Here is a 53,723-nt window from a genome sequence, read left to right on the forward strand (position 1 = left end):
TCGGCGCCCTCGCCGATCAGCTCGTCGTCGACGTACGCGGCGGCCTCTCCCGGGTCGTCGTACACGCTGGGGTCGTACGGCGACTCCTCCGAGACGTTGAGCACGCCCATGATCCGGGGCGGGTGGTCGTCGCCGATCCCCAGCCCCGCGGCGTCCACGTTTCGCATACGATCAACACGGGCGCGAGCGACATAAACTGGGGGAGTGACCGCCGGCGTCGAGGCAGGACGACCAAGTGATGGTCGGCGCAGGGCGACGCCCGAGCGTCGGTCGGAGACAGTCCGTAGATTCCCCCGAAAACGTCGCGAGACGTGTCAGTATGAGACACGACGGCAGTCGTCGGACACGTCTTAATGCCGTCGAGAACGTATCTGAAGCATGTACTCGAAATCAGAGAATCGACTGCTCGGACTCGCGTTGGCCGCCCTGCTCACGACGATAGGGGCCGAACTCCTCGGGAGTCAACTCCTCGTCGCGGTCGGCGTCGGCGTCTTCGCCCTCGCGGTCGTGGCGCTGTTCGCGGTCATGGGCGTCGTCCTCGCGGTGAGCGTCGCCCGTGGCTCGGATCTGAGCGCGCTCGACGCGACCGCGACCGAACGACCTCGCTGAGACGCGCGATCAGAGGTCGAACGCCAGCGAGTCGCCAACCTCGACGCCGTGGCGGTCGGTCCACTCGTAGGGGACCTCGAGCACGTACTGGCCGGATCCGTCATACTGTTGCTCCTCGCCGTCCTCGTTCGGTCCCGGTTCGGGCGCGTTGTGGATCCGGACGATCTCCCGATCGCCGTCGACGAAGACGATGTCGATGCCGAAGCTCATCCGACGCATCACGTACGTCAGGCTCTGTAGGGGCGCGTCGTAGACGAACAGCATCCCGCCGTCCTCGGGCAGCGCCTCGGCGTCGCTGAGGCCGAGCCGACGCTTAGGGCCGGAATCCGCGATCGCGGCGGTCACCGAGCCGCGAGCCTCGCCGTCCGGACTCTCGACGGTTACGGTCGTCGTCTCGTAGTCTGCGTACGGTTCGCTGGGCCACTCGATATCACCGTTGGTTCCGTCACCCGTATCGTCTTCGCCCGAATCGCTGCCGTCGTTCCCCACGTTCCCGCCCCCGAGACAGCCAGCCGCGGCACCCGCGGTCGCAACGGCAGTCACTCGGAGAAGGCGACGGCGTCTCATACACACACCGAAGTGATTCGTAGATTTAAAAAGCCGGTTTCGCCGGACGGCGGAGCGACCGGCTTCGTGCCGGGAAGGACGCGCTTTTATCGCCGCCGGAGCGTAGCCTACGACATGGCGAAAGTGAGCATCGGCCTCCGCGGATGGCGCTTCGAGGAGGACGAGATATTCACCGACGACGAGGAACTGAAGCCCCTCGACGAGATTCCGGAAGATCCCCGGGAGCGACTCGTGCGGCTCGTCAGCCTCGTCGAGGAGCCCTGCGACGTCTGTTACCTCGACTACGGCGAAGAGGAGATCAACCGCTGTAACCAGGCGGAGATCGTGTACGGAGAGCCGGAGGGCGAGGTGCTCCTCTGCCCCGAACACGAACCGGACCTGCTCTACTGGTTCCGCGAGGAAGGCGGCAGCGAGTACAAGGGGTCGGTCGAGTTCGCCGACCGCTTCCACGAGTGGGTCGCCGCCGGCAACGAGGCCCCCGAGGGGTACGCCTCCGTCGAGCACGTCGATGAAGACCCCGACGGGCTGCCGGACCTGCCGGACCAGCAGGAGGTCCAAGAGCGACTGGAGGAAGACTTCGAGGGCGAGCGGATCGACATCCTCGAACTCGCCGGCCAGGAGGAGCGCGACGGCGAGGATATCTCCGAAGCGGAGCTCGCGGACTCCGACATCGACCTCTCGGCCGACTACCCGTCGGACCGATGAGCGGCGGCGAGGGAAGCGAGGTGAGCGCGACCGCGACCGACGAGGGGAGCGACGACTCCGGCGGCGGCCGCCGGAAGCCCGTCGTCGTCGTCGTCGAGCCCGAGACGCCGGGCAACGTCGGCACCATCGCGCGAGCGATGAAGAACTTCGGGCTCTCCGACCTCAAGCTCGTGGACCCGCCGGAGATAGAGGAGGACGGCGAGGCGTACGGCTTCGCCGGCCACGCGCGCGAGGACGTGCTCCCGAACGCGGAGGAGGTCACCTTCGACGAGGTCGTCGCGAACTACCACACGGTCGGCACCACCGCGATCACCGGCGAGGACGACCGCAGCCACGAGCGCTTCCCGTTCAAGACGCCCGCCGAACTGCGCGAGTCGCTGAAGACGGTCGACGCGCCCACCGCCATCGTCTTTGGCCGCGAGGGGCGCGGGCTCAACAACGAGGAGCTCTCGCGGCTCGACGAGGTGTGTTCGATCCCGGCCGACGACGACTACCCGGTCCTGAACCTCGGGCAGGCCGCGACCGTGCTCTTGTACGAGCTCCGCGACCTCACCGTCGACGAGACGCAACTGCCCGACACGGAGGTGACCCGCGCCCCCGAGGCCGACGTCGAGCGCTTCCACGAGTTCTTCGACGAGTTCCTCGCGGCGACCGGCCAGCGCGACCACGTCCGCGAGAAGAACGCGCTGCTCGTGCGCCGCCTGCTCGGCCGCGCGCACCCGACCGAGCGCGAGATCCACTCGCTGCTCGGCACCTTCCGGAAGGCGAACGCGAAGTTAGAGCACGCCGACCACCTCGCGGCGAAGTACGACGAGCCGCCGTACCCAACGGACCAATAGCGTGGCCCGCTCCGTTCTCGACGAGGACCTGTTAGCCGGCGTGCGGGACGTCTCGCCGCTAATGTTAGGCATCGCGCCGTTCGCGCTCGTCGCCGGCATCGCGACGGTCGACGCCGGGCTCGGCCTCGCAGAGGCGGTCGGGATGTCCGTGATCGTGTTCGCGGGCGCCTCGCAGCTGGCGGCGCTGGAGCTGCTCGGCGAGAACGCGCCCCTCGCGGTCGTCGTCGGCACGGCGGTCGTGATCAACCTCCGGATGCTGATGTACTCGGCCTCCATCGCGCCGCACTTCGCCGACTACGGGCGTCGCCTCCGCGCGGGACTCGCGTACCTGCTCACCGACCAGGCGTACGCGCTCTCGGTCGCCGAGTTCGACGAGAACCCGGACCGCAGCCGGTGGCGCTACTACCTCGGCGCGGCCGCGTCGCTGTGGATCGTCTGGCAGATTGGGACGGTCGCCGGCGTCGTCCTCGGCGCCGGCGTCCCCGACGCGTGGGGCCTCACGTTCGCGGTGCCGCTCGTCTTCCTCGCGCTCCTCGTCCCCGCGATGAAGGACCGGCCGACCACCGTCGCGGGCGTCGCGGGCGGCACGGTCGCGGTGGTCGCGGCCGGGCTCCCGCTCAACCTCGGACTGCTCGTCGGCGCGCTGTGCGGGATCGCGGCCGGCCTGGTGACGGAGGTGACGGCGTCGTGACCGACGCGCTCGCCGGGGTCGTCGCCTCGCCGCGCGCTTGGGTCGCCATCGTCGTCATCGGCGTCGTCACCTACGGGATTCGGCTCTCCTTCATCCACCTGTTCGGGCGGATCGACGGGGTCCCGACGCGCGTTCAGCGGCCGCTGCGGTACGTCCCCCCGGCCGTCCTCGCGGCGCTCGTCCTCCCCGACCTCGTGACGCTGCGCCCCTCTGTCGCCGCGACCCTCCTCGACGAGCGGCTGATCGCGGGCGCCGTCGCCGGCGCCGTCGCGTGGCGGACGGAGAACGTGTTCGCGACCATCGCGACCGGGATGGTCACGCTGTGGCTCTTCCGGTTCGTCGTGTTCGCGTGAGGGGCGCGAAGCGACTCCGGACCGGAGAAACTGGCCCGAGTCAGTCGAACCGGTCCGGGCTGCGCCTCGCGAGCGCGAAGACGACGACGCCGACGAGGAGGGCGATGACGAGCGCGCGCTCGACGGTTACGAAGCCCCGGACCGACGAGATCGCGTACGAGGCGGCCGCGAGGGCGAGGACGGCGTGGCCGACCGCGGCGACGCCGAGCAGCGCGGGGCGAGCGCCCGGATTCTTCCAGAGTCGGAGCCGCGTCGCGGCCGCGGACGCGGCGCCGACGAGGACCCCGACCGGGAGCCCGACGAGCGCGGAGAACTCGATCGACGCCCCGAGCAGTTCCGTGACGCCAGCGGCCGCGACCAGGAACGCGGTCACTCCGACGCCCACCGTCGCGACGAGTCGCCAGTTCATGCCCGTCCGGTCGTGGCGAGGGGAGATAAACGGTCGCGTCAGCGCTCGCGCTCGGTCGCGCGCTCCCCGGACCGCTCGCGCGTCTCAGAGGCGTCGCGGTCGACGGGGCGGTCGAACCGCGCCCCGTCGTCGCCTCGGACCTCGCGCTCGCGGGCGTCGGCGATCCGCTGCGCGCCGTCGGCCAGCGAATCGAGCGCGGCGAGCAGCCGGTACGAGAGGTACGGCCCCGCGGCGAGCACGAGGACGACCCAGACGCCGAACAGGATCTGTCCGACGATCAGGATCGAGTACACGAACACGAGGAGACTCACGGACGCGAGGACGGCACCGATCGGCGTGCGGAGGGCTTCGGAGGGCGAGAGCGGGTCGTGCGCCATGGACGGCGCTACCGCCGGAATTCACTTAAAAATAACCGGACCGTGCGGGCGGACCGCGAGCGCGGAGCGGACCGCGTTCGCGGTGCGGTCTCGCTCAGTCGTCGGCCGGTGCCGCGGAGTCGCCGGCGGAAACGCCGGTTCCGGGGCCGATGTCGATGCCGAGCTCCTCGAGCTTCTCGTCGGGGACGACGCCGTCGACCCAGTCGCGGGTCTCGTAGTACTCGGCCTTCAGCTGGTCGAGTTCGACGAGTTCGCCCTCGCTGGCGCCCGTGCCGGGAATGGCGTCCGGGTGCCCCTCGATGAACCGGTTCGGCAGCGTGTCGTCCGCGCCGTCGAAGCCGGCGAGGTTGTTGAAGTAGCGTTCGAGGTTGTACACGCGCTCGCCGGCCTCGAACAGCTCGTCCTCCGAGAGGTCGCGGCCGGTCATGCCGTTGTACTGGAGCACGTACTCCTCGATTCCCTCCGCGAACGCGCTGAACTTACAGATGTCGAACGAGTCCGACACCGCGTGGAGGTCCTGGAAGGTGGCGGTGAGCTCGCCTTTCCCCTCCCACTCGTACGGGTCGACCTTCTCCGGGATGCCGAGGATCTCGGCGGCCGGCGTGTACCCGCGCAGGTGGCAGGCGCCGCGGTTGGAGGTCGCGTACGCGATCCCCATGCCCTTCATGCAGCGCGGGTCGTAGGCGGCCATCGTCTGGCCCTTGACGGAGAGCTTGTTGCCGTGCGCGTCCTTCGCGTCGGCGACGCGCTCGGGGCCCTCCGCGAGGAGGTCGCCGAGGTCGCTGGAGCGGTGGCCGATCTCCTCGATGAGGTCGATCATCGTCTCGGAGTCGCCCCAGTCGAGGTGGCCGACGCCCTCCAGTTTGCCCTCCTCGCTCATCTCCATCGCCATCGCCATCATGTTGCCCGTCTCGATGGTGTCGATGCCGAGGTCGTTACACCGGTCGAGCATGACCGCGATCTCGTCGCGGTCGTCGTGGCCGGAGTTCGGGCCGAGTGCCCACGCGGACTCGTACTCGTACGACTCCATGCGGACGTTCAGGTCCTCGCCCTTGTGGGTCACGTCGACCTCGACCTCCTTCTTACACGCCACCGGACAGGAGTGACAGGTCGGCTCGTCGACGAGGATGTTCTCGCGGACGTTCTCGCCGGAGACGCGCTCGGCCTGCACGTCGATGCCGTCGGTCTCGCTGTACGCCTCCGTGGAGGTGTGCTGCGCGTTCTTCGTCGGGAGCCCGTCCATCTCCTCGGTCGCGTTCATCAGGACGTTCGTCCCGTACATCGAGAGCCCGCCCTCGTTGGGCGCGGTGACGTCGGACTCGCGGATGACCTCCATCGCCTGCTGGTAGCCCTCCTGGAAGGTCTCCGGGTCGGCGGGCTTGGGCATGTCGGTGCCCGACTTCACGACGACCGCCTTCACGTTCTTCGAGCCCATCACGGCGCCGGTGCCGCCGCGGCCCGAGGCGCGGTCGTCCTCGTTGATGACGCAGCCGTAGCGCACCTCGTTCTCGCCGCCCTGGCCGATCGCCATCACGGAGACGTCGCGGCCGACCTTCCCGTCGACCTCCTCGCCGAGCTGGTCGATCGTGTCGTGGACGCCCTGGCCCCAGAGGTGGGAGGCGTCGCGTACCTCCACGTCGCCGTCCTCGACGAACAGGTAGACCGGCTCGTCGCTCGCGCCGTCGAGCAGGATGCCGTCGAGCCCGGCCCACTTGAGCCGCGCGCCGGACCAGCCGCCGTGGTGCGAGTCGGTGACCGTCCCCGTCAGCGGGGACTTCGTCACCAAGGCGATCCGACCGCTCATCACGGTCTGGGTACCCGTCAGCGGCCCCGTCATGAACGCCAGTCGGTTCTCCGGTCCGAGCGGGTCCACGTCGGGACCCTTATCGAAGACGTACTTGACGCCGAGCCCGCGCGCGCCGATGTACTTCTCCGCGTCCTCGTCGTCGATCCCGCGGTAGCTGACCTCGCCACCGCCGAGATCGACCTGTGCCACACGGTCTCTGTAGCCGCCCATTTCAGTCATGTAATGCTCGTTCATTATAGTGGGCCCACAGCGTGTTAGTTGTTCACCTCTGAACGCAACTAGTACCGGTTACGGAACGGGGCGTGTCGTCCGGCCGATGTTTATAAATAAAGCGCCCGTCCGCCGCGGAAATATTCGGAGACAGCGGCGGTGTGTGAACAACACACATCGCTCGGCAACGTCGTGGTGTGAACGACCGGTTTCGGTCGGTATCACGGGTCAGTAGCCGAATCTCCCGAAGCCGCAGCCCATAATTAGCGGCGAGACGAAGCGCGACCGTGACCGACCGAGACGAGCGGCCGCGGGCGACCGGACGCGGCCCGGAGCCGACCGCCCGCGCCCCGGAGCTGACCGCCCGCGACCGAACGAGGGCGCTCGCGTTCGCGCTCGTCGTGTTCGTCGGATCGGTGGTTCCGGTTCCGTCGTCGTCCGGCGGAGGCGGCGGCGCGCTCGCCGGCGCCCTCGACGTCCTCCCCGCCGGAATCGGTCTCACCGATCCGTTTCACCTCGTCGGCTACGCTGTGCTCGCCGCCCTGCTCGTTCCGGTGACTCTGGAGTTCCGGCTTGGCCCGCTCCTCGCGGCGGCCGTCGCGGTCGCGTTCGGGTTCGGGATCGAACTCGTCCAGGCGCCGATCCCGTGGCGCTCGTTCGCGTGGGGCGACGCCGCCGTCAACGCGGGCGGCGCGGTGATCGGAGCGGCGGTCGCGGTCGTTCGTGGCCGCGGGCCGGCGTCGGCGAACGACCGCGAGGCCGAGCGTTGATCCCTCCGACGTCGGCGAGCCGGGAGTGCCGCTGAACCGGGCGCGTCGTCGGCGTCAGCGCCCGGGCGGAGCGGCGCGGCCGCGTCCGGAAGCGCCGCGACCCCGACGTCGCACGGTCGCCGCCACGTCGGCGTTCAGCCGCGAGCGCTCGAAGTAAACGTGGTCGTACTCGCTCGACTCGTACTCGGCGTAGAGGTTAAGCGAGACTTCGTCGCCGTCGTCCGCGTCTTCGATCGTGTCCGCGAGGTCGCCGTCGTCGAGGCGGACGACGAGGGTCTCGTCTCCCTCGCCGAAGGCGACGTGCTCCGCGTCGACGTGCTCGCCGTCGGGCGTCCACACGGCGACGGTGTCGTCGGCGACCGACTGGACATCGTCGGGCGCGTCGAACTGGGTGACGACCTTGCCGTTCCCGTCGACGGTGACCGACGCGTCGGGGAGGTCGCGGTCGACGCGCTGCGCCCGACCCTCGGGCTCCGGCGCGACGGTGTCGCGCTCTCGCAGGTAGTCGACGACGAGCGTCACCAGCAGCTCGTCGGTCGCCTCGATCACGGGCTTGTCTTCGAGCGGGTAGCCGCTCCCGCCGTTGGCCATGAAGCTGTTGACGGCGACATCGTAGGTCCCGTCGGGGTCGAGCGGCTCACCGCCGACGCGCACGTCCCGAATCTGCTCGTCGACGCCCTCGTGGGGGACCCACTCGAAGCGCACGCCGCTGGTCTGTTGAGAGATCTCCTCGCCGAGGTCCTGTCCGGTGCCGCTCTCCAGCGTAACGATCTGGCTCGCTAAGGTCTCGACCAGCTCCTCGCCCGTCAGCTCGACCGTGACGAGCGTGTTCGGGAACGGCAGCGTGTTGAAGATGTCGCCGCCGGTGATCTCGCCGGGTCCGTACACCGAGTCCGAGCGGATACCGCCCGCGTTCGTGATCGCGACGTCGGCCTCGGCGCGGTCGCGCATCGCGTCCGTGATCAGGTTGCCGTAGCCGGTCTCGCGGTGGTAGTTCGAGCCGAACGTCGCGTCGAGCGGCGTCTCGGCCTCCACGATCACCTCGTCGAGCCCCACGTCCGCGCGGTAGTCGTTGATGATGCTCGACGCGGTCGGGTCCTTCTCGATGTCGTCGGTGACCTCGATCAACTGCCCGTCAAACGCGGTCACCTCGCCGCCCTCGATCGTCAGTTCGATCTCGCTGAGGTAGGCCGCGCGGGCTCGCGCCTCGGAGATGATCGACCCGTCGACCGCCTCGGGCGGGTAGAACTGCTCGTCGTCGCCGACGACCACGACGTCGATATCGTCGTCCGCGTCGGCCTCGGCGAGGTTCTCCGCGTCGTCGATCCCGGTGTGCGCGAGCGCGACGACGGCGTCAACGTCCTCCTCTTCCTTGAGCCGCTTCGCCTCGGCGGGGCCGGTCTCGGTGAAGTCCTCGATAGTGACGCCCTCCGCCTCGAAGTCGATGTTCGTCTTCCCGGTCGTCGCGCCCTCGTCGGCGAGGCCGATGAGGCCGACCTTGACGCCGCCGCGCTCGACGATCCGCTCCGACTCGGTGCCGTCGAACGCCTCGCCCGTCTCGCTGTCGACGAGGTTCGTGGCGAGCCACGGGAACTCGGAGTCTTCCGTGACGTTCGAGATGGCGTCGAAGCCGTAGTCGAACTCGTGGTTGCCGATCACGTCGGCGTCCGGCCCGACCTTGTTGAGGACGTCCACCGGCGCGCGCCACTGCGAGATCGGGCTGAGCGCGTGCGGTCCCACCTCGTCGCCGCCGCCGACCACGACGACGGGGCCGTCGGCCGCCGCCCGGCGCTGTTCGATGAGCGTCACTAACCGCGGGAACTTCTTGTCCTCCGCGGCCGCGGTCTGAATGTCGTTGTACGACAGAAGCGTCAGCGTCGTCGACCCGTCGCCGTCAGCGGCCGTCGCCGACCCGGAAACGAGCGACCCGCCGAGTACGATACCACCCGCTCGCAGCACGTCACGCCGTCCGTAGTCACGCTCTCGTGACATCAATTTCTTCCACTTAGCGGTGTTTATAAAATCTTTCTATAGATTAGTATATATTTATATTGACGGGACTTTTTACAACGCTACTCGAACCATCGATCCGGAACCGCGATCCCGGAACGACGGGACAGGGCCGGTCCGCGATGACGACACCGCTTTACGCGCTCGGGCGTTTCCCCCGACAATGAGCAAGCCGAGCCCCGACGCGTACGAGCAGGGGCGCGGGATGGACGCGCACAACGCCGTGATGCGCGACATCCGCGCCGAGCGCTCGGAGACGTACGACCCGACGGAGCCGACCCGCGTGTGGATCGACGAGGACAACACGCCCGACGGCGTGGTGAACTCCCTCACGATCATCCTGAACACAGGCGGCTGCCGGTGGGCCCGCGCCGGCGGCTGTACGATGTGCGGCTACGTCGCCGAGTCGGTCGAGGGCGGCAGCGTCGCCCACGAGGACCTCATGACGCAGATCGACGCGTGCCTCGACCACGAGGCCGAGGAGGCGGACGAGCCGGCCGAGCTGATCAAGATCTACACCTCCGGCTCCTTCCTCGACGAGCGCGAGGTGCCGGCGGAGACCCGGCGAGCGATCGCCGAGACGTTCGCGGACCGCAACCGGATCGTCGTCGAGTCGCTGCCGGACTTCGTCGACCGCGAGAAGATCGCCGACTTCGCGGACCACGGGATCGCCACCGACGTGGCGGTCGGGTTAGAGACCGCGACGGACCGGGTGCGTCACGACTGCGTGAACAAGTACTTCGACTTCGCTGACTTCGAGGACGCCTGCGCGGAGGCGGCCGCGGCCGACGACGAGTTCGACGCCGACGTGGGGATCAAGGCGTACCTCCTGATGAAGCCGCCGTTCCTCGCGGAGCCGGAAGCGGCCGCCGACATGATCGACTCGATCCGCCGCTGCGCCGACGTCGACGGCTGTCACACCGTCTCGATGAACCCGACGAACGTCCAGCGCTACACGATGGTCGACGAGCTGTTCTTCGAGGGGGGCTACCGGCCGCCGTGGCTCTGGTCGGTCGCGCACGTCTTAGAAGAGACCGCCGACGTCGACGCCATCGTCGTCTCCGACCCGGTCGGCCACGGCTCCGACCGCGGCGCGCACAACTGCGGCGAGTGCGACGACCGCGTCCAGACCGCGATCAAAGACTTCGACAAGCGGCAGGACCCGAGCGTCTTCGAGCAGGTGTCCTGCGAGTGCGAGGCCACCTGGGAGTACGTGATGGACGAGGAGACGAGCTACAATATGCCCTTGGCGCGGTAGCTCGCGGACACACGAGACGCCCGACGCGAACGATCAGATCGACGCGAGTGGTCCGATGACGCGAGCGGTCGGACACTCCCGAACGATGGTGATAGATATCGATCAATATTCTTCTAAATTCTGAAATAATCGATCTATTATCCCTGAAAACGCGTGACATACACGCGTGTGAAACCCGATCATACTGAACGATCAGGTCGAACAAGACCCTTATAGCTCCGGCACCTACCGGTTCCCATGAACGCAGACGCCAGCGGTTCCCCGCCCTCCCGCGGGAAGTCGGTCCTCTTCTGTCCAGAGTGTCGCTTCGAGAGCGCCCTGTCGGACGGGTGGCTCGTCGTCAGCGACGGCGACGAGCGCACCGTGGTCTGTCCGGAGTGCGGACACGTCGCCGACCACCGGTCAGAGCGGTCCGCACCGACGCCGCAGCACGCGGACTGATCGCGGATTCGCGAACCGACTGAACTGACCGACTACCCCTTTTCAGGCGCCCGTTCCGCGAGGACGGGTATCTCCGACAGCTTCTCCCCGTCGAGCGCGTCCCAGTCGACCCCATCCGGGCGCGCGTACGGCGTGTCGGTCGCGATCGTCCGTGCGGGCGTCACGACGAGGTCGAGCGGGACGTCGTGGGCGTCGGGGTCGGGGAGGTCAGCGTCCGCATCGACCGCTGACTCGGGACCGTCGAGGACGGAAAGCTCGTGGACGGTGGTCGCGACCGTCGTGTCCGCATCGACCGCGCCCAGCTCGCGGAGGACCGCCCACTCCAAGTCGCTGTACCCCTCGCCTTTCCCGATCCGGGCGCCGTCGGTCGTCACGCCGACGGAGCCGGCGACGATCAGGTCGACGTGCGCGACGGCCTCGGGCGCGGTCGGCGTCCCGTACTCGGAGATTCCGGAGACGGTGGTGGCGTCGTCGATCTCGTCGGGCGGTATCTCGGCCGGATCGAGCCGGAGGAACGGGTCCGGGTCGCGGAGCCGCGGCTGCGCGACGTAGACGGTCTTTCCGGCCCGGAGCGCGGCCCGGCGCACCGGGAGCTGCGGCGCGTCGGGGTTGGCCTTCAGCGTCGCGGCCGACGCCCACGCCTCGGTTTCCGCGAGCCGCGCCGCCGCCTCGTCGGCGCCGGCGAAGTTCGGGATCCGGTCGTGGGGCGGGAACGGGAACCGCGCCTGGTCGCCCTCGTCGAAGGCGTCCCACACCGCCTCGCGGACGGCCTGTTTGTCCATGTCGGATGGTGGCGGGCCGCCGGTAAGTAGCCGCCGCCGCGACGCGCCTTTTAAACCGCTCTACCGACCACGTACACGTATGTTCGAAGACCAGCCGGACCGCGACGCCGAGGTCGTCCTCGTGGGGCGCTCGAACGTCGGCAAGTCCACGCTGATGCGCGAGTTGACGGGCCACGACTTCTCGACCGGCGGCAAGCCGGGCGTCACCCGCCAGCCGAATCACTTCGACTGGGCCAGCGAGAGCTTCATGTTCACCGACCTCCCCGGCTTCGGCTTCATGTCCGGCGTCGAGGACGAGCACCGCGAGCAGATCAAGACGAACATCGTGCGGTACTTAGAGGACAACGCCGACTCGATTCTGGCCGGGGTCGTCGTGATGGACGGGAAGGCCGCGGTCGATATCATCGACCGCCACGCGGAGCGCGGGAACATCCCCCACGACGTAGAGATGTTCGGCTTCTTGGAGGACGTGGGCGTCGAGCCCATCGTCGCGGTCAACAAGACCGACAAGATCGACGACGTCGACGAGCGGCTCGACGCGATCTGTGATCGGTTGGGGCTCTACCCGCCGTGGCAGCAGTGGTCCGACCGCGTGGCCCCTATCTGCGCGAAGCGAGGCGACATCGAAGCGCTGGAGGAGTGTCTGCGGACCCGGTTCCACGACCACAACCGCGACGACCTGCTGAAGTTCGTTTCTTAAATAGTCGTGTTTAGTCGCGGGATCGATTGCTCCGTGAATTCGGTCGTCCGTTTATAAATAGTCGACCGTGGATCGACGGCGAACACCTCCAAATCCCCAGCCGCTTGCTTATAAATTGATGACTGTGGATCGACGGCGAACACCTCCAAAGCCCCAGTCGCGAGGCGGGCGCACGCTCGCTGCGCTCCTCGGTCGCTCACTCCGTTCGCTCCCTGTGGTGCTTACGTCGCCTGCGCCCGCCTCGCGACTGCCCCTTTGAGTCCCGCCCGACCGCACGGCACCGCACCTCACGCCTCCCCAGCCTCGTCGCTGGTCCTCCGCTGCGCTCCGGACCAGCGACTCCCTCGCGCGTGCTGTCTCGCGGCCGCCGGCGGCGGCCGCTCGCAGGCACGCGCCACCGCGGATCCATTTATAAATGTCCGATTCTGTCACTTGACCGAATCCCGTCGTTTCAGAACTCGAAGCCGACAGCGTCGCGGCTCGGTCGGAGCGGGCTTTTCGGGTACGGCGGCTCGGTGTCGGGGTCGTTGTACGCCCGCGGCGCCACGTCGTTCGGGCCGTCCGGGTAACAGAGCGCGGCGAGCGTCTGGATCGCGGTGCGGCCGCTCGCGAGTTCGAACTGCCCGCCGCCGTACATCTCGATACCTTCCCGCTCGCAGTAGGCGATCGTCTCGAACAGCGACTCGAGCGTGCCGAACCGCGAGGGCTTGACGTTACACCACCCCGGCTCGACCGGGAGCGACTTCAGGCTCTCGACGCCGTCGATGGGGTAGTCGAACGAGAGGCGGTCGGCCTGCGGCTGGACGAGCGCGCTCGTCGCCGGCGTGAACGCCGGGTCCTCCACGACCGCGGCCGGGAACGCCGCGAACACGTCCCGGTAGAGTTCGGGGTCGGGCTCGACGTCGACGTCGGTCCCCTCGTACCACCCTTTTAAATCGAGGACGCGCACGGCGTCGGTCTTCCGGAGGGTCTCGAACGCCGCCTCTGGCCACTCGGGCGTGGGGTCGAGCTTGAACTCCAGATCGGGGTTGCGCGCGAGCAGCGCCTCAACGCGGTCGGTCGAGGGCGGGTCGCCGAGCCGCGTCGAGACGACGAAGCGGACCGGCTCGGGGTCGACGCCGAGCCGCTCGCCGAGCGACTCCTCCTGCTGGCGGAGCGCCAGGTCGAGCGCCGCGCTCTCGACCGCCCAGCGGCGGTAGTTCCGCGAGGTCTCGCTCTCGGGCTCGTGTCCGTGAAAGAGATCGATCTCTCCGAGGCGGTCCGACAGCGCGTCGATCGTCCACTCACCCTCGACGTCGATCGGATCGGTCCCGGCGAGCGCGTCGTGGTCGGCGGTCTCGTAGGTCACGTCCTCGCCGCGGCCGACGAGGCCGTCGCCCGAGAGCCGATACTCCGTGGTCGTCCGCTCGAACCCGCTCGTCGTGTTCGCCGTCTGTCGGCGCCTCGCGACCGACTCGATCGTCACCGACAGGTCCGCGATCCGCTCGTAGTGGCTCATGCTCTCGTCGAGGTCGCCCGATCACTTAAATCGGTGAGCGCGACCGCGGCGCCCTCCGATCACTCTCCGGCGTCGCCCGCTCGGTTTCGGAGCGTCGCGATCCGCGTGCCGAGCGCCCAGAACAGCGGAACTACGGTGAGCGCGACCGCGCCCGCGGCCGCGACCTGGAGGACCGTCGTGGTGAACCACGGCGCGCCGTCGGCGTACGGCAGCGAGGTGTGGGTCACGTCGCCGATCACGGGCACGAAGTAGTCCATCAGCAGGTCGACGGTGTACCACGCGGTCGCGACCGCGACCGCCTTCAGCGGGAAGTCGGTAATTCGGTGGAGGACGAACGCCTGAACCACCATCGCGAGGTGGCTGAAGAGGAGGAACGCGTACAGTGCCGGCCCGTTGACCGCGAGGAACTCCGGCCAGAAGACGACGAGGACGTACGGCGTCCACAGCCCGAGCTTGACGTTCCCGAAGAAGGCCAGCGCCGCAAGGGTGTCGCTCGACCGCCCGAGCGCCCACGCGCCGAGCGCGAGCGCGATGAGCAGCGTCGCGCCCGGGCTGTCGGGGATGAAGATCCACATCTCGGTCGGGAGTTCCTGGAACTGGAACCGGTAGTACCAGAAGCCGAACGCGGTGCCGACGAGGTTGATCGCGACGATGACCCACGCGAAGCGGAAGGCGACGTCCTCCAGCCGTTTCGGGAGCGGCGCGACCCACCGCGGGAGCGACTCGCGGTCCGGCGGGTCGCGGCCGAGCGCGCCGACGATATCCATACCGCCGGCTCGGACCGGGCGGGCAAAGCCGTGGCGGTCGCGGCCGGCGCGGCCGGCGGGCGCGCGGAGGAACCGAGCGACCGACCCCCACCCGACCCGCGGCCGCGACGAAAAGGGCTATGGGCGCCCGGGGGAAAGGCGGGGGTATGCGCCCGCGAACGCTGCTCGCGCTGCTACTCGTCGTCCCCCTCGTGGACGCGCTGTTCCTGATCGTGGTCGCGACGCGGCTCGGGTGGCCCGCGACGGTCGCGCTCGTCGTGTTGACGGCCGTCCTCGGGATGCTCCTGTTGCGCGCCGAGGGGCGCGCGACCCTCGCCCGTATCCAGCGCAAGGCGGCGCAGGGGAAGCCCCCGACCGACGAGCTGCTCGACGGCGGGCTGCTCATCGCCGCGGGCGCGTTCCTGCTCACGCCCGGGCTCGTCACCGACGCCGTCGGCTTCCTGCTCGCGCTCCCGCTCTCGCGGGTCCCCATCCGCGTGGCCCTGAAGAAGTACGTCGTCGTCCCCTACATCGAGCGCGAGACGGACGGGTTCCTCTCCGGGAACGTCTACATCGGCGGCTTCCCGAACGACGGTGAGGGCGACTTCTCGATGGGCGGCGGCGGGTTCCCCGGCGGCGGTCCCGGCGGCCCCGGTGGCGGCCCGGACGGATTCGACGGTAGCAACGGTGCCGACCCCGACGGGGGCGCCGGCGGGAACGCGGACGGCTCGGGCGGGAGCGCGTCGACGGACGACGACGTCGTCGACGTTGATTACACGGTCGAAGACGAGGGAGAGCAGCGAACCGACTGACGGCGCGGGCGTCGTGAGTTCCCCGTGAAACCGCAACACGGCGGCGGACTGCCGAAAGGAAACCCTTAAAATCCTACCCGCGCAACGACTGAATGCGCTCACCTGGGCCAATAGCTCAGTCAGGTTGAGCGCTCGGCTGATAACCGGGAGGTCCACGGTTCAAATCCGTGTTGGCCCACCTACTGCCCGCTCGGTCTCCGACCGGGCGAGATTGGTGGGCTGGGACTCCCCAGCCACCCAATTTCGTCGTTCTACCCCGATAGTGGCACCACTACCGCGTCTTGTCTGAGCAAAGAATTGCGTCGGTAGTCGCCGCTGTCTCCCGATCCGCGTTAGTCGACCGAGCTCCTCGGTCGTTGAGCCGTGACCAGTCATTTGTACACCGCCCGCGAGGGAGGGGTATGGAGCAGCTGGAGTGTTACGACTGCGGCGAGACGTACGCGTTCGGCGACGCGGCCCGCTGCCGCTGCGGCGAACCGCTCTGGTTCGAGACCGACACCGCCGGGTTCGACTGGCCCGACGCGAGCGGTACGACGGGGAGCGGGGTCTCCCTCGGGCGAGACACCCTCTGGCGCTACGAGTCCGTGCTTCCCGCTGCGACGCCGACCGGATTGGCTGCCGCCGCGGGCGGGACGCCGCTGTTCCGCGCGCCGTCGATCGAACCGGCGGACGGGCCTCGGATCCATCTCAAGATCGAGGGCGTCAACCCGACGGGGAGCTTCAAGGACCGGGGGACCGCGGTCGGTATCTGTCGGGTAGACGGTCCGGTCGGCACCGTCTCGCACGGCAACATGGCGCTGAGCGTCGCCGCCCACGCGGCCGCGGCGGACCGGGAAGCGATCATCCTCGTGGCCGAAGACACGCCCGACTCGCGGCTCGCGATGATCGCCCAACACGACCCGCACCTGTTCCGGGTCCGCGGCGACTACGGCCGGCTCTACGACGACACCCTCGACGGCGACCTCGGCGTCGCGTTCCTCAACTCGGACACCCCGCTTCGGGTGGCCGGCCAGAAGACGGTCGCGTACGAGATCTGCGAGGCGTTCGCGCCCAACGCGCCCGACGCAATTGTCCTACCTGTCAGCAGCGGCGGACAGGCGAGCGGGGTCTGGAAAGCGCTCCGCGAACTGAACGCGGCGGGACTGCTCTCGGCGATGCCGCGGATCTACCTCGCGCAGGCTGCGCGCTGTGACCCGATCGCGCAGGCGTACCGACGCGGCGCGTCGCGCGTCGAGTCAATCGAGGGGGAGCCGACGGCGGCCGTCTCGATCAACAACGCCGACCCGCCGAGCGGGAACCGGGCGCTGGCCGCCGTTGCGGCGACGGACGGCGGCGTCGTCTCCGTCGCCGAGGAGGCGATGCTCGACGAGACGGAGCGCCTCGCGGCGGACGCCGGCGTCTCCGTCGAACCGTCCTGCGCCGTGGCCACGGCCGCGGTCCGGGAGCTCGCCGCGTCGGGGGAGTTCGGTTCCGACGACGACGTCGCCGTGATACTGACCGGGTCGGGGTACAAGTACGGGGGCGCAGCCGTCGACGCCGCGTCGGTACGGGAGGTCGACCGGGCGGACGTCCCCGACGCGGTCCGCGACGCGGTGCCGTGAGCCGTCGACGAGCGGGCGGCCGATCAGGAGAGCGGCGGTCGGTTGTCGGTCCGCTCGGTTCTCGCCGGCGCGCCGGCCCCTCAGTCGGTCGCTACCGGCTCGTCTTGGTGTCGGAGAGATGCCGTCCGTTCGCCCAGTTCGCGCCATTGACCCATAACGTCGGGGTGTCGCACCCGATCACAGGGTCGAGCAGCAGCGCCCGGACGGGCGTGGCGCCGAGGTCGTGGTCGACGTCGACGAGCGTGACCCCCGGTCACCGATGCTCGTCGATCCACTCGCACCACGCGTGGAAATCGTCGGCGCCGCACTGGTCTGCGATCGACTGGAGCGTCCCGGTCGGTATCTCGTCTTCCGACGCCATCGGTACCGTCACCACTCGAACCTCGTCCGTGTCCGGTGACTCGTATCGCATCTTCAGGTGGCTTCCGACCCGACCGACGCGCTCGTAGCCGAAGTCGTGAAGCACAGACGCGATCTCGCGCCCGGAGAAGCTCGTCCGGACCATTCACTCCATGAAGTCGGGAAGCTCCTCGTCACCGGGTTCCGAGTCTTCGAGACCCCACTCTTCGAGGTCCTCCTCGGTGACGGGCTCGCCGCCGCCCTCATGGAGTTCGATCGCCTCCGCGAGCATGCGGAGGGCTTCGGCCTTCGTGTCGCCGAAGGAGGCGAGACCGGTCTCGATGTCCTTGGCGGTTATCGAGCCGTCGTCCTCGTGGATGAACTCGACGCCCTCTCCGTCGTGGGCGTCGCGCGTCGCACTCGCCATACCCGTCTTTCGGGGACAGCTCGAATAAGCGTTCTGTCGGATGGGACTCAGCAAGTACGAGTCCAGATAGAAAGCCCGGGTCGTGGTTCACGAGGGATTTCAGAAACGCTCCCTGGACAGACGAGCGGAGCGGCGAACGACGATATCTGGGCCGAGCCGGACGCAAGCGAGTCGCTCACTACGGACGTCGCGCTGGACGCAGAGGAGTAGCTGAGGGGCTGAGAGTAGTGTGAACGCACACTACATTTATCAAAACGGCCACGTACGCACATGTATGAGCAGCGAGCGCGTCGACTCCGAGAGCACGGTCTCGGGAAATCAGGCGAACATTCCGGCCCACATCCGTCGAGAGATGGATATCGACGACGGGGACACGCTTCGCTGGCAGATCGAAGACGACGGGACGCTTCGCGTGCGGGTCGTTCAGCAGCGCAGCGGGACGTTCGGCGAGTTCGACGGGTACGACGGCGACCGGGAGACCGACGTCGAGACCGAGCACGACGCGTGGGGCGTCGACCCCGAGTAGATGCCCCGGGCGCTCGTCGACACGACCGTGCTCTTCGCGGCGGCGTACCGTCGGGACGGCGCGCACGAGGACGCGCTCCCGATCCTCAGAGGGATCGACGCCGGGGAGCTCCCGGAGGCGGTGATCTTGGACTACGTACTCGCGGAGACGCTCAACGGCCTGACGACGCACGCGGGCCACGACGCCGCCGTCGACTTCCTCGACCGGGTGGAGGAGAACGCGCGGCTCCACGTCGAGTCGCTGACGGCGGACGCGTTCGCGACGGCGAAGGGCCTCTTCCGGCGGTACGAGGGGTTCTCGCTCGTCGACGCCTGTCTCGTCGCGTACATGCGCGTCGAGGGGCTCGACTACTGCTACGCGTTCGACGACGACTTCGACGCCGCCGAGGGCGTCTCCCGCCTCGACGTCGCGACGAATCCGTATCAGCCGGAGTGAGCGAGAGATAGGGGATGAGCCATATGGATGTGAAGTGCAAGCGGCGGGTTGGCGCGTTTACTGTCCGATGCGTTCGTGTTTGTCGGAACCCCGAATTCGCCCCTAATTATATACACGCTCTTTTCAATTCAGATATATGCCGGAGTCATACAAGATTCTCTATCAGCAACTCCGAGAGACAGAGTTAGCATGTGTTCCTCCTGGATTTCAGGATACGTCAGACGTGTACGATCTGGTTGAAACAGAGTATCCAGAATTATGCGATGATTCAATTCTTTGTCGAGAGGTCTGTTCCAGCAATTCAACACAACCAGAGTGGAAGCATCGACTGCGAACGGTCCAACAGAGTCTTCTCGAAGAGGACGGATCGCGTATAAAGCGTCTTAGTAAGGGTTGGTTCTATGAACCAATTGAGACGGACGTCTCGGATATACCAGACGACCCTACGCAATTCACTATCGGGTCACGGTATAACCGGTGGGAACTTCACGACATCTATGGCGGTCAACGCTACTATGGCATAGCAACTCCCTCCGATCAGGATTTCATTCTCGCGTTCACTGGCGACTCGGGCGATGCGTACGGTTACGCTGACGGTTTTCAGGAAGATGGATCCTTCAAATACACCGGAGAGGGACAAGAAGGGGATATGACGATGGATAAAGGGAACATCGCTCTCCGTGACCACCAGGAAAACGGTGAAAATCTCTATCTTTTTGCTGATACAGAGTATCCCTGGATAGCTACGTATCGTGGTGAATACCAATACGAGGACCACCACTGGGAGACGCTGCCTGATAAAAACAATAACCTCCGCGAAGCGATTAGGTTCACCCTCACACCAGTTGGAGGCCGTGAAATCACGATTGATGGCGATCCTGACGAACTATCTCTACCAGATTTGTTCGAGGCAGCAAAAAGAAGCGCACCGAAGCGGAGTACCGATGGAACGACGTCTTCAGGACGAACATACGTGCGTTCTGAAATTGTGAAGAAATTTGCCCGCCGTGTCGCCGATGGCGTCTGTATGGGCTGTGAAAACCCGGCACCGTTTGAGGATATTGATGGGGAACCTTATCTTGAGGTACACCACTTACACAACCGCGGTGACGGAGGTCCAGATGATCCTGAAAATGTTATCGCCATATGCCCGAACTGTCACCGACGAGTTCACTATGGACGTGATGGCAAGTCGTTTAATAGAGGTCTAATAAATAAGGCAGAAGAACTGTACGGAGACATCGATGCTCCGACGGGGGGCTGAGTTATATATTCAACAGTTCCCCGATAAATAATAGTATGTTAGTCGCCGATATTTTGGATCGCGTTCATTTCGAATCCCCGCAACGTTCCCGACCACAGCAGTTTACACGCATTTTACCGTCGAACGGGGTATTGATCCCTTCGACAACGGGGGTAGCTGCGCGAACGGCCACTACTTCGCGTCACCGAAGCAGGCCGGGGACGGGACCTACTACTGCCCGAAGTGCAACGTCAAGAACGTCTCGCCGGGCGCCGAGGGGATCCGGAACGGCGGCCGCTGTCTGAAGGGCCACTACTTCGCCGCGCCGACCGAGATCGGGAACGGAACGTACGCGTGCCCGGCCTGCGAGTCGGTCGACCTCGACCCGGTCGCGGACGCGTTCGACGACGGCGGCGTCTGCGAGAACGGCCACGAGTTCCGAGCCCCGGGCCTGACCGACGCCGACGTGTTCCGCTGTCGCGAGTGCGGGACGACGGACCTCGACCCGGCCTAACGGGAACGGCGGGCGTCGCCCCGCGTCATATTCATATCCCTCTTCGGCGAACGCCGACACATGACCGATCCCCTCTCCGGCGCGTCGACCGTCGCCGCGGTCCGCCCGCGCGTGCTTCTGGCTCCGGTGGGCGTCTGGGTGCTCATGGCCGTCGTCGCGGTCGCGAACGGCGTCTTCCGCGAGCTGGTTCTGATCCCCAGAATCGGCGAGTACCCCGGCCACGTGGCGAGCACCGCGCTCCTCGTCGCCGCGATCTGCGCGATCGCGGTCGGGTTCTTCAGGTGGTCGCCGGTCGCGTACGCGACCGCGGAGCTGGTCGCGATCGGGGTCGGCTGGACCGCGCTGACGGTCGGCTTCGAGTTCCTTGTCGGCTACGTCGAAGGGACGCCGGTGTCGGTGACGCTCGGGCAGTACGACGTGCTGGCCGGACAGGTGTGGATCGCCGTGCCGCTGACGCTGCTTCTCGCGCCGCTACTTTTCGGCCGGTGACTGCCGCTCGCCACTACGTTTAACCGCTCAGCGCGAGTCGGTACCAACGACCATGAAGAAGCTGATCAACGACCCGGACGACGTCGTCGACGAGATGCTCGACGGGATGACCGCGGCGCATCCCGACCGCCTGCGGCGCCTGCCGGACACGCAGGTGCTCGTGCGCGACGACGGTCCGGTCGACGACAAGGTGGCGCTGGTGACCGGGGGCGGCAGCGGCCACGAGCCGACCCACGCGGGGTACATCGGCGACGGGATGCTCGACGGGGCGGCCGCGGGCGACGTGTTCTCCTCGCCGACCGCCGACGAGTTCGAGGAACTGATCGGCGCCTGCGACGCGGGCGACGGCGTCCTCGCGATCATCAAGAACTACGAGGGCGACGTGATGAACTTCGAGACCGCCATCGAACTCGCGGAGATGGAGGGCGTCGAGGTCGAGAGCGTCGTGGTGAACGACGATGTCGCCGTCGAGGACTCGCTGTACACCTCCGGGCGCCGCGGCGTCTGCGGGACGATCCTCGTCCACAAGGCCGCCGGCGCGAAGGCCGCACAGGGCGCCGACCTCGACGAGGTGAAGCGCGTCGCCGAGAAGGTGGTCGACAACGTCGGCACGATGGGCACCGCGCTCACCTCCTGTGTCACCCCAGAAAAGGGCGAGCCCACCTTCGACCTCGGCGACGACGAGATCGAGCTCGGCATCGGGATCCACGGCGAACCCGGCACCGAGCGCACTGAGGCGATGCCCGCGGACGAGGTCACCGAACACCTCACCGAGGCGGTCCTCGACGACCTCGACCTCGACGAGGGCCAGGAGGTGCTCACGGTCGTCAACGGGATGGGCGCCACCCCGCAGATGGAGCTGTTCGTCCTCAACCGCCGGCTCCAGGAGCTGCTCGGCGAGCGCGGCCTCGAGACCTACGACGCGTGGGTCGGCGACTACATGACCTCGCTGGACATGGCCGGCGCGTCGATCACGGTGTGCGCGGTCGACGACGAGCTGAAGGAGCTGTTCGACGCGCCGGCCGACACCCCGGCGCTGACTGTCAAATGAGCGACGACGACGCGGCGACGGACGGCGACCGAGCGGCCGACGACGGCGCGGCGGTCGTCGCGGCCGTCGAGGCGGTCGCCGAGCGCATCGAGGCCGAGCGCGACCACCTCACCCAACTGGACTCCGCCATCGGCGACGCCGACCACGGCGGGAACATGGCGCGCGGCTGGGCCGAGGCGGCCGACGCCGCGGGCGACCTCGACGACCCGGACGCCGAGACCGTCGCAAAGACGGTCGGAAAGACGCTGATGGCCGAGGTCGGTGGCGCCTCCGGCCCGCTGTTCGGCGGGTCGCTCGTGTTCGCGGCGGGCGAGCTCGGCGAGGGGATCACGCCCGACACCGCGGTGGCGTTCGCGGAGACCTACCTCGAAAAGGTCGAGGACCGCGGCGACGCGCGCGTCGGCGACCAGACGATGGTCGACGCGCTGACGCCCGCGGTCCACACGTTCAAGAAGTCGATCGAGGTCGACGACCTCCCGCCGATCGAGGCGCTCGCGAAGGCGGTCGACGCCGCCGAGCGCGGCGTGGCGTTCACCGTCCCGATCCGCGCGCGGAAGGGCCGCGCCTCCTACCTCGGCTGGCGCTCCGTCGGCCACCAGGACCCGGGGGCGACCAGCACCCTGTTCATCCTCGAAGAGGTCCTCGACGTCGCCGCGGAGCGGCTCGGCGTTGACGTCCCCGAGACGGACGCCTCGTCGCCGACGATCCCGGACGAGGATCCCGACGAGGCGGGCGGCGACAGCCCCGCCGCCGACTCGGGGGACGACTGATGGTCGGGATCGTCATCGTCTCGCACAGCGAGCGCGCCGCCGAGGGGATCGCGGAGGTCGCCGCCGAGATGGCCGGCGACACCCGGATCGAGCCGGTCGGCGGCGACGGGAAGGGCGGGATCGGCACCGTCCCGGACGCCATCGAAGACGCCATCGACGCCGTGGCCGGGGGAGAGACGGACGAGGGAGGTAGAAGCGACGGCGACGGCGTCGTCGTCCTCGTCGACCTCGGCAGCGCGGTGATGAACGCGGACGTCGCGGTCGAGTTGAGCGACGCGGAGGCGGTGATCGCGGACGCGCCCGTCCTCGAAGGCGCGGTCAACGCAGCGGTCGCGGCCACCGACCCGTCGGCCACGGTCGAGTCCGTCCGCGAGCAGGCGGAGGCGGCCCGCGACATCGAGAAGCTGTAGGCCGAGGTCCTCTTTTTTAAGATCGGTCTACGCAGCGCGGTCGTCGAGTCCGAGTACGTCCAGCACCTCGCCGCGCGTCTCGCAGGCGAGCGCGTCGGCCGCGAGCGACCGGGCGTCGTCGGCGTCGACCTCGCGCACGCGGGCCTTCACGTCCGGCACCGTCACAGCGCTCATGCTGAGCTCGTCGAAGCCCAGCCCGACGAGCAGCTCGGTGAGCGCCGGGTCACCCGCCATCTCGCCGCACATGCCGACCCACGCGTCGGTCCCCTCGACGGCCGCGGTCGTTCGGTCGAGCGCCCGCAACACGGCCGGGTGGAGCGGGTCGTGGTACTCGGCGACCGCGTCGTTCCCGCGGTCGGCCGCCATCACGTACTGCGCGAGGTCGTTCGTCCCGACGCTCAGGAAGTCGAGCCGCTCGGCGAGCGCGTCCGCGAGGAACGCCGCCGCGGGCGTCTCGACCATCGCGCCCAGCTCGGGGACCGCGTGGTCGACGCTCTCGCTCGCGAGGTCGTCGGCGACCGACTCGACGGCGTCGACCGCGCGCTCGACCTCCTCGACCCGCGTGACGAGCGGGAACATCACTGCCAGCCCGTCGCCCTCGTCGGTCGCCGCGGCGCGGAGCAGCGCCCGGAGCTGCGTCTCGAAGAGGTCGGCGTGCTCGTCGAGGGACAGCCGGATCCCGCGCCGTCCGAGGAACGGGTTCTCCTCGTCGGGGAGGTCGAGGTACGGGATCGGCTTGTCGCCGCCGACGTCCAGCGTCCGAACGACGACGCGGTCCTCCGGGTCGTCGAACGCGGACAGGGCGGCCGTGATCGCCTCGTACTGCTCGTCCTCGGTCGGCGGCGCCTCGCGGTCGACGAAGAGGAACTCCGTGCGGAACAGCCCGACTCCGTCGGCGCCGCGGTCGGCCGCCGGACCCAGCTCGGCCTCGCCGCCGACGTTGGCCGCGACCTCGACTGGCCGGCCGTCGGCCGTCTCGACGCGCTCGCGGATCGCGTCCGGCCCCGCCTCCCGCACCGCGTCGCGCCGCTCCTCGTCCGGGTCGACGACGACCTCGCCGACCTCGCCGTCGACGAGGATCGTCTCCCCGTCCGCGACCGATTCGAGATCCGCGCCGACGCCGACGATCGCGGGGATCGCGAGCGACCGCGCGATGATCGCCGCGTGGGAGGTGCGCCCGCCCTCGATCGTGGCGATCCCGGTGACCGCGTCGGGGTCGAGCGCGGCGGTGTCACTCGGCGTGAGCCGCTCCGCGAGCAGGATCGTCCCCTCGGGGAGGGCTCCGAGGTCGGCGGCACCGGTCGGTCCGTCCCCCTCGGCGTCGAGGAGCGCGCGAAGCAGCCGGTCGCGGACGTCGCGCAGGTCGTCGGCGCGCTCGGCCATCCGCCCCTCCATCCCCTCGAACTGCGAGACGGCCTCGTCGAAGCGGTCAGCCACGGCGTGTACAGCGGGCGTCCCGTCGCCGATCGCGGCCTCGACGTCCTCGACTATTGTCGGGTCGTCGAGGAAGCTCTCGTGGGCCTCGAACACCGCGGCCTCCTCCTCGCCCACGCGCTCGGCCGTCCGGTCGCGGGCGTCGCGCAGGGCCGATCTGACGGCGTCGCGAGCCGCCTCGTAGCGGTCCAGTTCCGCGTCGACGTCGACGGATTCCGGGTCGGGGCGGTCGGGGAGCGTCAGGTCGGCGTCCGGGCGGTACCAGCGCGCCGCCCCGACCCCTGAACGCGGCGTGCTGCCGACGCCGGTGAGCGTCCTCACGGCGCGTCCTCCGCGTCGTCGTCCGCGGACTCTTCGACCGGGCTCGTGAGCAGGTCGCAGACCGCGTCGAGCGCCGCGTCGGCGTCGGGGCCCTCGGCAACGACGCGGACCGACTCGCCGTGTTCGACGTTGAGCCCGCTGACGGAGAGCATGCTGTCGGCGCGGACGAGGCCGTCGTCGCCGTCGTCCGCGCGGCCGATCGACACGTCGGCGTCGAATCGGTTCGCCGTCTGTACTAACTTCGAGGCGGGTCGCGCGTGGAGGCCGGCCTCGGGTTCGACCGTGACGGTCCGTTCCATGAGTCAGAGTTGGACCCCGGCGGGTAATAGCTGATCGGAGTTCTCGAAGAGCGCCGGAGAGCTACGGGATCGGCGCCGCAGTCGGCCCGACTACGGCGCCGCCTGCTTCGTCGAGACCAGTTCGATCACGTCGCGGTGGGAGAGCTCGTTGTCGGTCCCGACCTGCCGGCCGCTCCGGCAGTCGGTGCCGTGGAGGAGCCCCTCGCCGATGTCCGAGTGGATGTGGTACGCGAAGTCCTCCGTGGTCGACCCCTCCGGGAGGATGAAGCAGTCGCGGAACACGCCCTTCTCGTCTTTGCTCCCGTTCGCGGAGCCGGGGAAGACGGCGATACAGCCGAGCACGTCGAAGACGGCGGCTTCGAGCGCGCCCTGGACGCCGGTCCCGTCGTACTCGTCGACGAATTCGGCGATCTGGTCGAGGCCCGCTTCCTGCTCGCCGGAGACGTCGCCGACGACGTCGAAGCCGCTCTCGCCGGGCGTGTAGTCGACGACGCCGGCGTCGTCCGCGTTCTTGAGGGCCTTCTCCGCGTGGGCGCTCGCGGGGACGAAGGAGAGGTGATCGTAGTCGGAGTCGGTCGTTATCTCCTCCCAGTTCGCCTGCGCCTCGGGCGTATCCATCTTGTTGGCGGCGACGACCATCGGCTTCGTCCGCTTGCGGATCTCGCGGGCCAGCTCGATCCGGTCCGTCTCGTCCCACGTCTCCGGGTCGAGTTCGAGCTCCTCGGCGAGGATCACCCGCTTCATCCGGTCCTTGTCGATGCCGAACGCGGACATCTGGTCGGCGAGCTCGGCCTCGATGGCGGCGTCCGCGCCGTGGTAGCGCGTCTCGAACTTCTCTAACCCCTTCTCTAACACGTCGAGGTACCACGCGTCCAGCTCCTCCTCGAGGAAGTCGATGTCCTCGCGCGGGTCGTGGCCCTCGGTCGCTTCGCCCTCGATGTCCGTCTTGCCAGAGAAGTCGACGACGTGGATCAGCACGTCGGTCTCGTTGAGGTCGGTGAGGAACTGGTTGCCGAGCCCGCGGCCCTCGTGGGCGCCCGGGACCAGCCCGGCGACGTCGACGAGCTTCACGGGGACGAACCGCGTCCCCTCGCGGCAGACGCCGACGCTCGGCGTGCACGTCTCGTCGAACTCGGGGGCGGCGCAGTCGACGCGGACGTACGCCTCGCCGACGGTCGGGTCGATAGTGGTGAACGGGTACGCGCCCTCCGGCACGTCGTTCATGGTCGCGGCGTTGAAGAACGTCGACTTCCCCACCGAGGGCTTGCCGACGAGACCGATCCGGTAGCTCATTACCACCAGTGCGCGATCCGCGGTAAAAAGCGATGCGAGACGCGCCGTGGCGTGGGATGCGGTGACGATGAGCGATAGCGAGGTTCCGGCCGCGCCGGTCGGAGTCCGACCCCTGTTCGCGCCGATCAGGCGTCGCCGTCGGACTGCCCGGGCTCGCCGAGCGCCTCGATCGGGAGGACGTTCTGGAGCGCGGCGACGGCGTCGGCGGCGCTCGCGAACGTCTCCTGGTCGACGTCCGCGATCAGGTCGCCGAGGTCGGCGTCGCCGTCGGCGAACAGCACCGTCGTGCCCGCGAACGACTCGGTGAGCGCCTCGCGGTCGGCGGGGTACTCGTGGTCTTCGAGCGTCGGTTCGAGCCGGGAGAGGTTGATCTCGTCGGTCATACCGTCCTCTCGGCGGGATAGGGCATAAACGCGCGCCTCGTTCTGACGCCGGGCGAGGCGAGATCTCCGGCGGCGAGAAACCGGCAAGAACCGCAAAGGGTTATCAGTCGTCGGTGACACGGTACATGTGAACATGCCCCTATACGACCGAATTCTGGTTCCGACCGACGGCTCCTCGGAGGGGGAGCTAGCGGTGTGCCACGCGCTCGATCTCGCCGCGGTCCACGGGGCCTCGGTCCGCGCGATCTACGTGGTCGACACCGCGCGGTACGCCGGGATGCCGATGGAGACGACCTGGGAGGGCGTCGGCGACCTGCTGTACGACGACGCGGAGGCGGCGCTCGAAACGGTGCGGGAACTGGCCGCGGACCGCAACGTCGACGTCGAGACGGCCGTCGTCGAGGGGTCGCCCAGCCGCGAGATAATCACGCACGCCGAGGAGACGGGCTGCGACCTGGTCGTGATGGGAACCCACGGGAGAGGCGGGATCGACCGACTGCTCCTCGGCAGCGTCGCGGAGAAGGTCGTCCGGGGCTCGTCGGTCCCGGTATTGACCGTCCGGATCGGCGACGGGGAGGAGCCGCCGAGCGCCGCCGAATCCGCGAGCGCGGGCGAGACGAGCGCGGCGGGGACCGACGTCGAGAGTTCGGTCTCGGACGCGACGGAGACCGGATAGGGGCGGCCGCGACTCCCGCTCCGCCCCGGGTCACTCCGCGTCGCGGAGGTGTTCGCAGTCGCCCGCGTGGACGCGTTGCCGCCCCTCGTCGGTGTCGACCACGAGCGCGCCCGGCTCCGCCACGTCGACCGCGGTTCCCTCAACGATCCCGTCGGCGGTGTCGACGCGAACGCGCCGCCCGAGCGTGCTCGCCCGCTCGCGCCACGCCGGGAGGACGCCGTCGAGCGCCTCGGGCGAGTCGGTCAGCTCCGCGTAGCGTTCGAGCAGCGTCGCCGCGAAGCGGCGGCGGTCGACCGGGGCGCCGCATTCGTCCGACAGCGACGTCGCGCCCGCGGGCAGCGTCTCGGGGTCGATATTGGCGTTGACGCCGACCCCGACGACGAGCCAGCCGACGCGATCGGCCTCTCCCTCCATCTCAGTGAGGATCCCCGCCAGCTTCCGGCCGCCGCGGCCGGTCTGATCCGAGTCGTCCGCGCCCGCCGCGCTGCCCTCCCGCTCGACGAGCACGTCGTTCGGCCACTTGATCCGCGCGTCGACGCCGACCTCGCGGGCGGCGTCGGTCGTCGCCACCGCGGCCGCGAGGGTGAAGAGCGGGGCCCGCGCGGTCGGTACGTCGGGGCGGGTCAAGATCGACAGCCAGACGCCGCCGCTCGGCGCCATCCACTCGCGGTCGAGGCGCCCTCGGCTCCCGGTCTGCTCGTCGGCGACCACGGCGACGTCGCTTTTCCCTTCCGCCGCGAGCTCGCGGGCCCGCTCGTTCGTCGAGCCGATCCGGTCGCGGTACTCCACCGAGTAGGGGGCGTCGAGCCCGAAGGCGATTCCCGGCCCGGAGTAGCCCGGGTCGTCGGGCGGAACGTACCCCTCGGACGTCGACTCCACCGCGAACCCCTCCTCGCGGAGCCCCTCGACGGCCTTCCAGACGGCCGCCCGCGAGACGCCGAGCGACTCGGCGAGCTCGGGGCCGGAGACGGGGGCGTCGTCGGCCGCGAGGGCGTCCAGCAGCGCGCGCCGCGTGTCCATGCTTCCCGATCCAACGCCCGCGCCGAAAGCCGTTCCGGGTCTCGAACGCCCGGTCGGGTCCCGGACGCTTTGTGTCCGGCGCGCGAAGGGAGGACGATGACCGATGGCGATGAGGGCGACCGCGGTGGTGGCGACGGCGGCGACGACCGGTCAACCGACGGCTCCGAGACGGTCCCGCTCGTCGTCGTCGACGGCGACGAGCGCGTCGAACTCGACATCGAACGCGGTCGCAACCTCCGGCGGGTCCTACTCGAGGCCGGGGTGTCGCCGTACACGGCCGCGACCCGTCGCCTCAACTGCGGCGGGCGGGGGCTCTGCGCCACCTGCGGCGTCCGCGTCCGGGAGGGGCCGTCGGCCGACCACTGGCACGACCGGCTCGCCGACCGGTTCGGGTACCCGCGGCTCTCCTGTCAGATCGCGGTGGACCGCCCCATGACCGTGGCGCTGGTCGACAAGCGCGTGTGGGGCGGACGTCGGTCCGACGGACGGGACGAGGAGAATCCGGAAGGCAGCCGCTGAGCGCGGCGAACCGACGGGCCCCACACCTCGTTTCCGGTGAAACGGCGAACGCTACCGCGTCACACGCGACCGCGCGGCTATCGGGAGCGCGAACGCCCGCCGCGGCACAAAAGCCAAGTCCGCGGGCCCGAACGGTCCGGTATGCAACCCTCCAAGGAGTCCGAGTCGTCCGACGACGATCCGATGGACGACCTTGACGACCTCCTCGACGATGATCTTGCGAGCGGCGAGGGGTCGTCCGGCGCCGATTCCGGCGACGCCGCGGCGGCCGGCACGGGAACCGAGAGCGCGCGGAGCGCCGGGAACACCGGTGGCTCCGGCGACTCCGGTCGAATCGGCGTCTCGGGCCGGTGGTTCTCGGCGAAAGCGTTCGGACTCGCGCTCGTGACCGTCGCGGTCGGGGTGTTCGTCGGCGGCCTGATCCCGCTCATCGGCGGGACGATCGGGACCGCGGGCGGCGTGTTCCTCGCCGCGTTCCTGCTCGGGCTCGTCCTCTCGACGCGCCGGTACGTCGAGACGGGGATCGCCGGCGGCGCGGCGGGCGCGGCGAGCGCGGTGACGAGCGTCCTCGGCGTCGGGTTCCTCCCGATCGGGATCGATTACCTCTCGCAGTGGGGGCTCCCGCTCGTCGCGGTCGGCGGCGGGGTCGGGCTCGTCCTCGCGCTGCTCGGCCACTACTTCGGTCGGGACCTACGCGCGGGACTGAGTCAGGATATCGGGGAGTGAAGGATAGAACCCGTCGGAGGCGACCTCTCAGTGCGCCCGGAACGCGTCCTCGACGCCGACGTAGGCGGCGATCTCGTGGCGCTCCAAGACGAGGAAGCCGGCGAGGATCGCGACGAAGCCGAGGATCGCCTCCGCCTCGATCAGGTTGCCGAGCAGGACCCAGCTCCCGACCGCGGCGACGACCGGCTCCGCGTAGCCGACGAGGTGGAGCTGGGCCGGTCCGACCTCGTCGAGCAGCGCGAAGTAGATCAGGAACGCGACGACGCCCGACAGCAGCGTGAGATACGACAGCGACACGATCGACGTCGCGTTCCAGACGATCGCCGCGGGCGACTCGCCGAGCAGGGCGGCGCCGACGAACAGGAGTCCGGCGCCGGAGACCATCGCCCACCCCTGGAGCGCGGCGATCGGGAGGTCGGTCCGCAGCGGGCGGAGCAGCACGGCGCCCAGCGAGAAGGCGACCGCGCCGGCGAACGCGAGCGCGACCCCGAACAGCGCGGCGCTCCCGAGTCCGGCTTCCATCGGGTCGGCGATCACGATCACGCCGAGGATTCCGAGGGCGAACCCGCCGATCTCGAAGGGACCGAGGCGCTCGTTCGGGAGGAGGACGGCCGCGAACACGGCGGTCAACACCGGCGCGAGGCTCACGACCACGGCGGCGACCCCGCCCGAGATGCGGAGCTCCGCAACGTAGAGGAGCCCGTGGTACGCGGCGATCACGAAGGCGCCGGCGACGGCGACCCCGAGCCACTCGTCGCGGCCTCGGGGCATCGTCCTGCCGGAGGCGACCGCGGCGACGCCTAACACGACCGCGCCGGCGATCGCGTAGCGGACGCCGGCGAACAAAAGCGGCGGGAAGTAGTGTAACCCGGCCTCGATGGCGACGAAGGAGGTGCCCCACAGCGTCGCGAGGAGGACGAACGCCGCGAGGATCGATTCGGGAGTAGAGAGGAGGTTCCGCAATTTCATTGACTACCAGTTCAGAATTACCGCGGATAGTTAAACACGTCTCTCAGATACCCCGAGATCGAAAACGAACAATCACACATACGAACTGCGTGCGATACGGTTCCGAAATGAGAGCGAATCTTGAACTCGACTCCAACCGTATCGGTCGCAATATATAACGGATCGACACGGGAAAGAGTCGTATGGACGAGCGCGACGTGCGGCTGTTGAAGGCCATCTCCGATCTCGGCACCGGGAGCCCGGAGCGACTCCACGAGGAGACCGGGATCCCGGTGTCGACGATCCACTACCGGCTGAACAACCTCCGCGAGGACGGCGTCATCGAGAACGACCTGTACGACCTCGACCACGAGGCGCTCGGGCTCGGCGTCACCGTCATCGTCGAGGTGCTCGCGAGCTACGAGGGGCCCTACGAGGAGTTCGCGGAGGAGCTGCTGGCGGTCGAGGGCGTCACGGAGGCGTTCTTCACGATGGGCGAGACGGACTTCGTCGTCCTCGCGCGGCTCTCCTCGTCGGACACCGTCGAGCGGCTGATCAGCGACTTCGAGGCAATCCCGGAGGTCGAGCGCACGAACTCGACGTTCACCATCGCGGCGCTGCGCGACGAGCCGCGCGCGCCGGCGACGTACGACCTTGACACGCTGATCGAGGAGCTGACGGACTGACGGCGAGGGTCACGGACCGCGCTCAGGACTCACTCCGCGTTCGGGACCAGCGAGGACCCGACGGACCGCTCGACGTAGAGGAGCGCCACGAGCCCGCCGATGATGATGGTGTACGACACCGCGGCGAACAGCGCGTCCTGCGTCGAGGGGTATTCCGTGGTGCGGAAGATGATCACCTTCCGGACCATCGCGATGACGCCGGTGTAGATCACCAGCCTGACGATCCGCCGGGTGTCGCTCTGCTCGATGTAGGCGACGACCGTCTCGTACACCTCGACGATGATGAGCAGGAGCAGGCCCGTCTCGATGAACCCGATGACCGTGTTCGGGTCCGTTATCTCGCCGGTGGGGACGGATTCGGCGATCTGGATGGCGAGGTCCACGACGCCGATGCCAAACAGGAGCGCGAACAGCGCCGCGGCGGCCAGCTCGACGCCGTGGATGAAGCGGTTCGTCGCGTCGGAGACGCGGTCGCCGCGCGTCTTCGCGACTGACGGGTTCGGCGTCCGGTCCGACTCGGACGGCCCGTCTGACGGGTCGGTCGGAGACGAGTCTGCCATCGTGGTTCTCGGATCGAAGCAGGACCTCGCGACACGTAAAAAGCGGGCCTAACGGACGGGGAGCGCGCTACGACCGCTTGCCGATCTCCTCGCGTAACACGTCGGAGACGACCTCGCCGTCGGCCTTCCCGCGGAGCGCGCCCATCGCCTCGCCCATCAGCCCGGAGAACGCGCCCATCCCCTCGGCCTCGATCTGGTCGGCGTTCCGCTCGACGACCTCCACGACCGCCTCGCGGACCTCCTCTTCGCTCACGCCCGACAGGCCCGCCTCCTCGACGGCCTCGGCCGCGGACAGCGAGGGATTCTCCGCGAGCGTCGTCAGCACCTCGGGGACGCCCTCCTTCGCGAGGTCGCCGTCCTCGACGAGGTCGAAGAGGGCGAGGAAGTGGTCGTCGGTGAGGGTCTCGACGGGAGCCCCCTCACGACGGATCTCCGTCGTCGTCGACTCCAGCGTCGAGGCCGCGAAGGTGGGGTCGACGCCGCGCTCGACCGCGGTTTCGAAGAGGGGGAACCGCTGGCCGAACGCCACCTGCTCGGCGAGGCCGGCGTCGAGCCCGAACTCCTCGGCGTACCGCTCCGCCTTCTCGTCGAGGAGTTCGGGCGTCTCCACGTCGGAGGGGTCCGGCTCGACCGGCGGCACGTCCGTCTCGGGGTACATCCGCGCCGCGCCCGGGAGTGGGCGGAGGTAGCGCGTGGTCCCGTCGTCGTTCGCGCCGCGGGTCTCCTCCGGGACGCCCTCGATCGCGGTCTCGGCGCGCTCGGCGGCCGCCTCGATCGCGAGGTCGGCGGTCTCCGGGTCGGCCGCGACGAGGGCGACCGCGTCGTCCTCGCCCGCGCCGACCGCGTCGCGGAGGGCGTCGACCTCCGCCTCGGTGACGCCGTACGCCGGCAGCTCGTCGGTGTGGAAGACTCCGCCCGCGCCGTGGCGCTTCGCGTGGTCCGAGAGCTCCGTGCCGAGCCGGCGGTCCGGCTGGAGCTCGCGGCCGACGAGCCCGTCGAAGCCGAAGAGGGGGACCGCCGTCACCTTCCCGCCGGAGTCGAGCGCGCCGCGGATGACGCCGGACTCGGTGTCGGCGAAGACGTCGGTCACGTCGGCGACGTCGCCGACGCTCGCGTCGCGCTCCCGGAGTTCCTCGCGGATCTCCAGGAGTTCGGCCTGCCGTCCGACCTCGCCGCGGACGATGTCCTCGATCCCTTGGAGGTCCTGAACCCCCTTCACCTCGACGCGGGCGCCGTCCGCGATGGAGACGTTCACGTCCTGGCGGATCGTGCCGAGCCCGCGCTTCACCGCGCCCGTCGAGCGCAGCAGCATCCCGATCCGCTCCGCGGCCTGTCGCGCGCCCTCGGGGCTGCGGATGTCCGGCCCCGTGCCGATCTCGACGAGGGGCACCCCCAACCGGTCGAGCGAGTAGACGACGCCGTCGTCGGTCTCCTCGACGCGCTTCGCGGACTCCTCTTCGAGCATGAGGTCGACGACCGACACCGACCCCGACTCCGTCTCGATCTCGCCGTCCTGTCCGAGGAGGATCGAGCGCTGGAACCCGGAGGTGTTCGAGCCGTCGATGACGAGCTTCCGCATGACGTGGGCCTGGTCGACGACGGAGAGGTCGAGCAGGTCGGCGATCTGGAGCGCCACCGCGAGCGCCTCGCCGTCGACGCGCCGCGGCGGCTCGTCGTCCTCCTCGACGAGGCAGGTGGTGTCGTACGCGAGGTAGGTGAACTCGCGGTCGACGCGGCTCTCCTCCATCGCGGCGTCGTCGAGCTCGCCCAACTCGCTCTTCGTCGGGTGGAGCTTGCGGGTGATCGACCGGTCGGACTCCTCGGGGTCGCGCTCGACGGTCGGGGAGTCGCAGAACAGCTTGGTCTCGGTGTCGAGCTGCTGGTGGATCTCCAGCCCGGCGACGAGCCCCAGCTCCTCGTAGTCGTACTCGGGGGTCGCGTCCGTACTCATTACGCCTCACTCCGACGGCGCGCGACTAAAAGGGTGGCAGTTCGCGCGAGCGATGGGGACCGGAATCTGCGACGTTATTTATAAACCACAGTGCGGTGGCGCGCCTGCGAGCGGCCGCCACCGGCGGCCGCGAGCCAGCCCGCGAGGGACGCCGCGAACGCCCGCAGGGCGTGAGCGGCGAGGCTGGGGAGGCGTGAGGCTGCGGTCCCGTGAGCGACCGGAGGGAGCGAACGGGAGTACGGAAGTCGCAGCCCGCGCAGCGAGCGGAGCGAGCAAGCAGGACCGTCTTCCGGTGGTGCTGTGCGGGGCGGGGCGGGACTCAAAGGGGCAGCCGGGAGGGCGGCGCAGGCGAGGCAAGCACCACAGCGAAGGAGCGAACGGAGTGAGCGACTGAGCGAGGAGCGCAGCGAGCGTGCGCCGCCCTCCCGGCTGGGGCTTTGGCGGTGTTCACCACCGATCCGCGAGTAATCATTTATAAACAATCGACTGGGACGTCGGCGGTGTTCACGACCACAGCGTTCCGATCGTACTTGTCACTTCTCGCGTAGCATCGAAAGGAATTGTGCGTGGGTGCTGTCGTGTAGACAACACCGTGCATCGTGGGGGTGTACCCCGTGCGATGCGTGGGACCGGATTTGAACCGGCGGACCTCTACAGGACAGCGCCCTCAACGCTGCGCCGTTGGCCTGGCTTGGCTACCCACGCTCGCGGTGTTCTGTCGCGTCTCCACGTACCCTTCCCCTAATTAAAAGCCCTTCCATTTGGTGGGAGCGTGGCGGGGTTTCGCAGACCGCCGAGCGGCCGGACGCGGCCGCGACTCGGCGACCGCAACCGGCACGCGTTTGGGGGTCGCGTCCTACCCCACGAGTATGTCCGACTGGGCCCGCGAGAACGTCTCCGTCCTGACCGCCGTCGCCTCCGGCGTCGCGCTCGCGCTTGTGTTCGGCGCGGTGGGGGGCGTCATCCCGAGTTCGCTGCTGCCGCGCGCGAGCGACGCCGTCCTCGCCGCGATCCCCCATTTCAACGCCGCCGTCTCCGCGACCGCCATCGCCACGATCCTCCTCGGCTGGCGAGAGATCTCCCGCGGGAACGTCGAGCGCCACCGGAACTTCATGGTAACCTCCTTCGCGCTGTTCGCCGCGTTCCTCGGCGCGTACCTCTACCGGCTGATCCACGTCGGCACGACCGAGTTCCCCGGTCCGGAGCTCGTCTACTCGTACGTCTACCTCCCGTTCCTCGCGGTCCACATCCTGCTCGCGATCGTCTGCGTCCCGTTCGTCTTCCACGCGCTCTTCCTCGCCGTGACCCGCCCGTACGAGGAACTCTACCACACGCGGCACTCGCAGGTCGGGTTCGTCGGCGCCGTCCTCTGGCTGATCTCCTTCACGATGGGGATCGGCGTGTACCTGCTGCTGTACCATCTGTACTGACCGAAAAGCCGCGACAGACGCCGGTCGACTACGCGTTCCGCTCGGCCATCTGGTGGGCCGCGTAGAACAGCGGGACGAGCAGCGCGCCGGCGAAGCCGAAGCCGAGCGCCAGCGTCCCGATGTCGCTCGCGGAGAGGCCGCCGTTTCCGCTTCCGCCGCCTCCGCTCTCGCCGGAGCCGCCCTCACCGGACCCGCCCTCCGCCTGCGGATCGACGAGGTCGTCGTCGACGGAGCCGACCGCGACGACGCCTTTCATTCCCACCGCCTCGTGCGGCTCGCAGAGGTAGTTGAACGCGTCGCCGTCGCTCGCGTCCTCGAAGGTGTACTCGAAGGTCGACCCCTCCTCGCCGACCGGCGACCCGCTGTCGAAGGTCTCGTCGCTCGCGACGACATTGTGATTGCCGCCCGCGCCCGTCCACTCCCAGACGACGGTCGCGCCCGGGTCGATGAGGATCGCGGCGGGGCCGAATCGGAGTCCGTTCTCGCCCGCGCCGACCTCGACGGTGACCTCGTCTTGCCCGCGGTAGTCGTGGGTGCCGTCGTAGTTGCTGACGCCCTCCAGCCACCCGTCGTACTGGGCGGCCGCGGTCCCGCTTCCGGCCGCGACGCCCGCGGCGACCGCCGCCCCGGCGGCCCCGGCGCGGAAGAACCCGCGGCGGCTCATCGACGCGGCGTCGTCCTCGGCAGCGTCGGCGTTCCGTGTCATAGCTCCACGTCTGGCCGTGAGCGTATTTAAGCCCCCGATACGTTCCGAGCGGTCAGACCGGCGGCGAACGTGTGTAGGATCGACGCGGAAAAGGAGCGCTAATCGTCCGCCGGTGTCGGGTCCGAGACCGGCGCGTCGACGTCGCGGTCGGTCGCCTCGCCCTCGACGTCGAACGGGTACTCGCCGGTGACGCAGCCGAGACAGAGGTCGGCCCGGCTCTCGCCGAGCGCCTCCGCGACCGCGTCGATCGAGAGGTACGACAGCGAGTCCGCGCCCACCTCCTGCCGGATCTCCTCGGTCGAGGCGTCGGCGGCGATCAGCTCGTCGCGCGTCGCCATGTCGATGCCGAAGTAGCAGGGCGCGAGGATCGGCGGCGCGCCGATCCGGAGGTGGACCTCCTCGGCGCCCGCCTCGCGCACCAGTTCGACGAGCTGGGTCGAGGTCGTGCCGCGGACGATGGAGTCGTCGATGATGGTGACCGACTTCCCCTCCACCGTCGAGCGGATCGGGTTCAGCTTCAGCCGGACCGCGCGCTCGCGTTCGTCCTGCGTCGGCATGATGAACGTCCGGCCCACGTACCGGTTCTTCATCAGCCCCTCGGCGAACTCCACGCCGCCGTCGTCGGCCGCCCGCGGCTCGCCGTCGGCGGTGGTCTCGCCCGCGGCGTCCACGTAGCCCGAGGCGAACGCGCGCCCGGAGTCGGGGACAGGCATCACCACGTCGGACTCGACGCCAGACTCCTCCCAGAGCTTCCGGCCGAGCTTCCGCCGCACCTCGTAGACGAGGCTCTCGTCGATGACGGAGTCGGGGCGGGCGAAGTAGACGTGTTCGAAGAAGCAGTGGGCGGTCGACTCGCGCTCGACCAGCTGGTACGTGTCGTAGCCGGTGCCGTCGGGGTCGAGGACGACGAGCTCGCCGGGGCGGACGTCGCGGATCAGCTCTCCGTCGAGCGTGTCGATGGCGGCCGACTCGCTGGCGATGACGTAGCCGCCGTCGATCTTGCCGAGACACAGCGGGCGGTTGCCGAGCGGGTCCCGGACGCCGAGGACGGTGTCGTCGTGGGTGATCGCCAGCGAGTAGGAGCCGTGGATGCGGTTCATCGTATGTTTGACCGCCCGGACGAGGTCCTCTTCGAGGAGGTTGCGCGCGAGGTCGTGGGCGATCACCTCGGTGTCGCCGTCGGAGGTGAACGCGTGGCCCGCCGCCGCTAACTCCTCGCGCACCTCGTCGGCGTTGACGAGGTTCCCGTTGTGCGAGAGCCCGAGCGAGCCGGACTTGAAGGAGACCGAGAACGGCTGCGCGCAGCTCTTGTCGAGGCTCCCCGCTGTCGGGTAGCGCACGTGACCGATGCCGGTGCCGCCCGACAGCGACGCGAGGTCCCCCGCCTCGAAGGCGTCGCCGACGAGGCCGCGCTCGACGTGGCTGTGCTGCTGGAACCCGTCGTGCGTGACGATCCCGGCCGACTCCTGGCCGCGGTGTTGGAGCGCGTACAGCGCGTAGTACAGCGGTCGCGCGGCCTCCCGGTCCTCGAGCGAGACGCCGACGACGCCGCACTTCTCCCGCGGTTCGTCGCCGCCGTAGTCCCCACCGGCGTTCATGTACGCGACGGTGGGGCGGGCGGCGATAAAAATCCTCGTGTTCGTGGCGTATCGGCCGCTACGTTGGGCCGAGTTATGCGTAATCGTGGATACAAACACCCTCGCGTCGCCGCGCGGTCACGCGGTTCGACCGCCGCCGCTCACGCCGGCTCCTCGCCGCCGACGAACTCGTCGAGGCGCGTGAAGTAGTCCTCCCGCGGCACCTGATACGCGCCCCGGTAGTCCACCTCGCCCGCGACGAACCGCTCGGCGACGTCGACCGCGCCGGCCGCGCCCGCCTCGCGGCTCTCGTAGGTCTCAGAGACAGCCTCGACCTCGGGCTCCAAGAAGAGAACGACGTGCCACTCCTCGGTCGCGTACTGACCGGAGCCGGGACGCGCGTTCCGAGCGCCGTTCGTCAGGTAGATAGTCGGGAGACACTCGTCGGGGAGGTCGCCGCTCCCGAAGACGTCGGGGCGGTAGACGAGGATCGCCCGCCCGCTGGGCTCCTCGTTCCACACCCGCCACCCCTCCGGCAGCGATTCGAAGCTCATGGCTCCGCCTCGGTCGCCAAGGCTTGAAAACGTCGCGCTCGGGAGAGGGGAGTCGATCCACGGTCGACGACGGGGCCTCGCTGCCGACGAGCCCCAGCCGACGACGAGCCTCAGTCGACGATGTCAGAGCCGCCCGGTGGGAGGAACTCCTGAAGCTGGTCCGCGCTGGCAACCTTGCGGACGAACGACTGGTCGTTGAACCGCTTTTTGAGGTTCCGGTAGGCCATCATCGCGGCGTCGTTCTGCGCGTACATCCCCGGCTCGAAGGTGATGTGCGCGGCCGCGCGATCGACGATCGCCGACGGCGGCCCGCCGATGGCGCGGGTGACCGGCTCACACTGGACGCCGACCGCGATCCGGCAGGCGACATCCTCGAAGTAGGTGCGGTCGCCGCGGATCACGAAGCTCCCCTTCTCGATGTACTCGCCGCTCTCGGGCGTCTTCGACACCTGGTCCGGCTCGACCATGTACGCGTCGCCCGCGCCGCGGCCGTCCTTCCAGTCCGACGAGTACGAGACGGCGAACTGGGCGGCCTCCCGCAGCGTCTCCTCCGAGAAGTCGACCGGGTCGGCCGACTCCGAGGGACCGGACGCCTTCAACAGGGTCACCGGCCCCCCGTGCGCCTGCGTGTGGAAGAACCGGTCGTGTTTGTTCATGTACTTCTTCACCAGCTCCTCGTTCTGGTCGGCGTTGCGCCCGCCGATGACGAGGTAACCGGTGGAGGTGTGGAACCAGCGGAACCGCTCGAACCAGTCGTCCGGGCTCCGGATCGGGATCGAGGAGCGCGAGAGCCAGTCCGTCTCGTACTCCTCGTCGTCCTCCTCGTCCTCGCCGTTCCCCCCGTCGCCATCACCTCCGTCGTCGGCCGCCTGCTGCTCCTCCCACTCCCGCTTGCGCTCTTTGACGGCCTCCAGCTCCTCACGGGTCGACTCGATCGCCTCCTGCGCGCCCGCCTTCTTCTCCTCGACGCGTTTCGCCTCCCGGTAGAGGCGGTCGGCGTTGACCTCGACGCCCTCGCTCGCGTCGAGTTCGACCGTCACCGTCCCCCCGTCGTCGCCCTCCTCTTCGAGCTCGACCGTCACCGTGCCCTCGCCGCCGTTGACGTCGACGACCGCCTCAGCGGCCGGAATGCCTCGCTCCGCGCCGGCGTCGAGGGTCTCGGCTATCTCGTCCCACGGCACCTCGTTTGCGCGGGCCTCGCGCACCGTCGAGATCACCTCGTCGACGAGGTCGTAGTGGGCGTACAGCAGCTCCGCGCGCTCCCGCTCCGCCTGCGCCTGCTCCTCGAACCCTTCGATCGCTCCCTTCTGCTGTTCGATGATCCGCTCCTGTTTGGCGATTTCCTCCTCGAAGTCCGGGCGGGATGCGCTCGCGTCCGCCGGAGCCTCGCCGTCGTCGGTCTCCTCGCTCCCCAGCCGGTGGAAGTACTCGTCGACGGCGGCGTTGAAGGAGTCGAACCCGACGCTCGGCAGGCCCTCGTGCTCGGCGAGCGGGAACGGCGTCACGTCGACGACGCGGGGGTCGCGGTCGTCCGCCTCGTCGCCGGACAGTTCCTCCTCGTACACGCGGGGGTCGACGTCGCCCGAGCGGAGCCGCTCGTCGATGCGGGCGAGCGCGTCGTGGAGCGCCCCGAGCTGGTCGTCGGTCGCCTCCTCGATCGGCGTCTCCTTCGGCACGCCGGCCCGGGTACACACCTCCTCGGCGTACAGGCCGCCGAGGTTCAGCTGCGTGGCGAGCGTCCGGACGACGTCGCTGTCCGACTCTCGCATGTGCCGGTCGAACGCGCCGCGGCTCACGTCGAGCGGGTTGAGCCGCGAGGCCGGGTACTCGTACTGCGAGCCGGGCGCAACGGTGCGGGACTTGAGCCGCACCGTCGACAGCGCCCCGATCACCTCGCCCGTCTCGTCGAGCGCGGCGACGTTGCCCTGGCCGAACAGCTCCGCGACGAGCGTCGTGTTCTGGTCCTCGCGCTCGAACTCGAAGGTGAGGATGCGGTCGAACTCGTACTGCTCGACGCCCGCGAAGTCGGCGCCCGACAGCCGGTTCCGCAGCATCTTCGCGAAGTTCGGCGGGCGCCCCGGCGCGTCCGCGACGTGGTCTGGGTCCGCGGCGTGCGCCCGTTTGATGTCCCCGACCTCGATCATGAGCTCGACGCGGCCGCGGTCGAAGTCGCGCAGCTTCAGCCGGAGCAGGTCGTCGTCGTAGAGGTACGCCTTGTCGACCTTCGCGCCCTCGTACCGATTCAGCTCGGTGACGAGCGCGGCGAGGTCGATGCTCGACAGCTCCCGCTTCTGGTCCATACTCCATAGCAACCGGCGGGCCGGAAAAAGGCGTGTCGTTGTGGCAGCGAGCCAGGCGTTGCGGACACCAGCGCGATTTCGCGCCGCAGTTGATATTATCCTACATAAGAGTTGTGAGAAAATTATATGTTAATTTGGTACAATCAACGCTCATATGCTCAACGTTACCAAGCGTGACGTTCTCAAGGTGAGCGGATCGCTGATCGGCGGGATAGCGGCCGGAACGACGGTCACGGCCGCGGAGCGGACCGATCGGTTCATCGTCTCGACGAAGGGCAAGGCCGACCTGAGCGACCTGACGGTCGTCCACGAGATGCCCGGGATCAACTACTCTGTCGTCCGAGGCGACGAGTCGGCGGTAAAGCGGTCGGTCAAGAGCTACGAGGCGGACGTACAGATCGAACTCGACTCGCCGGGCGTGAACGACGACGTTCCAACGCTCGATGAGGCCGACTACGAGGGCCCCAACGATGTCCTACAGTGGGACAAAATCGACCAAAACGTCCCAGAAGCTCACGAGACAACCGAAGGCGAAGGGACACGGGTCGCCGTAATCGACTCGGGCGTACTCGAAACGCACCCCGATCTGGAGGGACCCCTGAACCTCGACCTCTCCCGGAACTTCACCGACGACGGCGGCGACCACAACCCCGTCGGCGGCGACGATCACGGGACGCACGTCGCCGGTATCGTCGCCGCGGACAACGGCGGCGGGACCGGTGTCAACGGGACCGCCCCGAAGACCGACCTCGTCGACTGTCGGGTGTTCTCGGCGGGAGGCGGTGCGTCGTTCGGTGACATCCTCGCGGCGGTCGTCTACAGCGCGAACATCGACGCGGACGTGGCGAACCTCTCGCTGGGGGCGTATCCCGTGCCGCGACAGGCGAACGGACAGTTCTACGGGAAGGTCCTCAACAGCGCGATGACGTACGCAAATAAGGAGGGGACGCTGCTCGTCATCGCTGCCGGCAACGACAGCGCCGATCTCCAGCACGATAAGAACCTCATCAGCCTCCCGAACGAGGGCGCGCAGGCGGTGTCGGTCGCCTCTACCGGCCCGATCGGCTACGGCCTCTCGTTCGACCTCGACGACGTGAACAGCCCCGCGGAGAGCCCGGCGGTCTACACCAACTACGGGACCAACGCGGTCACGCTGGGCGCTCCCGGCGGCGACTACGATCTCTCCATAGGGGATCCGGTCGGTGGCGTCCCGGCGTACGCGTACGACCTCGTGTTCAACACGGTGTTCTCGGTAGAAACAGACGAGGACGGCGAATCAGAGCAGGTCCCAGGATACGGCTGGAAGGCCGGAACCTCGATGGCGGCGCCGAACGTCGCGGGCGCGGCGGCCCTCGTCAAATCGGCGAATCCGGATTACAACGCGAACCAGGTCGAGGCCGCGCTGAAGAAGGCCGCCGAGGTGCCCGACGACTACGGGAAGGAGTACTACGGCGCCGGCTACCTCAACGTCGTCGACGCACTCTGAGCGCCGGTCACCGAACCCCGATTTTGGGGGCTACAATCGCTTCGACACGTACGGCCCGTCCTGTCGGTAGCCGAGCTTGTTCCGGTAGTACTCGCGGGCGCCGATGCCGGAGATGACCGCGATTTTCTCGTAGCCGGCGTCGCGGGACAGTTCCTCGGCGCGTTCTAAGAGCTTCGTCCCGTACCCCTGATGCTGCCAGTCGCCGTCGCCGCCGATGCCGACCTCGTTGCCGTACACGTGGAGCTCGCGGACCAAGGCGGCGTCTTCGAGCTCCGGGCGGATCGGGTCGCCCTCGGTGCCCGGCGCGCCGGGCTGGTCCGGGGCGAAGGAGGGGAACCGCAGGCGACAGAAGCCGACGAGCAGGTCGCGGACCGGGTCCTCGAAGGAGATGAAGTGCTCGGTGCCGCCGCCGGCCTCGTAGGTGAGCACGTCGAGTTCGACGTCGTCGGGGTCCGGATCGGCGTCGTTGTGCCCGACCTCCCGGGCGCGGACGTCGCGCTGGACGATCCCCTTCTCCTCGGCGCGCTGGGCCGCGAGCTGGCGGAGGTTCGACTTCTGGACGCCCGCGTCGATGAAGTCCGCGGGGATGTCGCGCTGGACGCGCTGGAGCCGCGTGTACTTCGGGATGTGGTCCATGGCGTCGGCGACGAGGTCGGCCGCCTCCTCGCTCGTGAGCGGGTCGAAGTCGTCGCGGCGCCAGCGGTCGTACACGCGGGTCCCCTCGACGACGAGGGTGGGGTATATCTTCAGGTAGTCGGGGCGCCAGTCCGGGTTCTCGAACAGCTGCCGGAAGTCCTCCAGGCACATCTCGCGGGTCATCCCCGGCTGGCCCGGCATCATGTGGAAGCCGACCTTGAACGCGGCGTCGCGCAGGCGGCGGTTCGCGTTGCGGGAGGCCTCGTTACCATGCCCGCGGTGCATCTCGCGGTTGATGCGCTCGTAGGTGGTCTGGACGCCGACCTCGACCTTCGTGCCGCCGAGATCGAGCATCCGGTCGATCTGCTCCGGGTCACACCAGTCGGGCTTCGTCTCGAAGGTAGTGCCGATGTTGCGGATCTCGTTGGTCTCGTTTTCGGCGATCACGTCCTCGAGGTACTCGAACTCGGTCGCCTCGGGGTCCGGCGCGAACGACTCCCCCTCGGCCGGCTCCGGCTCCTTGTCGAGGTCGTAGTCGTTCATCGCCTGCAGCGCGCGCTTGACGAACCACTCCTGGTAGTCGTGCGAGCGGGCCGTCATCGTCCCGCCCATCAAGATTAGCTCGACCTTGTCGACCGGGTGCCCGATCTTCCGGAGCTGTTCGAGCCGGAGCGTGACCTGCCCGTACGGGTCGTAGTCGTTCTGCTCGCCGCGGGCGGCGGCCGGCTCGTGGCCCGTGTACGACTGCGCCGAGGAGAACTCCGAGGCCGGCCCGCCGGGACAGTAGAGGCACTTCCCGTGCGGACACAGCTCCGGCGAGGTCATGATCGCGACGGGCGAGACGCCCGAGGCGGTCCGGACGGGCTTCCGCTGGACCACCTCGATCACGTCGTCGCGGTGTTCGGCGGGCGCGTGGTCGAGGATCTCGGTGTTCTTCGGCACCTTCGGCGAGCCGAACTCCGAGCAGGCGTCGAGCTTGGCGCGTTCGAGGTCGTCGCGCTTGATTTCCCCGTCGAGGATGCGGTCGACGAGGTGTTCGCAGGTGCGGACGAACGCCTCGGAGTCAGCGGGGTCGGCGTCTCCGGCGGCGTCGTCGGACTCGGCGTCGCCCGCCGCGTCGGTACTCATTACGCTCCGATCGACGGGTTTCGGAGTTAAGCGTGTCGCACCAATACGTGAGAGGGGTGCGCGTCGGCAGCAGAGCGAGAGTCGGTACCACGGATCCGAGCACACGACACCTCGTCTCCCGCCTCGACGAAACGAACTCCAACCCCTCGGCCGATCGGCTGTACAGGGGTTTAAATCAGACAACTCGGCGAGCGACACCACCGAAGCCCCAGTCGCTCGGCTACAGATGACTAACCGTAGATCGGCCGCGAACACCTCCAAAGCCCCAGCCACGAGGAGACCGTACGCTCGCTGTGCTCCTCGCTCAGTCACTCCGTTCCTTCGCTGCGGTGCTTGCGTCGCCTACGGTCTCCTCGCGGCTGCCCCTTTGAATCCCGCCCCGCACAGCCCCGCGACCGCACCGCACCTCGCGCCTCCCCAGCCTCGTCGGCGGCTCCCGACGGTCGCCGCCGACTCCCTCGCGCGTGCCGCTCGGCCGCGATGCGGCCTCGCGGGCACGCGCCACCGCGACCACAGGTTCGGGGGTTGGAACCGAACCCGCTCGTTTTAGGCCGGGCGCAGCGTACCCCGCCTCGTGCTACGGAAGGACCTCCTGCGCGTCTCCCGGGCGGGCGGCGGCTACCGCCCGCAGTTCACCGGCCGGGAACACCGTCCGCTCGCGGCCCGCGTCCTCGGGGCGTTCGAGTCGCACGTCGGCGAGCGGCGCGGCGACCTCGACGACGCGCTGGCGGAGCTGGAGGCCGACGCCGCCGCGCGGAACGGCGACTTCAAGCTCGTCCGCGGGCTCGCGGCGCTCGTCGAGCGCGAGTGCGAGTTCGAGACGCGCGCGCCGGTCCCGCCGCGTCGCGTCCGCCGGGCCGCGTTCGAGGCGGCGGAGGCGATCGGCGTCGCGAGCGAGGCGGAGCGGGAGGTCGCGGTCGAGCGCGCGGCCGACGCGCTCGGGATCGAGTCCGAGGCGGTGGACGCCTCGCTGTACGCCGACCGCGACGTCGAGCAGGTCCTCGTCGACGCCGACGTGCGGTGGGACCCGGACGCGCTCTTGGCGCAGTACGACCTCTCCTTGGCCCAGACCGCGCTGTTCGACGCCACCGAGGTCCGCGTGCGGTCGAACGACCCGAAACGGCTCGTCTCCGCCGTCAAGCGACTCCGACTGATGTACGAGGTCGAGAAGACGCCGGAGGGCCGCGAGCTCGTCGTCACCGGCCCGGACCGGCTGTTCTCGCGCACGCGACGCTACGGGACCGCCTTCGCGCGGCTGCTCCGGACGGCCGCGGAGTCGGCGGAGTGGTCGCTTGAGGCGACGATCGACGACCGCGGCCGCGAGCGCACGATGCGCCTCTCGGACGGCGACGTGACGGTGCCCGACGTTGAGCCCGTCGCGGAGCCCGACTTCGACAGCGGGGTCGAGGCAGACTTCGCCGGGCGCGTCCGCGGGCTCGACCTCGACTGGACCCTGGTTCGCGAGCCGGAGCCGCTCGAAACCGGGGCGAGCGTGATGATCCCGGACTTCGCGTTCGACTACGACCATGCCGACTTCAGGCTCTTCTTCGAGGTGATGGGCTTCTGGACGCCCGAGTACGTCGAAAAGAAGCTCGGCCAGCTCGCGGACGTGGAGGACGTTGACCTCCTCGTGGCCGTCGACGAGAGCCTCGGCGTCGGCGAGGAGATCGCGGCCCGCGACCACCGCGTCGTCACCTACTCCGGGACGGTGCGCGTGAAGGACGTGATCGACGTGCTCCGCGAGTACGAGGCCGAGTTCGTCGCGGACGCGGCCGCCGACCTCCCCGACACCCTCTCGCCCGACGCCGACGCCATCGGCCTTGACAACCTCGCTGACGAGCGCGGCGTGAGCGTCGAGGCGCTAGCGGACAAGTCGTTCCCCGACCACGAGCGAATCGGGCGGACGCTCGTGCGGCCGGCGGTGATAGAGACGCTCGCCGAGGAAATCGAGGCCGGGATGGCGCTCTCGGAGGCCGAAGCGACCCTCGACGAGTACGGCGTCGACGACGCGAGCGCCGCGCTCTCGCGGCTCGGCTATCGGGTCGAGTGGGAGGGGCTCGGCGGCGGGACAGTTCGGGAGAAATCGGAATAAGCTATTTAAACCGATGCGGTGGCGCGCGCCTCCGAGCGGTCGCCCCCGGCGACCGCGAGGAGCGCGTGCGAGGGAGTCAGTCGCCGGAGCGAAGCGACGGCGACTGACGAGGCTGGGGAGGCGTGAGGTGCGGTCGCTGTGCGGGCGGGTGGGACTCAAAGGGGCAGCCGCGAGGCCGCCGTACGCTCGTTGCGCTCCTCAGTCGCTCGCTTCGCTCGCTCCCTCCGGTGCTTACGTCGCCTACGGCGGCCTCGCGGCTGGGGCTTTGGCGGTGTTCGCCGTCGATCCGCGATCAGCCATTTATAAGCGAGCGGCTGGGGCTTTGGCGGTGTTCGCCGTCGATCCGCGATCAGCCATTTATAAGCGAGCGGCTATGGCTTTGGAGGTGTTCTCCGCCGATCCGCGATCAGCCATTTATAAGTAGTAAATCGACGTGCGAACGCGATCCGTCACTCCACGACGGGCAGGTCGGCCCGACTGCCCTTCGGAACCACGGAGCGCAGTTCGTCGTATAAATACAGCCCCACCCCGATCGGCACGCTTTCACCGGCAACCTCGTGAGTCGCGATCAGGTATCCCCAGTCGCCGTCCCACTCGGGGATGTCCTGATCATCCCCCGCCGCGAAGGTAGCCGCTTGCGCCGGATCCAGTTCGACCACGTTCTTCGTCGCGCGCGATCCGAACCGCGAGACCGCACGCCCGGTCGGCTTCCAGTGCTCCTGCCGCGTCCGGAGGAACGTCATTCCGACAGCCTCCACCTCGCTCGGGTCGGTCGCCTCGCCGTTGAAGATCCAGATCTTCCCCGCCCCCTTCTCCCAGAAGCTGTATTCCTCGAACACCTCTTTCTCGATCCCGAACCGCTCGTCCCACCAATCGAGGACCTCCGCGCGGCTCGCGCGGCCCTCGATCTCTCGGTCGGCGGGCGTCTCGGGGAGGCGATCGAACTGCTGCCCGTCGTTGGTGGGTACCGCTCCCGGTTCGTCGTCGCTCATGCGGCCACCTCGCCATCGCTCGCGCTCTCATCTGCCTCGCCGCCCACGCGTAACTTCGCACAGAAGAACCCGCCCGTGTCGTTGCGGTGCGGATAAATGCGCTTCGCGCGCGTCACCGACTCGTCGTACGCCTCGCCGTCCCACTCGGTGACGCCGGGGTCGGTTTCGAGCGGCAGGTCGAACTCCACCAGCTCGCAGTCCTCATTCGCGAGGACGTGGTCGAGGACGGCCTCGTTCTCCTCGGGTGCGAACGTACACGTGGAGTAGACGACGACGCCGCCCGGCCGGGTCGCCTGGACGGCCCGGGCCAGGATCCCCTTCTGGATCCCCGCGACCGCGTCGACGTGGCCGAGCGTCCACTGGTCTAAGACGTCCGGGTTCTTGCGGCAGGTGCCCTCACAGGAGCAGGGCGCGTCCACGAGCGCGCGGTCGAACTCGTCGAACGCCAGCGGCTTCGTCGAGAAGTTGCGGGCGTCCTGGTTCGTGACGATCGTATTCGTGATCCCCAGCCGCTCGGCGTTGTGCCGGAGCGCCGAGAGCCGCCCGAGGTTGTTGTCGTTGGCGACGACGGTGCCCTCGTCGTCCATCGCGTCCGCGATCTGGGTCGTCTTGCTGCCGGGCGCCGCGCAGGCGTCCCAGACGCGCTCGCCCGGCTGCGGGTCGAGCGCGAGCGTCGGCAGCACGGACACCTCCTCCTGGCCGTGCGTCCAGCCGTGGACGTACGGCCAGTTGCCGCCGGGGTTCCCGTCCGGGAGCCGGAAGAGGCCGTCGTGCCAGTCGACCGGCTCGTAGGCGACGCCCTCGTCGTCGAACGCCTCACGGACGCGGTCCGGGGTCGCCGCGATGCCGTTCGTGCGCACGACCGAGGGGAGGGGCCGGTCGCACGCCGCCCGGAACGCGTCGACGTCGTCGACGAGCGGCTCGTATCGGTCGAGCGGATTCATGGCTCCACTTTCGCGGCGGGCCGTTAGACGGTTTCGGGACTCGCGCGCCGTCGCCCCGCATCTCGCCCGTATCTCCGCCGCGTGTCCCGCCTCCGGAACCGCCCCGCGCCGCACCTTTAGGTCCGCCCCGGGCGTAGGGGCGCGCATGGCACGCATCTCCGTCCTCGACGACGACGTCTCGCTGGACGAGCCCACCCTGATCGAGGGGTTCCCCGGCGTCGGCCTCGTCGGGAAGATCGCGACCGACCACCTGATCGACGTCCACGAGATGACCCACTACGCGAACGTCCACTGCGACGGGCTCCCGCCGGTGGCCGTCTACCGCGAGTCCGAGACGGCCGCGACGACGCCCGTGCGGCTGTACGCGGACCCCGAGAACGACCTCGTCGCGCTCCGCAGCGACGTGCCCGTCAACCCGGCCGCGGCGACGGAGGTCGCGGCGTGCCTCGGCTCGTGGTTCGACGAGGCCGAGCTGTTCCCGGTCTTCCTGTCGGGGCTCGGCCGCGAGAAGGGCGAGGCGCCGCCGGACCTGTACGGGATCGCGACCGGAAACGGCGCCGAGGCGCTCGGGCGCGCGAAAGTGTCCGAACCGTCCGAGTCCGGGCTCGTCTCCGGCCCGACGGGCGCGATGCTCGCGGCGGCGCTCGAAAACGACCGCGACGCGGTCGGGCTCGTCGTCGAGTCGGACCCGAAGTTCCCCGACCCCGAGGCGGCGCGGGTACTCATCGCCGACGGTATCGACCCCATCGCGGGGATCGAGACGCCGACCGACGGGCTCGTCGAGCAGGCGACCGAGATCCGGAACGCGAAACAGCAGCTCGCCGAGCGGATGCGGCAGGCGACAGAGGAGAGCTCGCAGGCCGAGCCGCTGAAGATGTTCCAGTAGCGGCGTCCCGTTCGCGGCGGGGCGCGCTACCGACCGCCCCGGTCGGCGTCTTCCTCGCCGTCGCCCTCCAGTTCGTCGAGGATCGGCCGGTACTTCAGCTGGACCTCGTCCCACTCGCGGTCGGGGTCGGAGTCGGAGACGATGCCGACGCCCGCGAACAGCGTGGCCCGCCGGCGGCTCGCCACGGCCGAGCGGATCGCGACCGCGAACGCACCGTTGCCCGCGGCGTCGATCCAGCCGACCGGCGCGGCGTACCAGCCGCGGTCGAACGGCTCCGTCTCGCGGATCGTCGCCAGCGCGCGGTCCGGCGGGAGCCCGCCGACCGCGGGCGTCGGGTGGAGCGCCTCGACGAGGTCGAGGACGTGGCGGTCCGCGTCGAGCTCGGCGGTGATCGGCGTATGGAGGTGCTGGACCGTCGCGAGCCGCCGGACGCGGCGCTCGCCCGCGGAGACCGACGCCGCGAACGGCTCCAGCTGGTCGCGGACCGTCTCAGCGACGAGCTCGTGCTCGTGGACGTTCTTCTCGTCGTCGAGGAGCTCCTGCGCGAGCCACTCGTCTTCTGCCGGCGTCTCGCCGCGCCCGGTCGTCCCGGCGAGTGCGTCGGTCTCGACGGTGCGGCCGCGGAGCGAGACCAACCGCTCCGGCGTGGCGCCGAAGAAGGCGCTGTCCCCCCCGTCCGGCTCGAACCAGTAGCGGTGGCAGTCCGGGTACTTCTCCGCGAGGCGTTCGAGCGTCGCCGCGCGCGGGAAGTCGGCCGCGAGGTCGGCCTCCAGCGCCTGCGCCAACACCACCTTCCGGAGGTCGCCGTCGCGGATCCGGTCGACCGCGGCGCCGACGCTCTCGCGCCACGCCTCGCGGCTCGTCGTCCGGCGGCTCTCGCTGATCCCCGGGCGGGGCGGCCGAGAGGCGGCCGCGCTCTCGCCCGTCTCCCCGGAGTCGCGTCGGTCGAGCGCGGCGAACCGGTCGACCTCGCGCGCCAAGCGGTCCTCAACGGCGGACGCGTCCGCGTCGGCGCCGACCGCGTTGACGGTGAGCCACGCGCCGTTGTCCGCTATCGTCAGCTGGACCCGCGGTAACACGAACCGCGCCTCCGGAAACGGCCCCCACGGGTCGCCGTCGCAGGCGCCCTCGTGGAAGGCGAACCCCCCGAAGACGCGGGGACGAGCCGCCTCGGTGCCGGCGTGGACATCACCCGACTCGAACAGCTCGGTCGCTGCCTCCCGGATCGCCCCGAACCGGTCGCCGCCGTCGGCGGTGAGCGTCGCGGCCGCGCCGCCGCCGAGCACCAGCGCGTCGTCGGGCGCGCTCCAGGTCGTGCGCGGCGACGGGAGCGCGTCGAACGCCCCCGCGAACGCCGGTTCGTCGACCGCCGTAGTCCGGCTGACCAGCGGCGGCGACGACCGAGAGCGCGCCCGTTTCATGCGTATCGAGTCGGGACCGGGGACCCTTTATCCTGACTATCGGGGCGGAGCGGACGGGGGAAATCGGCGCGGTGAGAGTGGAGAACGGAACTCGAACGGCGAGCGGCCCGCGATTAGCTGTACCGCTCCTCGTTCCAGGGGTTCGCCGTGTCGCTGTACCCGCGCTTCTCCCAGTAGCCGAGTTCGGGCTCGGTGAGGAACTCCACGCCCGAGACCCACTTCGCGCCCTTGTACGCGTACTTGTGCGGCGTGACGACCCGGATCGGCCCGCCGTGGTCGGCCGGGAGGTCGTCGCCGTCGAAGCCGTACGCGAGCTGGACGCCCGGCTTCGTACACTCGTCGAGCGGGAGGTCGGTGGTGTAGCCGTCCAGCGAGTGGAACATCACGTGTTCCGCCTCGTCGCGGACGCCGGCGCGCTCGGCCAGGTCCGCGAACGCGACCCCGGTGAACTCGCAGTCGAACTTGCTCCACCCCGTCACGCAGTGGAAGTCCTGCCGTTGGGTGACGGCCGGCAGGTCGCGGAACTCGTCGAGCGTGAACGAGCGCGGCTCCTCGACGGCGCCCCACAGCTCGAGCTCGAACGTCTCCGGGTTCCACGAGGGCGTTCCGCTCTTCGAGAGGACCGGGAAACCGTCGGTCTCGCGCTGCCCCGGCGGGAGCCGGTCGTCGCCGTACTCGCGGTAGAGGTCGGTGAGATCCTCGGCGGCCTCGACGCCGGACTCTGTCATGCGGCTCTGTTCGGCCCGGACCGACGTATGAATGTCGCTCTCGGAGCCGGTCGGGCGTCCGAGCGCGCCGCGCTCGACGGGAACGCCCCCGGCGCTGGAAGGAGTGCGGCCCGGGTTCGTACATCTCTAACGCGTATTCAGAAGATCAAAAATGAGCTTTTGAGTCGTCGTCTTGAATTTTCATATACGCGGATCTCCGACGCCAATTTTATATACGCCATGCCACAAGACCCGGACAGCAAATGCCACGAGTGAAGATAACCGTGCCGGAGCATCTGGAGATGCAGATCGCCCAGATGGTCGAGGAGGGAGAGTTCCTCAACCGGGAGGAGGCGGTCGAGGAGCTGCTGTCGACTGGCATCAAGGCGTACAAGACGAGCGGTCCCCGGGACGACGACGACTCCAACAGCGGGTTCGAGGAGGAGGGGATGATGGGCCACGAAGACGAGTACGTCTTCTGAGCGAACGACCCCCGCGTCGAACCGCGCGCGGCACGGATCCGTGCGTACCGCCCTCAACAACCCTTATAGGGTATACAACCCGTATCCGTGGATATGCACAAGGACGAGCTGCTCGAACTCCACGAACAGATGGTGACGATTATGGAACACTTCCGCGCGCAGGAGACCGTCGACGGCTCGCTGTTCGACCCCTACGACGAGCTTGAGGTCGACCCTTCCCACGTCCACAAGTCGAAAAGCGAGCACAAACACGCCGTGTTCGTCCTCGGTAACGCCTTAGCGAACGCGATGAGCGAAGACGAGTTCTCGCCCGCCGGCCGCGTCGGCAAGCGGATGGAGGAGCTCGCTGACGACGCCGAGAACAAGATCTGAGGCCGAAGGCTCCGGTCACGAGTCGAGGCGCGCTCTTCCTCTTATTTCGATCGCGACGCGACGCGCCGGACCCCCGTATTGATGTGTGCGCGGCCCCCTCGAACCCCACATGGTCGCGGAAGCGCTGACGTCGGACGCCGTCCATCTCGCGGCCGGAGGCGTCGGCGTCGTCGTCGCGCTCGCCGCGGTGTACCTCGTCGACCGCCCGAGCGACGACTGGACGCGGGCGCCCCGGTCGCGGCTCCTCCTCGGCGTCCCGTGGGGGACGCTCCTCGTGATCGCCGGCGTGATCGGGGTGTACCTGTTCGTCCAGTCGGGGATCGAGAACCCGAACCGACCGGTGGTGATCCCGTTCCGGTCGTGGTCGTACTTCTACCCCGAGGGGCTCGTCTGGTCCAGCTTCGCGCACGCGGGCCGCGGACACCTCACCGGGAACCTCCTCTCCGCGCTCGTCGCGGGCGGACTCGCGGAGTACGCGTACGGCCACTTCCCCGACGGGCGCGAGGTCGACCGCGGGGACGGCCTCGTCGTCCGCCTCCGGCGGCTGCTCAGTCGCCCCCGACAACTCCCGAGCCGGCTCCGTAGGCTCCCCCGACGGGTCCGGGAGGTGCTGAGCCGAATAGCCGCCGTCGAGTCGCCGGCCGAGAGCCCCTACGTGCGGGCGTTCCTGATCGTCCCCGGCGCCGCGGTCGCGTTCGGGCTCCTCTCCGCACTGTTCGCGCTCGGTCCGGTGATCGGCTTCTCCGTCGTCGTGTTCGGGTACTGGGGGTTCGCGCTCGTCTCGCGTCCTGTCGCCGCGGTCGTCGCGATGGCGGGGACGACGCTCGTCGGCGTCCTCTACGACGCCCTCCGCGTCCCGGTGGCGTTCGCCGAAGCCTCCCCCTCCTACGGCGTGCCGGGGTGGGCGAACGTCGCGATCCAGGGACACGCGCTCGGGCTCATCGGCGGCGCGCTGGTCGCCGTCGTCCTCCTACGGCGTCGCGCCCGAGAACAGCCCGACGAGGGCCGCGGCGCGGGCTCGGACGCGGACCCAGACGCAACCGCGGGGCGGTGGCGCTACCACCCCCTCTCGACCGCAGTCGGCGACGACGGCTCCCGCGCGGACGCGACCGAGCGGTCCGCGCTCCTCGTCTTCGGCGCGCTGCTGCTGTTCGGCGCCTCCCGTCGGCTGTGGGCGCTCTACTGGTACCTCGGCAACGAGCGGTACGAACTGTACCGCGCCGTCGGCGTCGGGCTGCTCGCGCTGCTGGCCGCGGTCGTCGCCGTCGCAGCCGTCTCGCGCGACGAGCCCCTGTGGCCGACTCGGGCGGTTCCGGAGCCCGAAACGCTCCGAGGGGGAATCCGGTCGGCGACGCCGGCGACGGTCGGACTCCTCCTGCTCGTCGGGGCGCTGGCGGCCGTCGCCGGCCCGGCCGTCGTCCCGAACCTCGTCGCGGTCGACGACGGAGACCTCCCCGGCGACCCGATCGAGGTGGAGGGGTACCAGGTGACGTACGCGGAGGACGTGGAGGACCAGCTCGTGGGCGTTGTTGACGTCGAGGCGTTCGGGCGCTCGACGTCGGTCAACACCTCAGGGGTGATCGTCAGCGACCCGGACCGCGAGATATGGACGACGGCGGTCTCGAAGGGGAACCTCGCGTTCTGGGGGTACCGCGCGGTCGACGTGGGCGGCACCGGCTGGCGCGAGACCGTCTGGGTCCAGCGCGTCGGGTGGGTCGCCGCGAACGGCGGCCCGACCTACCGGGTCGACGCCGTGCGAAACGAGACCAGACGGACGCTGTACGTGAGCGATCCGGCACAAGCGG

At 69.1% G+C, this 53,723-nt stretch carries 59 protein-coding genes and 2 tRNA genes (2 of these 61 cut by a window edge); 31 read left to right on the forward strand and 30 right to left on the reverse strand.

The window, feature by feature from the left end; all coding sequences use genetic code 11:
* A protein-coding gene (locus B378_RS0108610; RefSeq protein ID WP_017343400.1) for a dihydropteroate synthase crosses the window boundary here: on the reverse strand, nt 1–167 show its 5' end (the start). It extends 1,117 nt beyond the left edge of the window; 167 of the gene's 1,284 nt are visible here — the first part of the coding sequence; its start codon is at nt 165–167; its stop codon lies off the left edge, out of view.
* 211 nt (nt 168–378) lie between these two features.
* Between B378_RS0108610 and B378_RS0108615 the strand changes: the two genes are divergently transcribed.
* Nucleotides 379–609, forward strand: a complete 231-nt coding sequence (locus B378_RS0108615; protein WP_017343401.1) for a hypothetical protein — start codon at nt 379–381, stop codon at nt 607–609.
* Between the two features lie 9 nt (nt 610–618).
* Here B378_RS0108615 and B378_RS0108620 read toward each other — a convergent pair whose 3' ends face one another.
* A complete protein-coding gene (locus B378_RS0108620) occupies nt 619–1,176 on the reverse strand; it encodes a DUF192 domain-containing protein (RefSeq protein WP_017343402.1) in 558 nt (185 codons plus the stop codon).
* Nucleotides 1,177–1,290: 114 nt separating this feature from the next.
* Here B378_RS0108620 and B378_RS0108625 point away from each other — a divergent pair, with 114 nt between their 5' ends.
* The 4 genes from B378_RS0108625 to B378_RS0108640 are packed head-to-tail and all read left to right on the forward strand — an operon-like array spanning nt 1,291 to nt 3,764.
* On the forward strand, nt 1,291–1,881 hold the full coding sequence (locus B378_RS0108625) for a hypothetical protein (protein WP_017343403.1): 591 nt from the start codon (nt 1,291–1,293) through the stop codon (nt 1,879–1,881).
* Nucleotides 1,878–2,720 carry an RNA methyltransferase gene (locus tag B378_RS0108630; RefSeq protein ID WP_017343404.1) on the forward strand — a complete coding sequence of 281 codons (843 nt, stop codon included), beginning with the start codon at nt 1,878–1,880 and terminating at the stop codon, nt 2,718–2,720. The genes B378_RS0108625 and B378_RS0108630 overlap by 4 nt, the downstream gene beginning before the upstream one ends.
* A gap of 1 nt (nt 2,721) precedes the next feature.
* The gene (locus B378_RS0108635) at nt 2,722–3,411 is read left to right on the forward strand and encodes an AzlC family ABC transporter permease (protein ID WP_017343405.1); all 690 of its coding nucleotides are present in this window, start codon (nt 2,722–2,724) and stop codon (nt 3,409–3,411) included.
* Nucleotides 3,408–3,764 (forward strand): AzlD domain-containing protein, encoded by a 357-nt coding sequence (locus tag B378_RS0108640; RefSeq protein WP_026046230.1) that lies wholly within the window; start codon nt 3,408–3,410, stop codon nt 3,762–3,764. The genes B378_RS0108635 and B378_RS0108640 overlap by 4 nt, the downstream gene beginning before the upstream one ends.
* 40 nt (nt 3,765–3,804) lie before the next feature.
* Here B378_RS0108640 and B378_RS0108645 read toward each other — a convergent pair whose 3' ends face one another.
* The 3 genes from B378_RS0108645 to B378_RS0108655 all read right to left on the reverse strand — a co-directional run bounded on the left by B378_RS0108645 (nt 3,805) and on the right by B378_RS0108655 (nt 6,576).
* On the reverse strand, nt 3,805–4,173 hold the full coding sequence (locus B378_RS0108645; RefSeq protein WP_017343407.1) for a hypothetical protein: 369 nt from the start codon (nt 4,171–4,173) through the stop codon (nt 3,805–3,807).
* Between the two features lie 38 nt (nt 4,174–4,211).
* Complete coding sequence (locus B378_RS0108650) at nt 4,212–4,550, reverse strand: hypothetical protein (RefSeq protein ID WP_017343408.1); 339 nt, start codon at nt 4,548–4,550, stop codon at nt 4,212–4,214.
* Nucleotides 4,551–4,644: 94 nt separating this feature from the next.
* On the reverse strand, nt 4,645–6,576 hold the full coding sequence (locus B378_RS0108655) for an aldehyde ferredoxin oxidoreductase family protein (protein ID WP_026046231.1): 1,932 nt from the start codon (nt 6,574–6,576) through the stop codon (nt 4,645–4,647).
* 278 nt (nt 6,577–6,854) lie between these two features.
* Between B378_RS0108655 and B378_RS0108660 the strand changes: the two genes are divergently transcribed.
* Complete coding sequence (locus B378_RS0108660; RefSeq protein WP_017343410.1) at nt 6,855–7,337, forward strand: hypothetical protein; 483 nt, start codon at nt 6,855–6,857, stop codon at nt 7,335–7,337.
* A gap of 54 nt (nt 7,338–7,391) precedes the next feature.
* On the opposite strand, the gene B378_RS0108665 is transcribed toward B378_RS0108660, so the two are convergent.
* Entirely contained in the window at nt 7,392–9,296 is a 1,905-nt protein-coding gene (locus tag B378_RS0108665; protein WP_026046232.1) for a 5'-nucleotidase C-terminal domain-containing protein, read from the reverse strand.
* 214 nt (nt 9,297–9,510) lie between these two features.
* On the opposite strand from B378_RS0108665, the gene B378_RS0108670 reads away from it, so the two are divergent.
* Complete coding sequence (locus tag B378_RS0108670; protein ID WP_017343412.1) at nt 9,511–10,605, forward strand: archaeosine biosynthesis radical SAM protein RaSEA; 1,095 nt, start codon at nt 9,511–9,513, stop codon at nt 10,603–10,605.
* Between the two features lie 237 nt (nt 10,606–10,842).
* Complete coding sequence (locus B378_RS0108675) at nt 10,843–11,046, forward strand: hypothetical protein (RefSeq protein WP_017343413.1); 204 nt, start codon at nt 10,843–10,845, stop codon at nt 11,044–11,046.
* A 32-nt stretch (nt 11,047–11,078) separates the two neighbouring features.
* Here B378_RS0108675 and B378_RS0108680 read toward each other — a convergent pair whose 3' ends face one another.
* Nucleotides 11,079–11,828 carry a 5-formyltetrahydrofolate cyclo-ligase gene (locus tag B378_RS0108680; RefSeq protein ID WP_017343414.1) on the reverse strand — a complete coding sequence of 250 codons (750 nt, stop codon included), beginning with the start codon at nt 11,826–11,828 and terminating at the stop codon, nt 11,079–11,081.
* 79 nt (nt 11,829–11,907) lie between these two features.
* Here B378_RS0108680 and engB point away from each other — a divergent pair, with 79 nt between their 5' ends.
* Nucleotides 11,908–12,528, forward strand: coding sequence for a GTP-binding protein EngB (gene engB, locus B378_RS0108685; RefSeq protein ID WP_017343415.1), 621 nt, complete (start codon nt 11,908–11,910; stop codon nt 12,526–12,528).
* Here the strand turns inward: engB and B378_RS16395 are convergent.
* From B378_RS16395 to B378_RS0108695, 3 genes are all read right to left on the reverse strand, one after another.
* Nucleotides 12,525–12,728: a hypothetical protein gene (locus tag B378_RS16395; protein WP_082224254.1), complete on the reverse strand. Its 204-nt coding sequence runs from the start codon at nt 12,726–12,728 to the stop codon at nt 12,525–12,527. The two genes, engB and B378_RS16395, sit on opposite strands and share 4 nt — an antisense overlap.
* 251 nt (nt 12,729–12,979) lie before the next feature.
* Nucleotides 12,980–14,026, reverse strand: coding sequence for a hypothetical protein (locus tag B378_RS0108690; RefSeq protein WP_017343416.1), 1,047 nt, complete (start codon nt 14,024–14,026; stop codon nt 12,980–12,982).
* Nucleotides 14,027–14,085: 59 nt separating this feature from the next.
* Nucleotides 14,086–14,793: a DUF1405 domain-containing protein gene (locus B378_RS0108695; RefSeq protein WP_017343417.1), complete on the reverse strand. Its 708-nt coding sequence runs from the start codon at nt 14,791–14,793 to the stop codon at nt 14,086–14,088.
* Between the two features lie 146 nt (nt 14,794–14,939).
* On the opposite strand from B378_RS0108695, the gene B378_RS0108700 reads away from it, so the two are divergent.
* From B378_RS0108700 to B378_RS0108710, 3 genes are all read left to right on the forward strand, one after another.
* On the forward strand, nt 14,940–15,584 hold the full coding sequence (locus tag B378_RS0108700; protein WP_017343418.1) for an FxsA family protein: 645 nt from the start codon (nt 14,940–14,942) through the stop codon (nt 15,582–15,584).
* A gap of 104 nt (nt 15,585–15,688) precedes the next feature.
* Nucleotides 15,689–15,762 (forward strand) — tRNA-Ile (locus B378_RS0108705).
* Nucleotides 15,763–15,985: 223 nt separating this feature from the next.
* Nucleotides 15,986–17,185, forward strand: a complete 1,200-nt coding sequence (locus B378_RS0108710; protein ID WP_017343419.1) for a pyridoxal-phosphate dependent enzyme — start codon at nt 15,986–15,988, stop codon at nt 17,183–17,185.
* Nucleotides 17,186–17,438: 253 nt separating this feature from the next.
* Here the strand turns inward: B378_RS0108710 and B378_RS0108715 are convergent, their stop codons facing one another.
* Together B378_RS0108715 and B378_RS0108720 are read right to left on the reverse strand one after the other, a co-directional pair.
* Nucleotides 17,439–17,690, reverse strand: a complete 252-nt coding sequence (locus tag B378_RS0108715) for a type II toxin-antitoxin system HicA family toxin (RefSeq protein ID WP_017343420.1) — start codon at nt 17,688–17,690, stop codon at nt 17,439–17,441.
* Nucleotides 17,691–17,951, reverse strand: coding sequence for a hypothetical protein (locus B378_RS0108720; RefSeq protein WP_017343421.1), 261 nt, complete (start codon nt 17,949–17,951; stop codon nt 17,691–17,693).
* A gap of 274 nt (nt 17,952–18,225) precedes the next feature.
* Between B378_RS0108720 and B378_RS0108725 the strand changes: the two genes are divergently transcribed.
* The 7 genes from B378_RS0108725 (at nt 18,226) to B378_RS0108760 (ending at nt 23,389) form a co-directional block, all read left to right on the forward strand.
* A complete protein-coding gene (locus B378_RS0108725) occupies nt 18,226–18,477 on the forward strand; it encodes an AbrB/MazE/SpoVT family DNA-binding domain-containing protein (protein WP_017343422.1) in 252 nt (83 codons plus the stop codon).
* Complete coding sequence (locus B378_RS0108730) at nt 18,478–18,912, forward strand: type II toxin-antitoxin system VapC family toxin (RefSeq protein WP_017343423.1); 435 nt, start codon at nt 18,478–18,480, stop codon at nt 18,910–18,912.
* A 136-nt stretch (nt 18,913–19,048) separates the two neighbouring features.
* Entirely contained in the window at nt 19,049–20,176 is a 1,128-nt protein-coding gene (locus tag B378_RS16400) for an HNH endonuclease signature motif containing protein (protein ID WP_082224255.1), read from the forward strand.
* Between the two features lie 553 nt (nt 20,177–20,729).
* Nucleotides 20,730–21,158: a hypothetical protein gene (locus tag B378_RS0108745; protein ID WP_017343426.1), complete on the forward strand. Its 429-nt coding sequence runs from the start codon at nt 20,730–20,732 to the stop codon at nt 21,156–21,158.
* Between the two features lie 52 nt (nt 21,159–21,210).
* Complete coding sequence (dhaK, locus tag B378_RS0108750; RefSeq protein ID WP_017343427.1) at nt 21,211–22,209, forward strand: dihydroxyacetone kinase subunit DhaK; 999 nt, start codon at nt 21,211–21,213, stop codon at nt 22,207–22,209.
* Nucleotides 22,206–22,979, forward strand: coding sequence for a dihydroxyacetone kinase subunit DhaL (gene dhaL / locus B378_RS0108755; RefSeq protein ID WP_017343428.1), 774 nt, complete (start codon nt 22,206–22,208; stop codon nt 22,977–22,979). The genes dhaK and dhaL overlap by 4 nt, the downstream gene beginning before the upstream one ends.
* Nucleotides 22,979–23,389, forward strand: a complete 411-nt coding sequence (locus B378_RS0108760; RefSeq protein ID WP_017343429.1) for a PTS-dependent dihydroxyacetone kinase phosphotransferase subunit DhaM — start codon at nt 22,979–22,981, stop codon at nt 23,387–23,389. Before dhaL ends, B378_RS0108760 begins: the two co-directional genes overlap by 1 nt.
* Nucleotides 23,390–23,416: 27 nt before the next feature.
* Here B378_RS0108760 and ptsP read toward each other — a convergent pair whose 3' ends face one another.
* The 4 genes from ptsP to B378_RS0108780 form a co-directional block, all read right to left on the reverse strand.
* On the reverse strand, nt 23,417–25,144 hold the full coding sequence (gene ptsP / locus B378_RS0108765) for a phosphoenolpyruvate--protein phosphotransferase (RefSeq protein WP_017343430.1): 1,728 nt from the start codon (nt 25,142–25,144) through the stop codon (nt 23,417–23,419).
* Nucleotides 25,141–25,443 (reverse strand): HPr family phosphocarrier protein, encoded by a 303-nt coding sequence (locus B378_RS0108770; RefSeq protein ID WP_017343431.1) that lies wholly within the window; start codon nt 25,441–25,443, stop codon nt 25,141–25,143. Before B378_RS0108770 ends, ptsP begins: the two co-directional genes overlap by 4 nt.
* 90 nt (nt 25,444–25,533) lie before the next feature.
* Nucleotides 25,534–26,736 (reverse strand): redox-regulated ATPase YchF, encoded by a 1,203-nt coding sequence (locus B378_RS0108775; RefSeq protein ID WP_017343432.1) that lies wholly within the window; start codon nt 26,734–26,736, stop codon nt 25,534–25,536.
* 125 nt (nt 26,737–26,861) lie between these two features.
* Nucleotides 26,862–27,119 carry a hypothetical protein gene (locus tag B378_RS0108780; protein ID WP_017343433.1) on the reverse strand — a complete coding sequence of 86 codons (258 nt, stop codon included), beginning with the start codon at nt 27,117–27,119 and terminating at the stop codon, nt 26,862–26,864.
* A 133-nt stretch (nt 27,120–27,252) separates the two neighbouring features.
* Between B378_RS0108780 and B378_RS0108785 the strand changes: the two genes are divergently transcribed.
* Nucleotides 27,253–27,795: a universal stress protein gene (locus B378_RS0108785; RefSeq protein WP_026046233.1), complete on the forward strand. Its 543-nt coding sequence runs from the start codon at nt 27,253–27,255 to the stop codon at nt 27,793–27,795.
* A 30-nt stretch (nt 27,796–27,825) separates the two neighbouring features.
* Here the strand turns inward: B378_RS0108785 and B378_RS0108790 are convergent, their stop codons facing one another.
* Complete coding sequence (locus tag B378_RS0108790; protein ID WP_017343435.1) at nt 27,826–28,815, reverse strand: biotin--[acetyl-CoA-carboxylase] ligase; 990 nt, start codon at nt 28,813–28,815, stop codon at nt 27,826–27,828.
* A 96-nt stretch (nt 28,816–28,911) separates the two neighbouring features.
* On the opposite strand from B378_RS0108790, the gene B378_RS0108795 reads away from it, so the two are divergent.
* Together B378_RS0108795 and B378_RS0108800 are read left to right on the forward strand one after the other, a co-directional pair.
* Complete coding sequence (locus B378_RS0108795; protein WP_017343436.1) at nt 28,912–29,334, forward strand: 2Fe-2S iron-sulfur cluster-binding protein; 423 nt, start codon at nt 28,912–28,914, stop codon at nt 29,332–29,334.
* Nucleotides 29,335–29,475: 141 nt separating this feature from the next.
* A complete protein-coding gene (locus B378_RS0108800) occupies nt 29,476–30,060 on the forward strand; it encodes a hypothetical protein (protein ID WP_017343437.1) in 585 nt (194 codons plus the stop codon).
* A 27-nt stretch (nt 30,061–30,087) separates the two neighbouring features.
* Here B378_RS0108800 and B378_RS0108805 read toward each other — a convergent pair whose 3' ends face one another.
* Nucleotides 30,088–31,029, reverse strand: a complete 942-nt coding sequence (locus B378_RS0108805; protein WP_017343438.1) for a DMT family transporter — start codon at nt 31,027–31,029, stop codon at nt 30,088–30,090.
* 182 nt (nt 31,030–31,211) lie between these two features.
* On the opposite strand from B378_RS0108805, the gene B378_RS0108810 reads away from it, so the two are divergent.
* Entirely contained in the window at nt 31,212–31,694 is a 483-nt protein-coding gene (locus B378_RS0108810; protein WP_017343439.1) for an Lrp/AsnC family transcriptional regulator, read from the forward strand.
* A 29-nt stretch (nt 31,695–31,723) separates the two neighbouring features.
* Here B378_RS0108810 and B378_RS0108815 read toward each other — a convergent pair whose 3' ends face one another.
* The 3 genes from B378_RS0108815 to B378_RS0108825 all read right to left on the reverse strand — a co-directional run bounded on the left by B378_RS0108815 (nt 31,724) and on the right by B378_RS0108825 (nt 34,910).
* Nucleotides 31,724–32,254 carry a phosphate-starvation-inducible PsiE family protein gene (locus B378_RS0108815; RefSeq protein WP_017343440.1) on the reverse strand — a complete coding sequence of 177 codons (531 nt, stop codon included), beginning with the start codon at nt 32,252–32,254 and terminating at the stop codon, nt 31,724–31,726.
* A gap of 67 nt (nt 32,255–32,321) precedes the next feature.
* Nucleotides 32,322–34,205, reverse strand: coding sequence for a Glu-tRNA(Gln) amidotransferase subunit GatE (gatE, locus tag B378_RS0108820; protein ID WP_017343441.1), 1,884 nt, complete (start codon nt 34,203–34,205; stop codon nt 32,322–32,324).
* A gap of 620 nt (nt 34,206–34,825) precedes the next feature.
* Nucleotides 34,826–34,910, reverse strand: a tRNA-Leu gene (locus B378_RS0108825).
* 164 nt (nt 34,911–35,074) lie between these two features.
* On the opposite strand from B378_RS0108825, the gene B378_RS0108830 reads away from it, so the two are divergent.
* Nucleotides 35,075–35,635 (forward strand): DUF420 domain-containing protein, encoded by a 561-nt coding sequence (locus B378_RS0108830; protein WP_017343442.1) that lies wholly within the window; start codon nt 35,075–35,077, stop codon nt 35,633–35,635.
* Nucleotides 35,636–35,663: 28 nt separating this feature from the next.
* Here the strand turns inward: B378_RS0108830 and B378_RS0108835 are convergent, their stop codons facing one another.
* The 4 genes from B378_RS0108835 to rqcH all read right to left on the reverse strand — a co-directional run bounded on the left by B378_RS0108835 (nt 35,664) and on the right by rqcH (nt 40,772).
* The gene (locus B378_RS0108835; protein WP_017343443.1) at nt 35,664–36,341 is read right to left on the reverse strand and encodes a halocyanin domain-containing protein; all 678 of its coding nucleotides are present in this window, start codon (nt 36,339–36,341) and stop codon (nt 35,664–35,666) included.
* A 98-nt stretch (nt 36,342–36,439) separates the two neighbouring features.
* A complete protein-coding gene (purF, locus tag B378_RS0108840) occupies nt 36,440–37,939 on the reverse strand; it encodes an amidophosphoribosyltransferase (RefSeq protein WP_017343444.1) in 1,500 nt (499 codons plus the stop codon).
* Nucleotides 37,940–38,079: 140 nt separating this feature from the next.
* Nucleotides 38,080–38,472, reverse strand: coding sequence for a DUF5820 family protein (locus B378_RS0108845; RefSeq protein ID WP_017343445.1), 393 nt, complete (start codon nt 38,470–38,472; stop codon nt 38,080–38,082).
* 110 nt (nt 38,473–38,582) lie between these two features.
* Nucleotides 38,583–40,772 (reverse strand): ribosome rescue protein RqcH, encoded by a 2,190-nt coding sequence (gene rqcH / locus B378_RS0108850; RefSeq protein ID WP_017343446.1) that lies wholly within the window; start codon nt 40,770–40,772, stop codon nt 38,583–38,585.
* A gap of 154 nt (nt 40,773–40,926) precedes the next feature.
* Here rqcH and B378_RS0108855 point away from each other — a divergent pair, with 154 nt between their 5' ends.
* On the forward strand, nt 40,927–42,258 hold the full coding sequence (locus tag B378_RS0108855) for a S8 family serine peptidase (RefSeq protein ID WP_017343447.1): 1,332 nt from the start codon (nt 40,927–40,929) through the stop codon (nt 42,256–42,258).
* A gap of 30 nt (nt 42,259–42,288) precedes the next feature.
* On the opposite strand, the gene B378_RS0108860 is transcribed toward B378_RS0108855, so the two are convergent.
* On the reverse strand, nt 42,289–44,022 hold the full coding sequence (locus B378_RS0108860; protein WP_017343448.1) for a tRNA uridine(34) 5-carboxymethylaminomethyl modification radical SAM/GNAT enzyme Elp3: 1,734 nt from the start codon (nt 44,020–44,022) through the stop codon (nt 42,289–42,291).
* Between the two features lie 574 nt (nt 44,023–44,596).
* On the opposite strand from B378_RS0108860, the gene B378_RS0108865 reads away from it, so the two are divergent.
* Both B378_RS0108865 and B378_RS17070 read left to right on the forward strand, forming a co-directional pair.
* Nucleotides 44,597–46,114 (forward strand): DUF790 family protein, encoded by a 1,518-nt coding sequence (locus tag B378_RS0108865; protein WP_017343449.1) that lies wholly within the window; start codon nt 44,597–44,599, stop codon nt 46,112–46,114.
* A gap of 271 nt (nt 46,115–46,385) precedes the next feature.
* Nucleotides 46,386–46,538 (forward strand): hypothetical protein, encoded by a 153-nt coding sequence (locus B378_RS17070; RefSeq protein WP_192812434.1) that lies wholly within the window; start codon nt 46,386–46,388, stop codon nt 46,536–46,538.
* Nucleotides 46,539–46,563: 25 nt separating this feature from the next.
* Here the strand turns inward: B378_RS17070 and B378_RS0108870 are convergent, their stop codons facing one another.
* Complete coding sequence (locus B378_RS0108870; protein WP_017343450.1) at nt 46,564–47,106, reverse strand: hypothetical protein; 543 nt, start codon at nt 47,104–47,106, stop codon at nt 46,564–46,566.
* Complete coding sequence (locus tag B378_RS0108875) at nt 47,103–48,050, reverse strand: RsmB/NOP family class I SAM-dependent RNA methyltransferase (protein ID WP_017343451.1); 948 nt, start codon at nt 48,048–48,050, stop codon at nt 47,103–47,105. Before B378_RS0108875 ends, B378_RS0108870 begins: the two co-directional genes overlap by 4 nt.
* Nucleotides 48,051–48,195: 145 nt before the next feature.
* On the opposite strand from B378_RS0108875, the gene B378_RS0108880 reads away from it, so the two are divergent.
* Nucleotides 48,196–48,936, forward strand: a complete 741-nt coding sequence (locus tag B378_RS0108880) for a proteasome assembly chaperone family protein (protein WP_017343452.1) — start codon at nt 48,196–48,198, stop codon at nt 48,934–48,936.
* A gap of 26 nt (nt 48,937–48,962) precedes the next feature.
* Here B378_RS0108880 and B378_RS0108885 read toward each other — a convergent pair whose 3' ends face one another.
* Together B378_RS0108885 and B378_RS0108890 are read right to left on the reverse strand one after the other, a co-directional pair.
* Nucleotides 48,963–50,357 carry an isochorismate synthase MenF gene (locus B378_RS0108885; protein ID WP_017343453.1) on the reverse strand — a complete coding sequence of 465 codons (1,395 nt, stop codon included), beginning with the start codon at nt 50,355–50,357 and terminating at the stop codon, nt 48,963–48,965.
* A gap of 113 nt (nt 50,358–50,470) precedes the next feature.
* Nucleotides 50,471–51,085, reverse strand: coding sequence for a sulfite oxidase-like oxidoreductase (locus tag B378_RS0108890; protein WP_017343454.1), 615 nt, complete (start codon nt 51,083–51,085; stop codon nt 50,471–50,473).
* A 242-nt stretch (nt 51,086–51,327) separates the two neighbouring features.
* On the opposite strand from B378_RS0108890, the gene B378_RS0108895 reads away from it, so the two are divergent.
* From B378_RS0108895 to B378_RS0108905, 3 genes are all read left to right on the forward strand, one after another.
* Entirely contained in the window at nt 51,328–51,546 is a 219-nt protein-coding gene (locus B378_RS0108895; RefSeq protein WP_017343455.1) for a ribbon-helix-helix domain-containing protein, read from the forward strand.
* 93 nt (nt 51,547–51,639) lie between these two features.
* Complete coding sequence (locus tag B378_RS0108900; RefSeq protein ID WP_008442749.1) at nt 51,640–51,918, forward strand: UPF0058 family protein; 279 nt, start codon at nt 51,640–51,642, stop codon at nt 51,916–51,918.
* 109 nt (nt 51,919–52,027) lie between these two features.
* Nucleotides 52,028–53,723, forward strand: partial view of a rhomboid family intramembrane serine protease gene (locus B378_RS0108905; protein ID WP_017343456.1) — the 5' portion only. Its footprint extends 227 nt past the window's final position; 1,696 of the gene's 1,923 nt are visible here — the first part of the coding sequence; its start codon is at nt 52,028–52,030; its stop codon lies off the right edge, out of view.

Source organism: Halorubrum sp. T3 (assembly GCF_000296615.1).
Taxonomy (GTDB): domain Archaea; phylum Halobacteriota; class Halobacteria; order Halobacteriales; family Haloferacaceae; genus Halorubrum; species Halorubrum ruber.

Excerpts from the sequence above, each read along its gene's own strand:
- B378_RS0108615 (WP_017343401.1), top strand. The coding sequence starts at position 379 with ATGTACTCGAAATCAGAGAATCGACTGCTCGGACTCGCGTTGGCCGCC.
- B378_RS0108620 (WP_017343402.1), bottom strand. The coding sequence starts at position 1,176 with ATGAGACGCCGTCGCCTTCTCCGAGTGACTGCCGTTGCGACCGCGGGT.
- B378_RS0108625 (WP_017343403.1), top strand. The coding sequence starts at position 1,291 with ATGGCGAAAGTGAGCATCGGCCTCCGCGGATGGCGCTTCGAGGAGGAC.
- B378_RS0108630 (WP_017343404.1), top strand. The coding sequence starts at position 1,878 with ATGAGCGGCGGCGAGGGAAGCGAGGTGAGCGCGACCGCGACCGACGAG.
- B378_RS0108645 (WP_017343407.1), bottom strand. The coding sequence starts at position 4,173 with ATGAACTGGCGACTCGTCGCGACGGTGGGCGTCGGAGTGACCGCGTTC.
- B378_RS0108650 (WP_017343408.1), bottom strand. The coding sequence starts at position 4,550 with ATGGCGCACGACCCGCTCTCGCCCTCCGAAGCCCTCCGCACGCCGATC.
- B378_RS0108655 (WP_026046231.1), bottom strand. The coding sequence starts at position 6,576 with ATGACTGAAATGGGCGGCTACAGAGACCGTGTGGCACAGGTCGATCTC.
- B378_RS0108670 (WP_017343412.1), top strand. The coding sequence starts at position 9,511 with ATGAGCAAGCCGAGCCCCGACGCGTACGAGCAGGGGCGCGGGATGGAC.
- B378_RS0108675 (WP_017343413.1), top strand. The coding sequence starts at position 10,843 with ATGAACGCAGACGCCAGCGGTTCCCCGCCCTCCCGCGGGAAGTCGGTC.
- B378_RS0108680 (WP_017343414.1), bottom strand. The coding sequence starts at position 11,828 with ATGGACAAACAGGCCGTCCGCGAGGCGGTGTGGGACGCCTTCGACGAG.
- engB (WP_017343415.1), top strand. The coding sequence starts at position 11,908 with ATGTTCGAAGACCAGCCGGACCGCGACGCCGAGGTCGTCCTCGTGGGG.
- B378_RS0108690 (WP_017343416.1), bottom strand. The coding sequence starts at position 14,026 with ATGAGCCACTACGAGCGGATCGCGGACCTGTCGGTGACGATCGAGTCG.
- B378_RS0108695 (WP_017343417.1), bottom strand. The coding sequence starts at position 14,793 with ATGGATATCGTCGGCGCGCTCGGCCGCGACCCGCCGGACCGCGAGTCG.
- B378_RS0108700 (WP_017343418.1), top strand. The coding sequence starts at position 14,940 with ATGCGCCCGCGAACGCTGCTCGCGCTGCTACTCGTCGTCCCCCTCGTG.
- B378_RS0108710 (WP_017343419.1), top strand. The coding sequence starts at position 15,986 with ATGGAGCAGCTGGAGTGTTACGACTGCGGCGAGACGTACGCGTTCGGC.
- B378_RS0108715 (WP_017343420.1), bottom strand. The coding sequence starts at position 17,690 with ATGGTCCGGACGAGCTTCTCCGGGCGCGAGATCGCGTCTGTGCTTCAC.
- B378_RS0108720 (WP_017343421.1), bottom strand. The coding sequence starts at position 17,951 with ATGGCGAGTGCGACGCGCGACGCCCACGACGGAGAGGGCGTCGAGTTC.
- B378_RS0108725 (WP_017343422.1), top strand. The coding sequence starts at position 18,226 with ATGAGCAGCGAGCGCGTCGACTCCGAGAGCACGGTCTCGGGAAATCAG.
- B378_RS0108730 (WP_017343423.1), top strand. The coding sequence starts at position 18,478 with ATGCCCCGGGCGCTCGTCGACACGACCGTGCTCTTCGCGGCGGCGTAC.
- B378_RS16400 (WP_082224255.1), top strand. The coding sequence starts at position 19,049 with ATGCCGGAGTCATACAAGATTCTCTATCAGCAACTCCGAGAGACAGAG.
- B378_RS0108745 (WP_017343426.1), top strand. The coding sequence starts at position 20,730 with ATGACCGATCCCCTCTCCGGCGCGTCGACCGTCGCCGCGGTCCGCCCG.
- dhaK (WP_017343427.1), top strand. The coding sequence starts at position 21,211 with ATGAAGAAGCTGATCAACGACCCGGACGACGTCGTCGACGAGATGCTC.
- dhaL (WP_017343428.1), top strand. The coding sequence starts at position 22,206 with ATGAGCGACGACGACGCGGCGACGGACGGCGACCGAGCGGCCGACGAC.
- B378_RS0108760 (WP_017343429.1), top strand. The coding sequence starts at position 22,979 with ATGGTCGGGATCGTCATCGTCTCGCACAGCGAGCGCGCCGCCGAGGGG.
- B378_RS0108770 (WP_017343431.1), bottom strand. The coding sequence starts at position 25,443 with ATGGAACGGACCGTCACGGTCGAACCCGAGGCCGGCCTCCACGCGCGA.
- B378_RS0108775 (WP_017343432.1), bottom strand. The coding sequence starts at position 26,736 with ATGAGCTACCGGATCGGTCTCGTCGGCAAGCCCTCGGTGGGGAAGTCG.
- B378_RS0108780 (WP_017343433.1), bottom strand. The coding sequence starts at position 27,119 with ATGACCGACGAGATCAACCTCTCCCGGCTCGAACCGACGCTCGAAGAC.
- B378_RS0108785 (WP_026046233.1), top strand. The coding sequence starts at position 27,253 with ATGCCCCTATACGACCGAATTCTGGTTCCGACCGACGGCTCCTCGGAG.
- B378_RS0108790 (WP_017343435.1), bottom strand. The coding sequence starts at position 28,815 with ATGGACACGCGGCGCGCGCTGCTGGACGCCCTCGCGGCCGACGACGCC.
- B378_RS0108795 (WP_017343436.1), top strand. The coding sequence starts at position 28,912 with ATGACCGATGGCGATGAGGGCGACCGCGGTGGTGGCGACGGCGGCGAC.
- B378_RS0108800 (WP_017343437.1), top strand. The coding sequence starts at position 29,476 with ATGCAACCCTCCAAGGAGTCCGAGTCGTCCGACGACGATCCGATGGAC.
- B378_RS0108805 (WP_017343438.1), bottom strand. The coding sequence starts at position 31,029 with ATGAAATTGCGGAACCTCCTCTCTACTCCCGAATCGATCCTCGCGGCG.
- B378_RS0108810 (WP_017343439.1), top strand. The coding sequence starts at position 31,212 with ATGGACGAGCGCGACGTGCGGCTGTTGAAGGCCATCTCCGATCTCGGC.
- B378_RS0108815 (WP_017343440.1), bottom strand. The coding sequence starts at position 32,254 with ATGGCAGACTCGTCTCCGACCGACCCGTCAGACGGGCCGTCCGAGTCG.
- gatE (WP_017343441.1), bottom strand. The coding sequence starts at position 34,205 with ATGAGTACGGACGCGACCCCCGAGTACGACTACGAGGAGCTGGGGCTC.
- B378_RS0108830 (WP_017343442.1), top strand. The coding sequence starts at position 35,075 with ATGTCCGACTGGGCCCGCGAGAACGTCTCCGTCCTGACCGCCGTCGCC.
- B378_RS0108835 (WP_017343443.1), bottom strand. The coding sequence starts at position 36,341 with ATGACACGGAACGCCGACGCTGCCGAGGACGACGCCGCGTCGATGAGC.
- purF (WP_017343444.1), bottom strand. The coding sequence starts at position 37,939 with ATGAACGCCGGTGGGGACTACGGCGGCGACGAACCGCGGGAGAAGTGC.
- B378_RS0108845 (WP_017343445.1), bottom strand. The coding sequence starts at position 38,472 with ATGAGCTTCGAATCGCTGCCGGAGGGGTGGCGGGTGTGGAACGAGGAG.
- rqcH (WP_017343446.1), bottom strand. The coding sequence starts at position 40,772 with ATGGACCAGAAGCGGGAGCTGTCGAGCATCGACCTCGCCGCGCTCGTC.
- B378_RS0108855 (WP_017343447.1), top strand. The coding sequence starts at position 40,927 with ATGCTCAACGTTACCAAGCGTGACGTTCTCAAGGTGAGCGGATCGCTG.
- B378_RS0108860 (WP_017343448.1), bottom strand. The coding sequence starts at position 44,022 with ATGAGTACCGACGCGGCGGGCGACGCCGAGTCCGACGACGCCGCCGGA.
- B378_RS0108870 (WP_017343450.1), bottom strand. The coding sequence starts at position 47,106 with ATGAGCGACGACGAACCGGGAGCGGTACCCACCAACGACGGGCAGCAG.
- B378_RS0108875 (WP_017343451.1), bottom strand. The coding sequence starts at position 48,050 with ATGAATCCGCTCGACCGATACGAGCCGCTCGTCGACGACGTCGACGCG.
- B378_RS0108880 (WP_017343452.1), top strand. The coding sequence starts at position 48,196 with ATGGCACGCATCTCCGTCCTCGACGACGACGTCTCGCTGGACGAGCCC.
- B378_RS0108885 (WP_017343453.1), bottom strand. The coding sequence starts at position 50,357 with ATGAAACGGGCGCGCTCTCGGTCGTCGCCGCCGCTGGTCAGCCGGACT.
- B378_RS0108890 (WP_017343454.1), bottom strand. The coding sequence starts at position 51,085 with ATGACAGAGTCCGGCGTCGAGGCCGCCGAGGATCTCACCGACCTCTAC.
- B378_RS0108895 (WP_017343455.1), top strand. The coding sequence starts at position 51,328 with ATGCCACGAGTGAAGATAACCGTGCCGGAGCATCTGGAGATGCAGATC.
- B378_RS0108900 (WP_008442749.1), top strand. The coding sequence starts at position 51,640 with ATGCACAAGGACGAGCTGCTCGAACTCCACGAACAGATGGTGACGATT.